This is a genomic window from Ramlibacter sp., from assembly GCF_028291745.1.
Lineage (GTDB): Bacteria > Pseudomonadota > Gammaproteobacteria > Burkholderiales > Burkholderiaceae_C > Ramlibacter.
Map to the genome: position 1 here is coordinate 1 of NZ_JAQGNQ010000034.1, position 47,920 is coordinate 47,920.

Consider the following 47,920-nt stretch of genomic DNA (forward strand, 5'->3'; position numbering starts at 1 on the left):
ATCATCATCACCGCCTGGCTCAGCGGGTAACCAGCCATGGTGAGCAGTTCGAGGCAGTTGTCGAATGTTGCGGTATCGGACTGACCCGGGAAACTGATGGGATACAGCTTCTGCAGGTCGGCGCCCAGCACCGGCGAGGACATGACACCTTCGCGTGCCCGCATCCAGTTGTAGTTGCCCTTGACCGTGTTGATTTCGCCGTTGTGGGCGACGTAGCGGTACGGGTGGGCCAGCGGCCACTCCGGGAACGTATTGGTGGAGAAGCGCTGGTGCACCAGGCCCAGGGCGGAGACGCAGCGCGGGTCCTGCAGGTCCTTGTAGTACACGCCGACCTGGTCGGCCAGCAGCAGGCCCTTGTAGACCACCGTGCGGCTGGACACGGAGGGGACGTAGTACTCCTTGCTGTGCTTGAGGTTCAGCTTCTGGACGGCGGCGCTGGCCGTCTTGCGGATCACGTAGAGCTTGCGCTCGAGCGCGTCCTGCACGATCACGTCGGAGCCGCGGCCGATGAAGACCTGCTTGATGATCGGCTCTTTCTTGCGGACCGCGGGCGACATCGGCATCTCGGTGTCGACGGGCACGTCGCGCCAGCCCAGCAGCACCTGGCCTTCGGCGCGGATGGCGCGCTCGAATTCCTGCTCGCAGGCGAGACGCGAAGCGTGCTCCTTGGGCAGGAAGATCATGCCGACGCCGTATTCGCCGGGCGGGGGCAATTCGACGCCCTGCTTGGCCATCTCTTCGCGGTAGAGCGCGTCGGGCATCTGCAGCAGGATGCCGGCGCCGTCACCCATCAGCTTGTCCGCACCGACCGCGCCCCGATGGTCGAGGTTTTCGAGGATCTTGAGCGCCTGGCGAACGATGTTGTGGCTCTTCTCGCCCTTGATATGGGCCACGAAGCCGACGCCGCAGGCGTCGTGCTCATTGGCACCGGAATACAGGCCTTTTTCTTGCAGGTAAGCGATTTCGGCAGCCGACGTCATGGCGCACACCTCGAATTTCGGGGGAAAACCCGAGGATAGTGCAGCGATGCCCCCCTGCCAAGCAGAATAATTGGGGTCAGATTCGAATTAAGAAGCCTGAATTGACGGGTTCGGTCTAATCGGGGACAGGTTCAATGCCCCTGCGCGGCCGGCCCGCCTGAGCGCGTGTGACACGTCGCTCGGTGCGCCGCTGCAGGTCAGCCACGTAGTCGGCATCCCCTAGAGCCCAGCCGCGAAAGGCGGAGTCGGTCAGGGCCTTTCTCTGGCCCTCGCTGATGCCCAGGCGCACCAGCGACGCATATGCCGCATCGCGAGCGAACGGCGTGTTGCCCAGTTCCCAATACAACGGATGCGGCGTGATCAGCTTGTCGGGCTGGCCGCCCAGGTAGTGCTGGTAGCTCGACCATGAGTAATCCGCAGGGTCGTGCACCATTCCAGCCCGCACCGGATTCAGGTCCTGGTAGACCATGCAGGCCAGCAGGTAGCGCTCCGCCTGAATCAAGGTCGACTTGTAGCGGCCCTCCCACAGCGTGCCGGTACGCCCATGCCGCAGGTTGTAGGTACGTACATAGCGACGGCCGACGGCCTGCATCATCTGCGGGATGCCCTCGTCCGTCTCCGGCGTTGCCAGCAGGTGGAAGTGATTGCTCATCAGCACATAAGCGTGGATCGCCACGTGCTGTTTGCGTGCGTGCTCGTCGATCAACGACAGCAGCAGTTCATAGTCGGCGCGATCGCTGAAGACCGCCTGTCGATTGTTGCCGCGCTGGATCAGGTGATGGGGGTAGCCGGGGACCGTGAGACGGGGAAGGCGCGCCATGCGCCATCTTAATTGGAATCTGACCCCAATATTGGAGGATAACGAGCCGCGCGGCGCTCGCTGCGCGTAGCGCCGGCAGGCTCGGACTCAGGTCTGAAGTTGGGGGAACCGGGTCTGCTCCAGTGCTGCGATGCCGAACTCGGCGAGGATGGCGCGCAGGCGGTCGGCGGCGGCGCGTTTGCACTGGCCGGTGCGGCGGGCCAGGATCAGCTCGTTCTTCATCGAGTGTTCCCAGCCGACCAGCTCGGTCACGGTGACCTGGTAACCCATGGCCTCGAGGTAGAGACAGCGCAGCACGTTGGTGACCTGGCTGCCGATCTCGCGGGTGTGCAGGGGATGGCGCCAGAGCTCGGACAAGGGCGTGCGCGAGAGCGACAGCGCCTTGCCTTCGCGCAGCACGCCGGCCACCTCGGCCTGGCAACAGGGCACCAGCACCATGAAGCGCGCCTGCTTGCGCAGCCCGAAGGCGATCGCGTCGTCGGTGGCCGTGTCGCAGGCGTGCAGGGCCGTCACCACGTCGATGTGCTCGGGCAGCTGCGCCGCGTCGGCAGCCTCGGCGGCGCTGAGATGCAGGAAGGACATGCGCGCGAAGCTCAGGCGCTGGGCCAGCTCGCGCGACTTCTCCACCAGATCGGCCCGGGTCTCGATGCCGTAGATGTGCCCCAGCCCACGCGGCTGGAAGAACAGGTCGTACAGGATGAAGCCCAGGTACGACTTGCCTGCGCCATGGTCGGCCAGCGTCGGATGGCCGCCCTCGGCCGGGATCTCCAGCAGCAGCTTCTCGATGAACTGCACCAGGTGGTGCACCTGCTTGAGCTTGCGGCGCGAGTCCTGGTTGATGCGCCCTTCGCGCGTGAGGATGTGCAGCTCCTGCAGCAACTCGAGCGATTGCCCGGGCTCCAGCCCGAGCTCGTCGCGGATGTCCTTCTTCATGACGTCGCTCCGACGTCCAGCGCGTCCCAGCCCTCGGGCCCGAGCTCGCGCAGCGTCTGCATGTTCGTTTCGTAGATCGCCGCCGCATCCGGGAAGGCCGCGACGGCGCGGTCCATGCTCTGCTCGCGCAGCAGGTGCAGCGTGGGATAAGGCGCGCGATTCGTGCAGTTGGTGATGTCGTCTTCCTCGGTCCCGGCAAACACGAAGCGCGGATGGAAGTGCGCCACCTGAACCACGCCTTCGAGGCCGCGCTTGCGCACCATGCGCTCGGCTCGCGCAGCCAGCTCATTGAAGCTGTAGAAGTCCGCCATGCCTTGCGGCACCACCAGCAGGGTCGTGTCGCGCACGCGGGCCTCCAAGGCAAGCAGTGCGTCGAGCTCGCGCGCGAACCCGGCGAGGATGCCCTGCGCATCATCCGCCTCACTGACCGCGATGTGCACCTGCTGCTTCGCCAGCACCGCCTTGGCGAAAGGACACAGGTTCAGCCCCACCACCGCGCGCTCCAGCCAGCGCCGCGTATCGGCCACGGCCGTTTCGGAATGGACCATTTGCGTCAGAGGAACAGGTTGGGCTCCAGCACGCGTTTGGCGAGTTCGTCGAGCAGGTCGTGGCCGATGCGCTCGACCGGGATGGTGACCTGCGCGACCTCGAGCGCCTCGGTGTTCAGCAGGCGGAAGTGGATCTGCCCCTGGTCGTGATGCGGCGTGGCCGTCACCGAACCGCGGGTGTCGGTGAAGTACTCGTAGCGCACCTCCTGCAGCACGTTGTTGCGCGCCGCGTCGCGCACCTCTTGCCGCTCGTGCCGCACCATGCCCAGCGCGAGGCGGTCTTCCACCTTGCGCATGTCGGTGGGGAAGTTCACGCTCACCGCGCCGGTGACGGCTTCGCCCACCTGCGGGACGATGCGCCAGCCCATCGCGATGTAGTCGACCACCTCGCGGTCGCGCAGCATCTTGCGCCTGGCATCGACGCGAAAGTCCGCCAGCTTCATCGCCGGCCACGGCGTCTTGCCGTCGACCGTGAGCGCCGGCCCGGGCGGCTGGATCACCGAGAGGCTGCGCGCCAGATCCTGCAGGTAGTGCAGCAGCAGCCCGCAGGCTTCCTCGGTCTGGGCAGTGACTGCTCCCAGGTGCTGGTCCCGGGCGCTCTGCTGCTGCTCCAGCGCCTTGGCCTGGGACTTCAGCTGGTTGAGAAAACTCATGGTGCGGGCTGGATTTTACGGGCTGCCCCGGGCCGCCGCGGGAGCGCGCCGACCCGGCCCGGCCAGGAAGCGGGCCATTGCCGTGGCGACGCCCATGCCCGCAAGCGCGAACGCGCCCGTGACCCAGCAGGTGGCCTGCCAGCCCCCCGCGCGTGCTGCCACCCAGCCGGCCAGCGGCGGCCCGGCGAACTGGCCGAGCGCGGAGCACTGCTGCATCCAGCCGACCGTGGTCGACACGGTGCTTTCATCCGGCGCCACCCGCACGGCCAGCGAAAAGAGCGTGCCCGGCACCAGCCCGCCGACCGCCGAGAACAGCAGCACGCCCGCGTAGCGGGTGATGGCCACTGCCGCACCGCCATCACCCCAGCCGGCAAACGCGACGATCGCGCCCACGATCATGGCCGCATAGCCGCACTGCAGCAGCGCGGTCGGGCGCCAGCCGCGCTGCAACAGCCGGCCGGAGGCGATGTTGCCGACCAGGTTGATCGCCGCAGCCAAGGCCGTGGCGAACGCGGCGGAAGCCAACGGGAAGCCGGCTTGCGCATAGATGGTGGGCAGGAAACCGATCACCGCCAGCCACTGCGCCGAATACACCGCAAAGGCCAGCGAGGCCAGCCAGGGACCGCGCGAGCGCAGGGTCCGCACGATGCGGCTGCGAACGCCGGGGCCGCCCCTGGCAACGCTGTTGCGACGATCCCCTTGCGCGGGCACCGAGAGCCACAGCACGACCGCCATAGCAAGCGACAGCAAGCCCAGCAGCCACCACCAGCCTGGCCAGCCGATCCAGGCGATGAACGCCGGACCGAACAGCAGCGCCGCCCCGGTGCCCAAGGGCATGTACGCGCCCCACAGCCCCAGGGTGCGGCTGAGCCTTTCGGGAGCGACCAGGCGGCGGATCAATCCCGGCCCGGGCAGCGTCGTCAGCAGGAAGCCCATGCCTTCGGCAGCGCGCAATGCCAGCAGGCCGCCCGGCGTGCTGGCGAAGCCTCCGAGCAGGCTGGCCACGCACAGGATCGCCAGCCCCATGACCATCGTGCGCCGCGGCCCGATCGAATCGGCGGCCGCCCCGATCGCCACACCCAGCAGCATGCCGGCCACTTGCACGGCCGACAGCAGGAAGCCGGCCTGCACCAGGCTCACGTGCAGCGTCTCGCGCAGCACCGGCAGAGCCGGCGGCAGCTTGCCCACGTGCAGGGCGGCGCTGATGCCGGCCAGCAGCACCACCAGCGCGGGGTCGGGTCTCCTCACGGGATCGTGGCCGTCAGCAGCCGCCGCCCGGTCAGGCGCTCGTGCTCGCGCAAGGCGTAGCGGTCGGTCATGCCGGCGATGTAGTCGGCGACGGCGCGTGCCGTATCCGCACGCGCGGCAAATCCGGCCTGCATCTCGGCTGGCCGCGCCAGGTAGGCGGCAAACAGCTCGCGCACCACCTCCTGCGCCTGTCCCGTGGTTTCCATCACGCGCGAATGGCGATAGAGGTTGGCAAACAGGAAGCGCTTGAGCGCGGCCGAGTCGGCGCGTGCGGCCTCGGTGAAAGCCACCAGCGGCGGCAGCGCCCGGGCGCCATCGGCGTCGGCCGGCCGAAGTTCGTCCAGCCGTTCGCGCGTGGCCGCGATCACGTCGTAGACCAGCGCGCTCAGCATGCGGCGGATCGCTTCATAGAGCAGCCGGCGCCCCTGCAGGTGCGGATGCTCGCTGCGCGCCTCGCTGCAGTAGCGCCCGAACAGCGGCACCTGCGCCACCTGCTCCAGCGTGATGAGCCCCGAGCGCACGCCGTCGTCGATGTCGTGCGCGTTGTAGGCGATCTCGTCGGCCAGGTTGCAAAGCTGCGCCTCCAGAGAGGGTTGCGTGCGCTCGAGAAAACGGCGCCCTACCCCGCCCGGGTCCTGCGCCTCGAGCTTCAGTGCATTCGCCTGCGAACAGTGCTTGAGGATGCCCTCGCGCGTCTCGAAGCACAGGTTCAGGCCATCGAAGACGGGATAGCGCTCTTCCAGCTTGTCGACCACGCGCAGGCTTTGCAGGTTGTGCTCGAAGCCGCCGTGCTCGCGCATGCATTCGTTCAGCGCGTCCTGCCCCGCATGGCCGAAGGGGGTGTGACCCAGGTCATGGGCCAGCGCGATCGCCTCGACCAGGTCTTCGTTCAATTGCAGCGGGCGCGCGATGGAACGCGCGAGCTGCGCCACCTCGATCGAATGCGTCAGGCGCGTGCGGAACAGGTCGCCCTCGTGATTGAGGAAGACCTGCGTCTTGTAGACCAGCCGGCGAAACGCGGTGGAGTGCACGATCCGGTCGCGATCGCGCTGGAACTCGGTGCGCGTGGGCGCCGGCGTCTCTGGGTGCTGCCGTCCGTGGGTGCGCGCAGCATCGCAGGCAAAGACAGCGAGCGTCATCGGCCGCGGCGCTCAGCGCGTGCAGTCGGCCAGCACCTGCCGCACGATCTCGTCGCTCGCGCCGCGCACCGCAGCCTGGCCCGGTCGCTCGATCACGACGAAGCGGATCTGCCCGGCCTCCGCCTTCTTGTCGACGCGCATCAGTTCGAGATAGCGATCGGCGCCGAGGTCGGGCCCCACGATCGGCAGCCCGGCGCGTGCGATCAGCGTGGTGACTCGCTGCACGAACGCTTCGTCGACCAGCCCCAGCCGGCGTGACAACTGCAGGCCCATCACCATGCCGCAGCCCACCGCTTCGCCGTGCAGCCATTCGCCATAACCCAGGCCGGCCTCGATCGCATGCCCGAAGGTGTGGCCGAAGTTCAGGATCGCGCGCAGGCCAGCCTCGCGCTCGTCCTGCCCCACCACTTCGGCCTTGATCTCGCAACTGCGGCGCACCGCATGGGCCAGCGCCTGCGGGTTGCGCTGCAGCAGCGGCGCGATGTTGGCCTCGATCCACTCGAAGAAGGCCAAGTCGAAGATCGGCCCGTACTTGATCACTTCGGCCAGGCCCGCGCTCAACTCGCGGGCCGGCAAGGTGGCCAGCGTCTCGAGGTCGCAGACCACGCGCTCGGGCTGGTAGAACGCGCCGATCATGTTCTTGCCCAGGGGATGGTTGATCGCCGTCTTGCCACCCACCGAGGAGTCCACTTGCGCCAGCAGCGTGGTGGGCACCTGCACGAAGGGCACGCCGCGCATGTAGCTCGCGGCCGCGAAGCCGGTCATGTCGCCGACCACGCCGCCGCCGAGCGCAAAGAGCACGGTCTTGCGGTCGCAGCCGTGGGACAGCAGCGCGTCGAAGATCAGGTTGAGCGTGCTCCAGTCCTTGTGCACCTCGCCATCGGGCAGCACGACCTCGAACACGGAGCGATAGTGCCCGGCCAGCGCGGCACGCAGCCGCTGCGCATACAGCGGCGCGACCGTGGTGTTGGAGACGATGAGGGCGGCTGCCGCGGGCGGCAGGCCGGCCCACGAGGCAGGGTCGGCGAGCACGCCGGCACCGATGCGAATGTCGTAGCTGCGCTCGCCCAGTGCGATGCGCACCTGCTGCGGAGCCGGGGAAGTCGGGGCTGCCATGCCCCGAGTTTAAGCGGCGGGGGGCAGCACTCCGGCGAGCTCCAGTTGCATCACGATCATGTTGACCAGCGTCGCCACCGACGGCCGGCCGGTCTCGATCGCGAAGTGCGCCGTCTCGCGGTACAGGGGATCGCGCTCTGCGAACAGGGCACGCAGCTTGGCGAGCGGATCGGCGACCTGCAACAGCGGTCGCTGGGTGTCGTGCCGCAGGCGCCGGAACAGATCCTCCGGCGTGGAGCGCAGGTAGACCACCTTGCCGCCCTCGCGCAGGCAGGTGCGGTTGGCCTCACGCAGCACCGCGCCGCCGCCGGTGGCGATCACGGCGTCCCTGCCCTGGGCCAGATCCGACAACACCTGCTGCTCGCGGTCGCGGAAAGCCTCTTCCCCGGCCTGCGCGAAGTACTCGCGGATGCTGCAGCCCAGCCGCTCCTCGATCACGTGGTCGGAATCAAAAAAAGGCAGCCGAAGCCGCCTTGCGAGTTGCCGCCCGACAGTGGATTTACCACTGCCGGGCATGCCGACCAGAGAGAGGATCACCTCGTCAGATCGGATACTGGATGACCAGCGGCACGGTGCTGGAGATCCCGCCGGGCGAGGTGAACTTCAGCTCGAACGAGGTGGTCGCCTGACCGGTACCGGCGGCGTTGCACAGGGGCGCCGAGTTGGTCGCATCGAGGGTCACGCGGAAGGAGGTCGGCGTGAAGTTGGGATCGAGCACGTCCTGCACAGGCGTACCGCCGTCGACGCTGGCAGTGACCCCTTTGCCCGGCGCCTGGGCAGCGATGGTGGATCCGGCTGCCAGCGCACGGTTGTTGGCGTCGGCCGCAAACAGCGTGAACGTGTCCTTGCAGGTGCCGCTCAGCGTGAGCGTCGTCGCGACGAAGCCCTGCGCGGACAAGGCGCGCGCGCCGGCGGATGCACTCATGTTGATCCGGACGCTGGCGGCCAGCGGCGTGCTTTGCCCCGGCAGTTGCACGGTGCCGGTGACAGTCGCGACTCCGTTGCCGCGCGGATTCTGCACGCGGAAGTCCACCGAGCAGGTTCCGTTCACGGACGCGCAGGCGCCTTGGCTCGACGAGCCCACCGCGCCGAAGTCTGTGGTGAAACTGGCGGTGGTTCCGTCCGGGACCAGGTTGCCGTTCGCGTCGCGCATGAACGCCGACACCTTGGTGGTCGTTCCAGTGACGCCGCCGTCGATGTTGTGCTTTTCTGCAACGACTTCCAAGCCACCCGCCACCGTCAGACCGTTGCTGACCGACAAGGTGCTGGAAGGTACCGTGGCGCTACCGTTGGCGGCAGCGGTCGCCGTCACCACCACCGATGTGGGCGTGGTTCCGGACGTGACGGTGGTTACCACCACGCCTTCCGCATCGCTGGTGGATTGCGGAATGTTCAACGTCACATTGCCGTTGCTGACGCTGAAGTTGACGATCGCGCCCTGGACGGGCGAGTTGTTGGGGTCAGTCACCTTGAAGCGCAGGGTCGAGGTCTCGGAGCGACCGCTGCCACCCGCGCCCTTGATGACGATGGACGTCGGACTTGCGTCCAGGAACAGCATGGACGCCGGCACGGCCACTGCCGTGGCAGAACCGGACAGCTGGACGCCCTTCTTGGCGGTCACCGTCGTGGTGCCTACGAGTACCTGCGCAACGATGCTCTCGGCACCCGCCTTGGTCGCGTCGCTGGCCTTGAAATCGATCCTGGCCTGGCCGTTGGCGTCCGTCAGCGCAGTGCCGGAGGCAGGCGCCAGCGTAAGCAGGCTGGCGTCAGCCTGAGAGAAAACGACAACGACGCCGCTCACCGGAGCGCCGGTCGGCCCCGTCACGGTAGCGACCGCGTGTCCCTGCTCGGTAGCCCCGAACTGTGCGGTGGCGACGTTGCCTGAATTCAGGAGAGACAGCGAGATCTGCCCGTCTGTGGACGCTTGAGTGCCGCCGGCGGTCGACGTGCTCACGCCGGTGGCCGAGCTGCTGCCGGTGCCGGTGGAGGTCGTCGTGGTGGTGCCTCCGGCCGTGGTGGAGCTGCCCGTCGTCCCGGCGCTGCCGCCGCCGCCGCCGCATGCCGCCAGTGCGGCGCTCAGGATGAGGGCAGTCAGGCCCGTCACACATCGGTTCATTCGAAACTTCCTTCTTGGGTACTGCTAATGACTTTAACGGCCGGAAGAAGGCTGGCGGTCCGCCACCATCTTCGGCGTGATGAACACCAGCATTTCCTGCTTGCTGGCATTGCGCTGTTTGTTCTTGAACAGGTTGCCGGCCACCGGGATGTCGCCCAGCAGCGGCACCTTGGTGATGGTTTCCTGGTCGCTCAATTCGAAGATGCCGCCGATCACGACGGTGCCGCCGTTCTCGACCAGCACCTGGGTCTTGATGTGCTTGGTGTCGATCGCGATACCCGCTGCCGTGGTCTCGCCGCGGCTGTCCTTGTTGATGTCCAGATCAAGGATGATGTTGCCCTCGGGGGTGATCTGCGGCGTCACTTCCAGCTTCAGCGTCGCGCGGCGGAAGGCCACCGAGGTGGCCCCCGAGGACGTCGCCTGCTGGTACGGGAACTCCGTACCCTGCTCGATCAGCGCCTTGGTCTTGTCGGCCGTCACGATGCGCGGGCTGGAGACCAGCTTGCCCTTGCCGTCGGCTTCGAGCGCGGACAGTTCGAGGTTCAGGAAGCGGTTCGCCGCGGAGCTGAAGATCGAGAGCGCGAAGGTCGACGGGTTGAAGCCGCCCACGCCCACCGCCGGCAGGTTCACGAAGTTGGTATTGACGGTGTTGAGCGCGCTGGTGCTGGTTTCGCCGGTGGTGCTCGACACCGCGTCGTAGCTGCCGCCGAAGGCGACGCGGTTGCCGCCGCCCACCGAGTAGCCGGCGTCGCCACCCTTGATGCCTCGCAAGTCGCTGCCGCCCAGGCGCACGCCCAGCGACTTGCCGAAGGTGTCCGAGGCTTCGACGATGCGCGCCTCGATCAGCACCTGGCGCACCGCGATGTCGACGCGCGAGATGAGGGCCTGCACCTGCTCCAGCCTGGACGGCACGTCGGTGACGAACATCTGGTTGGTGCGCGGTTCGGCGATCGCGCTGCCGCGGGCGCTGAGGATGCGCGAGGAGCCGGTGCCGGTCAGTTGCACGGCGACGTCGGCCGCGCGGGTGTAATTGAGCTGGAAGGCCTGCGTGCGCAGCGGCTCCAGGCTCTGGAGCGCGGCGTTGGACTCGAGCTCCAGCTTCTCCTTGGCCGCGATTTCATCCTTCGGCGCGATCCACAGCACGTTGCCGCTTCGGCGCATGCCCAGGCCCTTGGCCTGCAGGATGATGTCCAGGGCCTGGTCCCACGGCACGTCTTTCAGGCGCAGGGTCACGGCACCGGTCACGGAGTCGGAGGTCACGATGTTGAAGTTGGTGAAGTCGGCGATCACCTGCAACAGGGAGCGCACTTCGATGTTCTGGAAGTTCAGCGACAGCTTCTCGCCACTGTAGCCCGGACCCTGGGTCAGCTTGGTCGGGTCCTGCTTCTGCTGGCGGACTTCCACCACGAACTGGTTGTCGGATTGATACGCGCTGTGCTCCCACACCCCACGCGGCTCGATGACCATCCGCACGCGGTCGCCCTGCTGGAAGGTGGTGACGGTCTGGATCGGGGTGCCGAAGTCGGTCACGTCCATCTTGCGGCGCAGGCCTTCGGGCAGCGTCGACTTGAGGAATTCGACCACCAGGGTCTGCCCTTGCTGGCGGATGTCCACGCCGACCTGGTTGCTCGCCAGGTCCACCACCACGCGACCGGAGCCGTCGGGCCCGCGGCGGAAGTCCAGGTCCTTCAGGGGCTGGGTGTCGCGGTTGCGGCTCTCGGCGAACGCCGCCGCGCCCGGCGCCGGTGCGGCCTGGGCCACGCCGTCGAGGATCACGAACAGGCTCTTGCCATCGATCTGCGTGCGATAGTTGGTCGGCACCTTCAGGTTCAGCACCAGGCGCGCGCGGTCGGCGGCCTGCACCACGTTGACCGAGCGGACGTTGCCCATGTTCACGTCGACGGCGCTGCGGCCCATCGCGTTGCTCCCGCCCGGCACGTCCAGCGCTATGCGCGCCGGGGACTGGATCGTGAAGCCGGTCGGCACCGACGTCAGCGGCTCGCTGAAATCGATGCGCACGACTTCCGTGCCGCCCTGGACCGAGCCGGTCACGTTCTCGACCGCCGGGGCAGCCTGCACCGCGGTCGACCACAGGCCCACCCCCACCGCTGCCGCGGTGACCAGTGCTCGCCAACTCCACTTGCTCGTTTTCATCATTTGGACTTCTCCTGCAGTTGCAGCGTCGCGACTCTCTCAACCCACTCGCCCGCGGCGTCCTGGACGAGCTCGCGCAGCACCACTTCGTTTTCCCCGACCTTGGTGATCCGGCCGTAGTTCTGGCCCAGGTAGTTCCCCGGCCGCGCCTGGTAGATCAGGTTGTCGACCTTGATCAGCGCCACCGGCTGGCCTTGCTTGTTCAGGCTGCCCACCATCGCCATCGCATCGAGCGGATAGGACTCCAGCGGCTCCTTGCGCCGATTCAGCTCGGGTGCCAGCAGCGCGGCGCTCGCGGTGCCCGCCTGTTGCGAGTCCTTCTTGAGTGCAAGCGTCAGCTTCTGGCTGCTGAAGGGTTCGACCGAGGCTTCCTGGCTATAGGACTCGGGCGTGAATTTCTTCGGCTCCGGAATCGGTGTTACGTGCGGCTTGGTGGCGGCACCCTGTTCGGCCATCCACTTCGTGATTTCCTCGTTGTCCGACGAACCGCAGGCGGCGAGCGCCGCGGTGGTCATCAGGGCGAGCAGCAATCGATGCTTCATTTCTTGGGCCCACCCTTGGTGGCCTTGCGCTGTGCGTCCACTTCGTCGCGGTCGAGGTAGCGGAAGGTCTTGGCCGTGGCGTCCATACTCAGATTGCCGTCCCTCGCCTGGTTGATCTCGAGGTTGTTGAGCGTCACGATGCGCGACAGGTGCGCGATGTCGGCCGCGAAGGCGCCGATGTCGTGGTACCGCCCGGCGACCTTCAGCGAGATCGGCAACTCGGCGTAGTACTCCTTGACGCTCACCTGGCCCGGGCGGAACAGGTCGAAGGTCAGGCTGCGGCCGAGGCCGGCCTGGTTGATGTCGGACAGCAGGGCGTCCATTTCCGCCTTGCTCGGAAGCTGCTTCTCGAGCTGGGTCACGTACTCCTTGACCTGTTCGCGCTGCTTGAGCAAGGCGTCGAGGTTGACCGCCTGGGTCAGCTTCTTCGAGTAGTCGACGCGCAGGGTTTCCTCTTCGTGCTGCCTGGCTGCGAGTTCATCGGCCGAATTCGTGAGCCACACGAACCACAGGGCGGCGACGATGGCGGCGGTGACCGCCGCGCACAGCGCCAACTTGGGAACGAGGGGCCAGGAGGCCGGGTCGTTGGGATTGAGGCCGCGGAACTGCGCTGCGATCTGTTCCTTCAGATCGCCAAGGTCCAGCCTGGATGCGGAGGTCGCCATATTTCAATCCGTGGTTGCGGGATGCTGGGAAGAGCGCGGCATCACTTGGTGGCCGAAGCAGCGCCCATGGCGGCGATGGCGGAGCCCACCGGGGCGGGGCCGACTGCGACCGTGGACGTCAGGGGCGGCTTGCTGCCCGAGGTGGGCGCAGCCGATGCAGCCGAAGCCGCGGAGGCGGCCTTTTGCGCCTCGCTGGCACGCACCAGCTTCACGTTCATGCGGAAGTTGGCGACCCGGCGCTGGTCCTTCGGGGTGAGCGCCACGTTGCCGGCGACGATCTCCACCAGTTCCGGACGCGACAGCCACTGGCTGCTGCCGCCCAGGTTGCGCAGCAGTTCGGAGACGCGCTCGTTCGACTGCGCGACACCGTTGATGGCGACGGTGTCGTTCGTCTGCTTCATGCTGGTGACGTACACGCCATCCGGCAGCAGCCGCGACAGTTCGTTGAGCAGGTGCACCGGCATGTTGCGATCGGCCTGCAGGTCTTCCACCGCCTGCTGGCGTGCGCGCAGCGCGGCGATCTCCTCCTGCAGGGACGCGATGTCCTTGATCTTCGAGTCGAGCTTCTTGATCTCGGAAGTCAGCATCCGGTTGCGGTCTTCCTGGTTGCTGATGCGGGCCCCGTACCAGAGCCAGATGCCGCCAGCGATCACGGCACCCGTCACGGCGGCGGCGCCCAGCCCCGCATAGAACATTTCGCGCCGCAGCTTGCGGGCCGCTTCCCGGTGCGGCAGCAGGTTGATCAGGATCACTGCAGGAATCTCCGCATGGCCAGTCCGCAGGACGTGAGGTACGAGGGCGCTTCGCGCCGCACCTTCTTCTCGCGGATGTTGTCGCCGAACTGCATGCCGGCAAAGGGATCGGCCAGCTCGCAGGGAAAGGATGTCTGGGCGGTGATCGCCTCGCCCAGCCCGGGCAGCGCCGCGGAACCACCGGCCACCATGATGTGGTCGACGCGGTTGTGCGGCGTGCTGGTGAAGAAGAACTGCAGCGCGCGCGCGACTTCCTGCGCCATGCTGTCGACGAAAGGCCGCAGCACGCCGCCCTCGTAGTCCTCCGGCAGTTCGCCGCTGCGCTTCTTGCTCTCGGCCTCTTCCGGCGAGAAGCCGTACTGGCGCACGATCAGCTGCGTGAGCTGGGCGCCGCCGAAGGCCTGGTCGCGGTCGTAGAGGACCTCGTCGTTGCGGATCACCTGCATGCTGGTGGTGGAGGCGCCCACTTCGAACAGCGCCACCATCTGGTCCTTGCCGTCGCGCGGCAGGTTGCCGATCAAGCGGCCGGCAGCCAGGCGCGAGGCATACGACTCGACGTCGATGATCACCGGCCGGAGGCCGGCGGCTTCGGCCAGGCCCTGGCGGTCCTGCACCTTTTCCTTGCGCGAGGCGGCGATCAGCACCTCGACGTCGCCGGCCGAGGTGGTGCTCGGGCCGACCACGCAGAAGTCCAGGCTCACCTCGTCCAGCGAGAAGGGGATGTACTGGTTGGCCTCGGTCTCCACCTGGATCTCCAGTTCCTGGTCGGACATGCCGCCCGGCAGGATGATCTTCTTGGTAATGACCGCGGACGCCGGCAGCGCCATGGCGACGTTGCGCGTGCGGGTGCCGCTCTTCTTGACCACGCGGCGCATGGCCTCGGCCACTTCGTCGAACTTCTCGACGTTGCCGTCGTTGATCCAGCCGCGCTCGAGGGGCTCGATGGCGCACCGCTCGAGCACGAAGCTGCCATCCTTGCCGCGGCCCAATTCCACCAACTTGACGCTCGAAGAGCTGATATCCAGGCCCAGCAGAGGTGCTGCCTGGCGGCCAAACAATGAGCCGAATGCGATCAAACCCGTCTCCTGAGACGCCTCGTTTCAAGGCGTAACGAACTTAAGATTCCACTTCAATGCTAGCAGTAACATCCTTGTCGGACAAAGGAAAATCCGGATTCGGGGTACCTGGTCCGTTGTCAAAAGCCGACGGGTATAACTGCCATACTGCTGTGGCTTGAGGCTCGCGTCCAATACGGACCGATACCCGGTGTGGAACCGGCGCCCGACGGGCCGGCTCAGACACAGGCATTTGTTCAATGGGCGCCCCGTGGGGCCCCGATGGAGTTCTATGGCTTCCGATTCTTCTTCCGACGACGCCGCGGGCGAGGCCCCGGGCCGTCCGCGTCCTGCCTGGCAACGCTTCATCCTCAAGTTCTTCGGCTGGGTCTTCGGCCTCGCGTTTGCCGGCCTCTTCGCGGTGCTCACGATCGCCGGCGTGGCGCTGGCCGTCGCTTATCCCAACCTGCCGGACATCAGCGACCTGTCCGATTACCGGCCCAAGCTGCCGATGCGCATCTTCACTGCCGATGGCGTCCTGATGGGCGAATTCGGGGAAGAGCGGCGCAACCTCACGCCGATCAACGAGATCCCCGCGGTCATGAAGAACGCGGTGCTGGCGATCGAGGACGCGCGCTTCTATTCGCACAGCGGTGTCGACTACAAGGGCATGATGCGCGCCGGCATCGCCAACCTGGGCCGCGCCAAGAGCCAGGGCGCCTCCACCATCACCATGCAGGTGGCGCGCAACGTCTATCTCTCCACCGAGAAGACCTTCACCCGCAAGCTCTATGAGGTGCTGCTCACCTTCAAGCTGGAACACCAGCTGGCCAAGGACCAGATCCTCGAGATCTACATGAACCAGATCTTCCTGGGCAACCGCGCCTATGGCTTCGCGGCCGCCTGCGAGACCTATTTCGGCAAGCCCCTGAAGGACATCACGATCGCCGAGGCCGCGATGCTGGCCGGCCTGCCGAAGGCGCCTTCGGCCTTCAACCCGGTGACCAATCCCTCGCGTGCCCGTGCCCGGCAGCTGTACATCATCGAACGGATGGAGGAGAACGGCTTCATCACGGCAGCGCAGGCCGAGGAAGCCAAGAAGCAGGAACTGCACGTTCGCACCGGCGCGCAGACCACCGCGATCCGCGCCGAATACATCGCCGAGACCGTGCGCCAGCTGGTGTTCGCGCAATACGGCGACGCCGCCTACACGCGCGGCCTGAACGTCTACACCACCATCAAGGCCGACCAGCAGGAGGCCGCGTACCGCGCCCTGCGCAAGGGCATCATGGATTACGAGAAGCGCCAGATCTACCGCGGTCCCGAGCGCTTCGTCGACCTGCCGAACGACCCGAAGGAACTCGATGATGCGGTCGACGACGCGCTGGCCGAGCACCCCGACAACGGCGACGTGATGGCCGCCGTGGTGCTGGAGGTGGGGCCCAAGAAGATTGTGGCCGTGCGCGGCACCGGCGAGCGCTTCGACATCGTCGGCGACGGCCTCAACGCGGCGCGCTCGGGCCTGTCCGACAAGGCCACGCCGAAGATCAAGATCCGCCGCGGCGCGGTCATCCGGGTGATGAAGACGCCCAAGGACACCTGGGAGATCACGCAGCTGCCCGAGGTGGAAGGCGCCTTCGTCGGGGTCGATCCGCGCGACGGTTCGGTGCACGCCATGGTCGGCGGCTTCGACTTCAACAAGAACAAGTTCAACCACGTGACGCAGGCCTGGCGCCAGCCTGGCTCCGGCTTCAAGCCCTTCATCTATTCCGCGGCGCTGGAGAAGGGCTTCTCGCCCAGCACGATCATCAATGACGGGCCCCTGTTCTTCGGCGGCGACGTCACCGGCGGCCCGCCCTGGGAGCCGAAGAACTACGACGGCAAGTTCGAAGGGCCGATGCCGCTGCATACCGCACTGGCAAAGTCCAAGAACATGGTGTCGATCCGCATCCTGCAGGCCGTGGGCACGCAGAACGCGCAGGACTGGATTTCCCGCTTCGGCTTCGACCCGGAAAAGCATCCGCCCTACCTCACCATGGCGCTGGGCGCCGGCTCGGTCACGCCGATGCAGATGGCGCTGGGTTATTCGGTGTTCGCCAATGGCGGCTACCGCATCAACCCGTGGCTGATCACCCGGATCACCGACCAGAAGGGCAAGGCCCTGGTGGAAAGCCAGCCGCCGCTGCTGAACGAATCCATGCGCGCGATCGACGCCCGCAACGCTTTCGTGATGAACCGCCTGCTGCAGGAAGTCGCCCGCGTCGGCACGGCCGCGCGCGCCCAGCGCGAGCTGAAGCGCCCGGATCTCTACGGCAAGACCGGCACCACCAACGACTCCATCGACACCTGGATGAACGGCTTCCAGCCGACGCTGGTGGCGATCGTCTGGATGGGCTACGACACGCCGCGCTCGCTGGGCGACCGCGAGACCGGTGGCGGCCTGTCGCTGCCGGTGTGGGTCGACTTCATGCAGACGGCGCTCAAGGGCGTACCGATCATGGAGCCGGCCGCGCCGGAAGGCCTGGTGAACGTCAACGGCGAGTGGTACTACGAGGAGTACGCGCGCGGCAACGGCGTCGCCAGCCTCGGCCTGTCGGGGGATACGGGCAGCAGCGATGCGCCCCGCTCGCCGCCGCCGCGGATCTCCGGCTCCTCGGGCGAGCAGGCACCGGGCAATCCGAACGACCGCAGCATGCTCAACGCCAACGGCATGCCGCCGCCGGTCCCGGCAGCACCCACCGACGAGCGCCGCAGCATCCTCGACCTGTTCAGGAACTGAACTTCACCGGCCGGCCGGCTTGCTCGCTCGCGTAGCGGTCCAGGTCGGCGAAGAACTCGCTGGCGCTCCTGCTGTCGCGCCAGCCTGCACCGTCCCACTTGTAGTGGAAGCCGCCCGCCCGGGCGGCCAGCCACACTTCGTGCAGGGGCTTCTGCAGGTTGACGATGATCTGGCTGCGATCTTCGAAGGTCAGGGTCACCATGCCGCCGACCCGCTGGTTGTCGATATCGGCATCGCTGCTTTCGTTGATGCGGTCGCAACTTGCCTCGACACTTGCCAGCAGGGCTTCGGCGCGATCGAGGTACTCGAGATCGGTCATTACAATTTCCAGATGTTCGGTGTTCTTCAAATTCTAGTCAGCACCCCGGCCCGCCGCTGGTTGCTCGCCGTGGCCGCGTCGGCCGTGCTGCTTTGCGCCTGCGCGCAGAAGGGCCCGCTGTTCCTGCCAAGCGGGGCGGCCGCACAGGGACGCGCCACGTTGCCGGACACGCTCTCGCCGTCGACCGCGGTCGTCCCGGCAACGAGCGCGTCGGCGGTCCCGCCCACGGGCACAGCCTCGCCGGTGCGCGATTGATGAGCGCGCAACTACCGGGCGCGCCGCACGTCCAGTATCGCAGCGAGGAACTGTTCGTCGAGGAAGTGCGCCTCGCCGACCTGGCGCGCGAGCACGGCACGCCGCTGTTCGTCTATTCGCGCGCGGCCATGCTGTCGGCGCTGGCCGCGTACCAGCGCGGCTTCGCCGGTCGCAAGGCGAAGATCTGCTATGCGATGAAGGCGAACTCCTCGCTGGCCGTGCTGCAGGTGTTCGCGCGGGCCGGTTGCGGCTTCGACGTCGTGTCCGGCGGCGAACTCGAACGCGTGCTGGCCGCGGGCGCCAGGGCCGGCGACATCATCTTCTCCGGCGTGGGCAAGACCCGGCGCGAGATGCGCTGGGCGCTCAAGGCCGGCATCCACTGCTTCAACGTGGAGAGCGAGCAGGAGCTCGAGGTGCTGAGCGAAGTGGCCACCGAAACCGGCATCGAGGCGCCGGTGAGCCTGCGGGTCAATCCCGACGTGAATCCGCTCACGCACCCCTACATCTCCACTGGCCTGAAGGGCAGCAAGTTCGGCATCGCCCACAAGGAGGCGCTGCGCGTGTACCGGCGGGCGGCCTCGCTGCCGGGCCTGCGCGTGCTGGGCATCGACTGCCACATCGGCTCACAGATCACGCAGGTCTCGCCCTACCTCGACGCGATGGACCGCGTGCTGGATCTCGTGACGGCCATCGAGGCCGCCGGCATCCCCATCGCGCACATCGACTTCGGCGGCGGCCTGGGCATCGTCTATCACGTGGAACAGCCGCCGCCGGCCGATGTACTGTGGCAGCGCCTGCTGGCCCGGCTCGACGCGCGTGGCTTCGGCGATCGGCAGTTGCTGATCGAGCCGGGCCGCTCGCTGGTGGGCAACGCCGGCGTCTGCGTGACGGAGATCCTGTACCTGAAGCCGGGCGAGGGAAAGAACTTCTGCATCGTCGATGCGGCGATGAACGACCTGCCCCGGCCCGCGATGTACGAGGCCTTCCACCAGATCGTTCCGCTGCAGCCGCGCGGCGGCAAGCCGGCCAGCTACGACGTCGTGGGGCCGGTGTGCGAGAGCGGGGACTGGCTGGGGCGGGACCGCAAGTTGACGGCGCAACGTGGCGACCTGCTCGCGGTGCTGTCGGCCGGTGCGTATTGCATGAGCATGGCCAGCAACTACAACACCAGGGGTCGGCCGACCGAGGTGCTGGTGGACGGATCGACCGCGCATGTCATTCGCGAGCGCGAGGACATCGCGGACCAGATGCGCAAGGAGAAGTTGTTGCCGTGAGCCGGCGCACGGTGGGGTGCCTGCGGCATCCCACCCTACCGGGTTACGGCCGGGCGATGTTGGTAGGGTGGGATCGCGCAGCGACCCCACCACCGCGGCGCTTGCGCACCGCCTCCTTCACCCTCCACCCAAGCAGCACGGCAAGGATCGCGGCGTACACGGAGACCTCCGCGAAGTTGTGCTTGCCCGCGCGCATCCAGAAGAAATGCAGGATGCCCAGCCCCGCGATCAGGTACACCAGCCGGTGCAGTGCCTGCCAGCGCTTCACGCCCATGGCCTTCACCGCGCGATTGAACGAGGTGGCCGCCAGCGGCGTGAGCAGCACGAAGGCCGCGAAGCCCACCAGGATGAACGGCCGCTTGGCGATGTCCTTGGCGATGGCCGCGAAATCGAAGCCCTCGTCGAACCAGCTGTACGCCAGCAGGTGCAGCACCACGTAGAAGTAGGTGAAGAGACCCAGCATGCGGCGAAAGCGCAGCAAGGCCGGCAGCCCGAAGATCACGCGCACGGGCGTCACGGCGAGCGTGAGGCACAGGAAGCGCAGCGTCCAGTCGCCCAGCGAGCGCTCCAGGTATTCGGCGGGATTGGCACCCAGCTTGTTGGCCACCGCGCCGTAGAACAGCCAGGCCAGCGGCAGCAGCGAAACCGCAAACAACAGCGGCTTGGCGGCCGGATGCAGCAGCGCGCGTGTGAGCCTCGCCTTGCCGCCCGCGCGGGGCGGGGCGGGAAGCGGCCGGGTCATCTTGTCGCTGGCTTCTCCCACGCCGAGCGCCTCAGAAGTTCTTCTTCAGGTCCATGCCCGCATAAAGCTGGCCGACCTGCGGCTCGTAGCCGTTGAACATCAGCGTCTTGCGCTTCTTGGCGAACAGGCCGTCCTCGCCGATGCGGCGCTCGGTAGCTTGCGACCACCGCGGGTGATCGACGTTCGGGTTCACGTTGGAGTAGAAGCCGTATTCATTCGCGGCCGCCTTGTTCCAGGCGGTGTGCGGCATCTGCTCCACGAAGCGGATCTTGACGATGCTCTTGGCGCTCTTGTAGCCGTACTTCCAGGGCACGACCACGCGCACCGGCGCGCCGTTCTGGTTGGGGAGCACCTCGCCATACATGCCGAAACCCAGCAGCGTCAGCGGATGCATGGCCTCGTCGATGCGCAGCCCCTCGGTGTACGGCCAGTCGAGCACGCGCGAGTTCACCCCGGGCATGGTCTTGGGATCGGCCAGCGTCACGAACTCGACGAATTTGGCATTGCCCTGCGGCTCCACCTTCTCGATCAGTTTCGACAGCGAGTAGCCAACCCAGGGAACCACCATGGACCAGCCCTCGACGCAGCGCAGGCGATAGATGCGCTCTTCCTGTGGCGCGAGCTTCTGCAGGTCGTCGATGGCGTACTTGCCCGGCTTCTTCACCAGGCCTTCGACCTCTACCGTCCACGGGCGGGTCTTGAGCGTGTGCGCGCTCTCGGCCGGGTCGGCCTTGTCGGTGCCGAACTCGTAGTAGTTGTTGTAGGTCGAGGCGTCCTTGTACTCGGTGACCTTCTCCATGGTCACCGCACCCGGTACCGCGGAGCGCACGCTGCTGATCGGCGTGAGCTTGCCGGGACGCTGGACCTGCTGCGCGAAGGCCTCACGCTGCGCCCACGTGGCGAGCGCCGCACCGGCAGCGCCGGTGGCCATCCACTTGAGCAGCTGACGCCTGTCCTCGTGGACGGCCCGCGGCGTGATCTCGCTGGCGAGCGGCTGCTCGAATCCGTGGCGGCCGGTCCTGATCAACATTTGGTCTCCTTCGATGTCCCCATCGCCGGCCGATTCTGACCCGGATCGAGAAAACCCGCTCAGAGCTCCCCGTAGCTATGCAGACCCGACAGGAACATGTTGACCCCGAGGAAGGCAAAGGTGGTCACGGCCAGGCCGACCAGCGCCCACCAGGCCGAGACGGATCCGCGCAGGCCCTTCATCAGGCGCATGTGCAGCCAGGCCGCGTAGTTCAACCACACGATCAGGGCCCAGGTCTCCTTGGGGTCCCAGCTCCAGTAGCCGCCCCACGCCTCGGCCGCCCAGAGCGCGCCCAGCACGGTGGCGATGGTGAAGAAGGCAAAGCCGACGGTGATCGACTTGTACATCACGTCGTCCAGCACCTCCAGCGCCGGCAGCCGCTCGGCGATGCGCTTGCGGCCCACCAGGATGCCGCCGACGATCAGGGCCGAGACGCAGAAGTACCCCAGCCAATAGCTGCTGCTGCTTTCGACCGAGCGGCGGAAGGCCATCGGAATGACGGTGAGGAACACGCCCAGCACCCACAGCGGCGTGAGCCGGTACCAGCGCGTCTCGGTCGCCTGCTGCTTGACCAGGTACGCAAAGGCCACCATCGCCGACAGCGAGAAGGTGCCGTAGCCGATGAAGTTGGCGGGCACGTGCAGCTTCATCCACCAGCTCTTGAGGGCCGGCACCAGCGGCTGGATCTCGTGCGCCTCGCGCGCAAAGGAGTACCACATGAGAAAGCCCACCGCCGCGCTCACCACCAGCATGACGAAGGCGCCCATGGCGCGGGTGCCGTACTGCTGCTCGAAGTACAGGTAGAAGGCGGTCGTCATCCAGCAGAACAGGACGAACACTTCGTAGAGGTTGCTGACCGGGATGTGGCCGACGTCGGCGCCGATCAGGTAGCTCTCGTACCAGCGCACCATCATGCCGATCAGCGCCATGCCAACCGCGGCCCAGGCCAGCTTGGAGCCGATGCCGGACATCGCGTCGAACTGCGTGCGCGAGAACATCCCGATCCAGTAGAAGACGGTGCTCATCACGAACAGCACGCTCATCCAGAGGATGGCCGACTGGCTGGAGAGGAAGTACTTCAGCCAGAAGACGCTGTCGCCACGCGCGAGCTGCCCCTGGTAGGAAGCGATGCCGAGCAGCGAGAAGGCGGCGACCGCCAGCATCAGCACGCGCACGGGTCCCCAGAACCAGCCGAGCCAGATCGCACCCGGCACCGCTGCGACCAGGATGCCTTTCTCGTAGACGTCCATGTACTGCGCGTACTGGCTGAAGGCATAGAGCCCCCCGCCGGCGACGATCAGGGCGAACACCCAGTCGAACGGTGTGCGCCTGGAGAAGAAGCCCTCGTCGAGCGTGATCGAGTGGGTCGTGGTGGCGGTATTCATTGCTTGTCTCCCAGCAGCCGCAGCGAAAGTCTCTTGAATTCCCGGTCCACGTCCAGCTGCTTGCGATTGCTGGAAAGGGCCATGCGCGCCTGTGTCCCCGCGGCGCCCGGAGCGAGCCAGATCCACAGACGCCGTTCGCGAACATAGAGCATCGCGAAAACTCCCAGGATCAGCAAGGCGCAGCCGAGATAGACCACGTAATGACCGGGGGAGCGCGTCACCTGGAACACGCTGGCCTGCACCTGCTTGAAGTCCTTCAGCTCGAAGGCCATGGGCGCGGGGTAGGCAAATGCATCGCTGAGCGCCAGCACCGCCTGGCTCATGAAGGCCTGCGTGCGGTCGTCGCGCGCCAGCGGCTGCAGGCCGGAATGCTCGCGGCTCACCTGCAGCAGCTCGAACAGCGAGCCGTTGAGGATCCGCACCAGCACCTCGCCGGCGCGGGTGCGCTCGGCGGCCGGCACGTTGCCATCGATGAAGTCCGAGACGGCCTGCAGGCCGCCGGTGGCAGTGCCCTTGCCGCGCTCGACCCCGGCAAACAGCGCCAGCGCACGGGCGGCCGACGCGGACAGCTGCTGCGTCAGGGCGGGCTTGGTCGGATCGGTCGCGAGCTGCGCGTACTGGCGCACGGCGGCGTCGCGCAGCGCCGGATCGGCCAGCGCGGCGCGCATGCGCAGGAAGCCATCGAGCGAGCCGTTCTCGTCGGCCGGCAGGCGCAGGTAATGGAAGCCGTCGGCCGTGTCCTCGCGCACCCCCAGCAGGAACACCGGCACGCCCTCGCCCAGGTCCACGGGCAGCATGTAGTTGTGGAATTCGCGCGCCTGGCCCGCCGCATCGCGCAGCTTGTACGTCACGCTCGGGCCGACGTTGCGCAGCAGCTTCTTGGCATTGGCCTTGTTGGCCGAGCCCAGCACCGCATCCAGCGAATCGCGCAGGTTCACCTTGCGCACGTCGGTGGCGCTGCCGGAGGCCGCCGCCAGGTTCTCGACGTTCATGACGCGCAGGCCGGTGTACTCCAGCGTCATCTTGTCCTGGTCGCCGCGCGTGAGCTGGGTCGATGCGCCGATCTGGCCTTCGACGTCGAAGCCGTGGCCGGTGCCGTTCAAGGGCACGGCATTCAACTTCACGGTGGAGCCGCCATCGTCGAAGCTCGATTGGTAGATCTCGACGCCGCGATAGGCGACGGGGTGGTTCACCTCCACCCGCGCTGTCTTGGTCTGCCCCGTCTCGCGGTCGTGGATCACGATGTCGCTGGCGAACAGCTTGGGCATGCCGGTGGAATAGTGTTCCACCACGAACTTCTTCAACTCGATGGAGAAGGGCAGCTCCTGCAGCACGATGCCGTCCGACTGGTTCAACACCGCCGTGGACGACTGGCTGCCCTCGGCCACCATCAGGTTGCCGCGGAACACCGGATTGCCGGCTCCCAGGCGGTACTGCGCCGGCACGTCGGCGAGCATGCCGCCGCCGTTATACGGCTGCTTGCCCCCGAGCCACATCTGCGCGCGCACGATCAGGTCGCCATCGAGCAGGCCGCCCAGGCACACCAGCACGATCGCGCTGTGCGCGCACAGATAGCCGATCTTGTTGGCGCCGCCGGTCTTGGCTGCCACCATCCAGCCGTTGCCGCGCTCTTGCAGGCGCACTTTCCAGCCGCTCTTGGCCAGGTACTGGCCGAGCCGCTGCGCCGCCGCCTGCGGCGCGTCGGGCAACACGCCCTCGGCGCGGTGATGGAAAGCGAGCAGCGCGTTTTCCCGGATGTTTTCCTTGTACGTCTTGAGCTCGCCGACGATCTTGGGCGCGTTGCGGGCGATGCACAGCGAGGTGCTGGTCACCAGGAAGGCCAGGATCAGCAGGAACCACCAGGCGCTGTAGACGCTGTTGAGCTTGATCGCCATGAACAGCTCGGCCCAGAAGGGCCCGAACTGGTTGATGTAGTTGCCCAGGGGCTCGTGCTGCTTGAGCACCGTGCCGATCACCGAGGCGATGCAGATGACGGTCAGCAGCGAGATCGCGAACCGCATCGAGGAGAACAATTCCACCAGTTCGCGCAGCTTCTGCGTTTCGCGCACGGGAGGAACGTCGGCGGCGGTCGTGGTACTCATCGGACTCCGGATGAAAAAAAAGCGGGCCCTCCACAGAGGTGCCCGCCAGTTGGTTACGCCTTGCGACGTTTAGTTCACCACTGCAGCGCTGCTAGCGCAAGCCCGCAATGTAATCCGACACGGCGCGGATCTCGTGATCGTTCAACTTGGCGGCGATCTGCGCCATTTGCGGGCTGTTCTTGCGGATGCCGTCGCGGAAGGCGACCAGCTGGCTGGCGGTGTAGTCGGCGCTCTGTCCCGACAGACGGGGGTACTGCGCCGGGATGCCAGCGCCGTTGGGGCTGTGGCAACCGGCGCAGGCCGGCAGCGCGCGCTGCTGGTTACCGCCGCGGTACAGCTTCTCGCCGATCGTCACCAGCTCCTTGTCCTTGGCGAAGCCCGGCTTCGCCTGCTGCGCCCCCAGGTAGGCGGCGACGTTCTTCATGTCCTGCTCGCTCAGCTGGGAGGCGAAGCCCTGCATGATCGGGTTGGGCCGCTTGCCGCTCTTGAATTCCTGCAGCTGCTTGATGATGTAGTCGGGATGCTGCTGCGCCAGCTTGGGATTGGCTGGCGTGCCGGAGTTCCCGCCGGCGCCATGGCAGGCCGCGCACACCGAACCGAAACGCTGCTCGCCCATAGCCGGATCCGGCTTGCCGGTGGCCGCGGCCACTGCGGCCGGTGCCGAGGGTGCCGGCGTAGCCGCGGCGGGACCGGGCGCGGCCTCGGCGCTGGACGCCTGCGGCGGTGCAGCCGTGAGGCCGGAGGCACCCGCGGCCGGCGCGCTGGCCGCGGGGACAGCGGGCGCGCTCGCGGTGGCGGCCGGGGCGGCCTGCGCGGCGGGTTGCTGGGCCCACATGGGAAGCGCGGTCGCAGCGAGCACGGTGGCCAGCAGCAGGAAAGCAGGCGTCTTGGTCACGTTTCTTGGATTTGATTGGCGCAAAACCCCGGGATTCTACAATGCTGCACTGTCCGCTCTTCCGTTGCCCATGACCTCCCCCCCGGGGCCCCGCGCCCCCGACTCGCCCACCGCCCCGGCGGCCCTCCCGAACAACGCGACACCCGGCGCAGCAACCACCGCCGCGCAAGCCGTCGGCTGGCTGCACACCGCGCGCTTCCTTACCACCGCCCCGCGCCTGGAGCACCTGCCGGAACTGGGAGTGCCGGAGATCGCCTTCGTCGGCCGCTCCAACGCGGGCAAGTCGACCTGCATCAACACGCTCACCCAGCAAAAGCGCCTGGCCTTCGCCTCGAAGACGCCGGGACGCACGCAGGCGATCAACCTGTTTGCACTGGGCCGGCAGGGGACGACCGACGCCGTCCTGGCCGACTTGCCCGGCTACGGCTATGCGGCCGTGCCGCGCGCCGACAAGATCCGCTGGCAACAGGTGATGGCCAGCTACCTCGTCACGCGCGACACCCTGACGGGGGTGGTGATGCTGGTCGACCCGCGCCACGGCCTGACCGAGCTGGACGAGGTCCTGCTCGAGGTGATCCGCCCGCGCGTCGAAGCCGGCCTGAAGTTCCTGGTGCTGCTCACCAAGGCCGACAAGCTCAATCGCTCCGAACAGAACAAGGCGCTGTCCATTGCCCGCCTGCAGACCGGGGGCGGCGAGACGCGCCTGTTCTCCGCCCTGAAGAAGCAGGGCGTGGAAGAGGCCTCGCTGCTCCTGTGGCAGTGGGCGCACCCGGAACCACCGCCGACCTGACAGGGCTCGTCACGAGGGAGGTCTCATGCGCATCCAGACCTGGCAGCAGCCGCTGCCCCATGGCATCACCCTCAGTTGCCGGGCGGCCGGCGAGCGCGGACGGCCGGTGCTGATGTTCCTGCACGGTTTTCCTGAAGCCGCCTTCGTGTGGGACGAACTGCTCGCGCACTTCGCCCGCCCCGAACACGGCGGCTTCCGCTGCATCGCGCCCAACCTGCGCGGCTATGAGCAGTCCTCGCAGCCCGCCGACGTGGCGGCCTACCGCCCCAAGCACCTGGTGCAGGACATCGCCGCCCTCGTGCAGATCGAGGGCGCACCGCTGGCCTGCCTGGTGGCGCACGACTGGGGCGGCGCGGTGGCGTGGAACTTCGCCAACCAGTTGCCGCAACTCACGCAGCGGCTGGCCATCATCAACTCGCCGCATCCGGGCACCTTCCTGCGCGCCCTGCAGACCAGCGCCGCGCAGCAGGAAGCCAGCGCGTACATGAACTTCCTGGTGCGGCCCGACGCCGAGGAACTGCTGCGGGCCGACGGCTACCGGCGCCTGCTGGACTTCTTCACGCATTGGGGCGCCGCGTCCTGGCTCACCGACGAGGTCAAGGCGAAGTACCGCGCGGTGTGGGACGCCAGCCTCACCGGCGGCCTGAACTACTACCGCGCCTCGCCGCTGCGCCCGGCGCGCGAGGGCGATGCGGCGCTGTCGCAGGTCACCCTGCCCCGCGAGATGTTGACGGTGGACATTCCCACGCTCGTGCTCTGGGGCATGCAGGACCCCGCCCTGCTGCCGGAACTGGTGGAGGGCCTCGAGGACTATGTGCCGCATCTGACGCTGCACAAGGTGGCCGACGCGTCCCACTGGATCGTTCACGAACAGCCGCAGCTGGTCGCACAACGCCTCGCCGACTTTCTCGCTCAGTAGACGCCCGGCTCGCCCGGCGGGCGCGACTTGAAGCGCTTGTGCACCCAGTAGTACTGCGAGGGGATCTCGTCGATGTACTCCTGCAGCCGGCGGTTCATGAGGGCCGTGTCCGCTGCCAGGTCGCCCGAGGGAAAGCCCGCCCAGGGCTCGTGCACCTGCAGTTCGTACCCCGCGGGCGTCAGCTTGACGACCACCGGCACGACCTTGGCCCGGCCCAGCCGCGCGAAGCGCGAGAGCGAGGGCACGGTGGCCGCCGGCACGCCGTAGAAGGGCACGAAGATCGATTCCTCGGCGCCGAAGTTCATGTCCGGCAGCAGGTACATCACGTCGCCGGCACGCACCGCCGCAATGAGCTCGCGCACGCCCTCGGAGCGGTTCATGGGGCGCGGATTGATGCCGAAGCGGTGCCGCCCCTTCAGCACCCAGGCATCGATCACCGGATTGCTCTGCGGCGTATAGATGCCGATGAAGCGCCGCGGCACCTGCTGCGACAGGCCGGTCGCGCCCGCGTCCATGCCGACGAAGTGCGGCGCGAACACGATGGTCGGCGTGTCGCCGGCCAGCTCGCGGACAGCGCCGGTCAGCACCAGCCGGCGACGCACGACCTCCGGGTCGGCATGCCATAGCCACGCGCGATCGAGGAAGGACTGCGCCACGTGCACGAAGGTCTCGCGCGCCACCCGCCGCCGCTGGCGCTCGCTCCAGTGCGGAAAGCACAGGCGCAGGTTGACGTTCACCACCTGGCGTCGCGGCCACACCAGCAGGTACAGCAGCAAGCCCAACACGGACCCGAGGGCACGAATCCAGGACAGCGGCAGCGGCGCCAGCCAGCGCAGCAGGCGAACCCCCAGCCGGCTCATCACGAGGTGACCTCCGCGCGCGGCTGCTTGTAGCGGGCATAGCCCCACAGGTACTGCGTCGGGCCGGCACGGACCATGCGCTCCATCTCCTGGTTGATTTGCGTGGCGGCGGTGCGCGGGTCGCGTGCCAGTTCGCCCTCGAAGCGGTGCACGTGCACGTGATAGCCGCGGCCCTGGGGCAGGCGCTCGCCCCACACCAGCAACAGCACGGCCCCGGTCTGCTGCACCAGCCGCGCCGGCAGGGTCATGGTGTAGGCCTCGCGGCCGAAGAACGGCGCCCACACACCCAGCCCCTGTGGCGGCACCTGGTCGGGCAAGAGGCCGACCGCTTCGCCGGTTTTCAATGCCCGCAACATTTGGCGCACGCCGGCCAGCGTGGTGGGCACGGCGGTCATGTTCTCGCGGCTGCGCGAGGTGGCCACCAGCTCGCGCAGCCAGGGCTTGCGAGCGGGCCGGTACAGCACCGTGACCGGGCCGAAGCGCTCGGCGTACGAGCGCGCGGTCACTTCGAAGCACCCGAGGTGTGGCGTGAGGAACACGACGCCCCGCCTCGCGGCCCGCAGCTCCTGGATCATTTCGGCCTGGTCCCAATGGACCGCCGGCATCGGGCCGAACCACAGCCGCGGCGTCTCGGCGACCAGCTTGCCGGCCTGGGCGATGCCCTTGCGCACCTGCGCCGGGGCAAAGCCGGCCTGCCGCGCGTTCTGCGCGAAGCGGCGGCGGTAGGTGGGGGAAAGGAGCCAGGTCAGCCAGCCGATGCCGGTGCCGAAGAAGTGCAGCAGGCCCAAGGGCCACCCCGAAAGGAACTGGAAGAGGGATTTCACGCCGGTTAGAATTTGCGCGTCGCCGAGTTACGGAACTACTTGCAGGGCGACGTTAAAGAACATCTGCTAAAGCGTTCGCCCAAGCTCCGGCAGAAGGCAACGCGCCTTCTCAATGCAACAGCGGAGTGTATTCAAATGGCGAACGACTTTCTCTTCACGTCCGAGTCCGTCTCGGAAGGCCACCCGGACAAGGTGGCCGACCAGGTCTCCGACGCGATCCTCGATGCGATCTTCACGCAGGACCCGCGCAGCCGCGTCGCGGCCGAAACGCTGACCAACACCGGCCTCGTGGTGCTGGCCGGCGAGATCACCACCAACGCGCACGTCGACTACATCCAGGTCGCGCGCGACACCATCAAGCGCATCGGCTACGACAACACCGACTACGGCATCGACTACAAGGGCTGCGCGGTGCTGGTCGCCTACGACAAGCAGTCCAACGACATCGCGCAAGGCGTGGACCACGCCTCCGACGACCACCTGAACACCGGGGCCGGCGACCAGGGCCTGATGTTCGGCTACGCCTGCGACGAGACGCCGGTGCTGATGCCCGCGCCGATCTACTACGCGCACCGGCTGGTGGAGCGCCAGGCGCAGCTGCGCAAGGACGGGCGCCTGCCCTTCCTGCGTCCCGACGCCAAGTCGCAAGTGACCATGCGCTATGTCGACGGCAAGCCGCACAGCATAGCCACGGTGGTGCTCTCGAGCCAGCACGCGCCCGAGATGAGCGACGGTCACAAGATGAAGCCGGCCTTCATCGAGGCGGTGATCGAGGAGATCATCAAGCCGGTGCTGCCGGCGGAGTGGCTGAAGGAAACGAACTACCTGATCAACCCGACCGGCCGCTTCGTCATCGGCGGTCCGCAGGGCGACTGCGGCCTCACGGGCCGAAAGATCATCGTCGACACCTACGGTGGCGCCTGCCCGCACGGCGGCGGCGCGTTCTCGGGCAAGGACCCGTCGAAGGTGGACCGTTCGGCCGCCTATGCCGCACGTTATGTGGCGAAGAACATCGTCGCTGCAGGCATTGCGCGCCAGTGCCAGATCCAGGTGGCGTACGCGATCGGCGTGGCGCGGCCGATGAACGTGACGGTCTACACCGAAGGCACCGGCGTGATCCCCGACCACAAGATCGCGCAACTCGTGAGCGAGCACTTCGACCTGCGGCCGAAGGGGATCATCCAGATGCTGGACCTGTTGCGCCCGATCTACCAGAAGACCGCCGCCTACGGCCACTTCGGCCGCGAAGAGCCGGAGTTCACCTGGGAGCGGACGGACAAGGCGCAGGCGTTGCGGGCGGCGGCGGGCCTCAAGTAAGGCGTTCGAGGTTCAGCCCGCATTTCATTGCGGGCTTGACAACAGGCCGCATGGATCCCGGGTGAAGCCCGGGAGACATCCTTGCAGCTCACGCCCCCTTGATTACTGCGACGACGCGGTCTGCGGCCGCTCGTATTCCGCCCGCTTCATCTGCACGTACGTGTCGCGGTCCATCTCATGCAGCTGCCTGGGATAGCGCTCCGTGGCGGAGAACCAGTTCTCGATGCGGCGCTCCACGCGCTGTGCCGGCGGGGCGTCCATCGTGTTCAGGTAAGAATCGATCGCCAGGTAATAGCGCATCGCGTTGCGCTCCACCGCGCCGCGCACGCCATCCGTGGTGAAGCCCACCTTGCTTGCGCCCGCGGTGGCCAGGTAGGCCTGCATGGCGAAGCGGCCGGCGCCGCCGAAGCCGTACGCGTAACTCATGTGCATGAAGGTGCGGCCGCCGTCGAGGGGAATCGCCTCCACGTCGATGTGATAGTCGCGCGTGCCGAAGGGGCCCTGGCCTGCGTTCAGCCGCGTTTCCAGGAAGTCGGCGCCGGAGCTCACGTTGTTGAAGCTGAAGTCGATGGGATACGCATCGGCCACCGGCTGGTTGTACTTGCGGCCGATGCGCACCGAGAGGCGATTGCCGCTCGCGCGGCAGGCCTTGGTGTTGAAGGGCAAGAGCATGATGTCGCACCATGCGTTCGGGTCCGTCATGGCCTGCTTCACCTGGTCGTACGGGTGATCCAGCACGGCGTAGATGTCGCCTTGCAGCGAGTTGCTGGTCTGGCTGGAGTCGATGTGCATCTGGCGCCCATAGGAGTTGCTGCGCAACTCTTCCCGGAGGTCGTTGTACTTGCCATGGAGGCTGCCGGCGTCCGCGTGCGCGGCGACGGCGCCCAGCGACAGCAGGCAGGCGGCGCCGGCCCCAGCGAGCCAGCGGGCAAGGTTGGTGGAGCGGGTCATGCGTTCTTCCTGTAGGGGTCGGCCTCGGCCTCGCCCATGGGCGTGGTCTCGGCCTCGGAATTGGGTGCCACTGTGATTTCGGACTCTTCTTCCAGGAAGGCCTGGACGTCGAGCTGGATGCCGCCCATGAACAGCGAGTGCGGCGACACGTCGAACACGTAGCGGCCGCGCGGATTGAGCACCAGCCGCATGCGCAGCTTGGGGTTCTCTATGCCCTCCCAGGCCCGGATCAGCCGCGTGCGAACCAGGTTGTCGGGGCACTGCAGCGACTTGAGCTTGTGGTGGTTGGCAGCCAGGTCGATCGCATCCAGGTACCAGGGCGACTGCTTGTTGCGCGCCAGCAGGTTGGCCGAGAGGTCGACCTCCAGCGTGAGCTGGTTGCCCTCCACTTCGAGCACCAGGTTGCGTCCGAGCAAGCCCCCGTTGGCCTCGCCGTACTTGTACGTGAGGTGCAGATGGGACGGCGTTTTTCTCAATGAATATTTCATGGGCATCACCCTTCAGGACAGAGTGCTGCAGCCGCGCCTGCGGGCTTGTAGGACGGCACAGTGATTGCCTGTGCGCGCGCTCAGCCAGCAGCGGGCGCGCACGGCCCGCCCGACGTTTCCTACATTCGATGTGGGCATTTGGACCTCGTGGCCGCTGGGTCACCGTCCCAAGATCAAGGCAGACCTTTCCATGAACCTACAAGGAGCACGCAACATGGCTGCTGAAGAACGCGAAGAACAGGACAACCTCAACCGGGACCCGATCACCGACGAACCCGGCGCGCACCCGATCGGCACCGGAGTCGGCGCGACCGGCGGTGCTGTTGCCGGTGCGGCTGCCGGCTCGATCGCAGGCCCCGTCGGCGCAGCGGTCGGCGGCGTCGTGGGCGCGGTGGTCGGCGGCCTGGCCGGCAAGGCCGCCGGCGAAGCCGTCAACCCCACCGCCGAAGAAGCCTTCTGGCGGGAGAACTACAACAAGGAGCCTTATTACGAGCAGGGCCGCAGCTTCGACGACTACGGGCCGGCGTATCGCCTGGGCCTGTCGGGCCGCGAGCGCTCCCCGGACCCGTGGGACAACGTGGAGCCGCGCCTCGCCTCCGAGTGGCAGGGCAACCGCAGCAGCTCCAGCCTCGACTGGCAGCGCGCCAGCCCAGCGTCGCAAGCGGCCTGGCGCCGTGCCGACGAGCAATACCGCAACTACAGCCCCTCGAGCACCAACATGGCCGCCACCGGTGGCGCCAATGGCATGGCGGCGGCCACGGGTGTGGCGGGCGCAGTGGGCGCGATGCAGACGGCTGGCAACAACGATGGGGATCGCGGCGACGTGGTCGACGTGCTGAAGGACCTGGTCGAATGCTGCAAGGACGGCGAGTACGGCTTCCGCGAGTGCGCCGAGCAGGCCACGCGCCCCGACCTGAAGTCGAAGTTCATGCAGCGTGCCGAAGACTGCCGCCGTGGCGCGCAGGAACTGAACGAGTGCATCAGCCAGTACGGCGGCACGGTCGAAGATGGCGGCAGCGCGATGGGCGCCATGCACCGCGGCTGGGTGTCGATCAAGTCCAAGATGACCACCTATGACGACAAGGCGGTGCTGGAGGAGTGCGAGCGCGGCGAAGACAACGCCAAGGCCCGCTACACCAAGGCGCTGCAGAAGAACCTGCCCTCGGATGTGCGCCAGGTGGTGGAGCGCCAGATGCAGGGCGTGCAGCGCAACCACGACGAGATCAAGATGCTGCGCGACCAGGCCCGGGTATAACGCACCAGACGAGGGGGTCTGCGCCCCCTCGTCCTCGCTGCATGACCGACAAGAGCGCACTTCAGAAATACCGCGACAAACGCAACTTCGACGCCACGCCGGAGCCGGCGGAAGGCGGCGAGGCGAACGAGGGCGACCGCAGCTTCGTGATCCAGAAGCACTGGGCCACGCGGCTGCACTACGACTTCCGGCTGGAGCTGGAAGGCACGATGAAAAGCTGGGCCGTGCCCAAGGGCCCCAGCTACGACCCCAACGACAAGCGCATGGCGATGCCCACCGAGGACCATCCCATCGCGTACAACCGGTTCGAAGGCACCATCCCCGCCGGCAACTACGGTGCGGGCAAGGTGATCATCTGGGACAAGGGCACGTGGATTCCGCTGGAAGACCCGCACAAGGGCTTCCGCGATGGCAAGCTCAAATTCGAATTGCGCGGGCACAAGCTGCATGGCCACTGGGCGCTGGTGCGCATGAAGGGCCGCGGCAACGGCCGCGAGGATCCCTGGCTCCTGATCAAGGAGCGTGACGCGTTCGCGCGCCCTGCCAGCGAATACAGCCTGGTCGACGAGATGCCCGATTCGGTGCAGGCGCTGCAGGATCGTCCTGCGGCGGCCGCACCGGCCCAGGCACAGGCGATCGTTGCGGCTGCAACGACTCCCGCCGTCGGCCCGCCCGCCGGTGCGCGCCGCGCCGCCCTGCCCGCCACCCTGCAGCCCGAGCTTGCCGTGCTGGTCGACGAGGCCCCGGGCGACCCGCAGGACTGGATCTTCGAGATCAAGTTCGACGGCTACCGCATGCTGGCGCGCGTCGAGGGCGGCGCGATCCAGCTGCTCACGCGCAACGGCAACGACTGGACGAGCCGCCTCCCCGGCTTGCTGAAAGCACTGCGCAGCATGGACCTGCCCGACGGCTGGTATGACGGCGAGATCATCATGCCGGGCGTCGACGTGCCGGCGGATTTCCAGGCGCTGCAGGGCGCCTTCGACAGCCAGCGCACCGAGCAGATCGTCTACTACCTGTTCGACCTGCCCTATTGCGCCGGCCAGGACCTGCGCGACGTGCCGCTGGTGGAGCGGCGCGCCGTGCTGCAGCGCATCGTCGAACGGCAGCCGCATGCCAATGTGCGCTTCAGCGCGGTGTTCGACGTCGCGCCGCAGGCGATGCTGGAATCGGCCTGCCGTCTCGGCCTCGAAGGCGTGATCGCCAAGCGGCGCGACTCGGCCTATGTATGCCGCCGTTCCAGCGACTGGATCAAGCTCAAATGCAAGCTGCGCCAGGAATTCGTGATCGGCGGCTGGACCGACCCGAAAGGCTCGCGCACCGGCATCGGCTCGTTGCTGCTGGGCGTGCACGAGGGCGACGGCACGCTGCGCTATGCCGGCAACGTCGGCACCGGCTTCAACGAGCAGGCGCTGCGCGAGTTGCGGCGGCAGCTCGATGCGCTGCCGGCGAGCAAGAAGCCCTTTGCGACCGGCACCGGCATTCCGCGCGACGCGCACTGGGTGCAGCCGCAACTGGTGTGCGAGGTCTCGTTCGGCGAATGGACGCGCGACGGCAAGGTCCGCCACTCGGTGTTCCACGGGCTGCGCAGCGACAAGCCGGCCGATGCGGTGGGCCAGGAGCCGGTGCTGCATGAAGCACCGCCCGACCGCCCTGCCAGGGCCAAGCCGCGCAAGGCCGCGCCGCCGGCCGCCGCTCCGGTCGCACCTGCACCCCGGGCGGCCAGCACGCTGCCGCCCACGCTGCGCATCAGCAATCCCGAGCGCGTGATCGACCCGCAGAGCGGTATCAGCAAGATCGAGCTGGTGCGCTACTACGCACTGGTCGCGCCCGCGATGATGGTCCACCTCGAGGACCGGCCCATCGCGATGGTGCGGGCGCCCGACGGCGTCGAGGGCCAGTTATTCTTCCAGAAGCACCTGGACCGCTACAAGATGACCGGCGTGGTGCCCCTGGATCCCGCGATCTTTCCGGGGCATCCGCCCATGGTGAAGATGGAAAGCGCCGACGGCCTGCTGTCGGCCGCGCAGATGAACGTGGTGGAGATTCACACCTGGAACGGGGTGGTCCGCACGATTGATCGTCCCGACCGCATGACCTTCGACATCGACCCGGGCGAGGGAGTCACCTGGCCGCATATCCAGGAGGCCGCCACCCTGGTGCGCGCGCTGCTCGAGGAATTGCAGTTGCCGGTGTTCCTCAAGACCAGCGGCGGCAAGGGCCTGCACCTGGTGGTGCCGCTGAAGCCGGCGCTGGACTGGGACACGGTGAAGTCCTTCTCCCAGGCCGTGGTGCAGCACCTGTCGCGCATGCTGCCGGATCGCTTCGTCGCCAAGAGCGGCGGGAGCAATCGGGTCGGCCGCATCTTCATCGACTACCTGCGCAACGGCTACGGCGCGACGACCGCCTGCGCCTGGTCGGCGCGCGCGCGGCCTGGCCTGGGCATCTCGGTGCCGGTGCGCTGGGACGAACTGCCCGCGCTCAAGAGCGGCGCCCACTGGACGGTCGCCACGGTCCACAGCCGCCTCGACCAGGGCAATGCGCCGTGGGACGACTACGAGGCCAGTCGGGCGACGCTCGATGAGGCAATGAAGAAGCTGGGCTTCGAACCGCGCTGACGTTCAGGCCGCGGGCGGGCACCAGGGAAAGCGCAGGTGCACCGCCTGCCCCTCGCGGGAGATGCCCGCGCCCTCGCTGGCGGCAATCGCTTGCAGGTCGGCCCATTCGATCTTGCGGTAATTGGCTTCCGCGGTGAAGCCCTTGTCCGCATGCGTCGGCCGCAGCGTGATGGTGATCGAGACCCCGTCGTCCTGCGCCTGCGCGGTGAGGACCAGGTCCGCCGGCCCGGGCCAGTGATCGGTGCAATGCACCAGCGCACCGGTCAGCAGGTTGCGCATCGCGCTGCGGCGCACCAGTCCTGCCAACGGCGTGGTCTCGTTGCGCAGCGCGTAGCCGCGAAAGCTCAGGCTGGTCGCCAGCAGCAGCGTGCATTCGCGCAGCGCCTCGGGCACCGGCGTGGTCGCCGCGTCGTCCTGCGCCAGCCAACCGACCACGTCGATGCACGACTGCAGCGCCGCCTTGGCGAAGCCGTTGATCTTGCCGGCGCTGTCCTGCACGTTCGCCAGATCCGGCGTGGCCGCGCGCAGCCGGCGCTCCATCACCTCGTAGATCATCCCGATCGGCTGCAGGTTGACCACCAGGTGATGGCGCATCGACGGCGCCAGCCGCCGCAGCAGCGCATAGCGTGCCGCCTCCGCGGCGGCCGAGGGAAAGGAGCCGCTGGCGACGGGAGAATTCGGTGCCGGCATCGGCCCAGCGTATTTCACCGCCGCCGGGCTGTCAAACGCGGGCGTAGGGCCGGTTCAGGCCCTAATGGGCGGTGATGCGCGCGCGCTCCGCGGCCTCGCGGCGTACCTGCTCCTGCGACTTCAGGAAGTCCTGGTAGTCGTCCTGCTGCAGGCGCCCGTCGGCACCGAAGCGGCAGCGGGCGTAGTAGGTGCTGGTAAGCAGGTAGGCCGTGAAGCGCACCTCGGTCACGTAATAAGCGTCCAGCCCCTCGCCGTACCTGTTGGTGTGCACGCGCGCCAGCCCGGTCTGCGGGTTCAGGCGCAGCGGCTTCACCCGCTCGTAGCAGGCGGTGGCCATCTCGGCTTCGGTCAGCGCGAAGGCCGGCAAGCTGCAAGCGAGCAATGCAGCCAGGCCCCATCGCATTCCATTCTTCTTCCGCACGAAGTGCCCTTCTTGCATTGCCCTGGACGGAACCGGCCCGTGGACCGGCTGCGCAGGAGTGGCAAAGTACATCAGCCGGTCCCCGCCGGGTGTCCGCACAAACACGATTGCCCTCGCGGCGGCGAACACGTAGGTGCTAAAGCAGAAATTCTGCGCGAAGATGCGCGATCGGCAGCCGCAGACGGCTTCGTCTACGGGGTTTCCCTTGGATCGTGGCCATCCGGGCCCTGCGCGTCCCCGGCGCGACTGACGCTGCCTGCGCGCCTGCCTACATTCGATGGCTTTGCCTGGTGCCGCCCAACCCCGCTTCATGGAACTCTTCCTTCAGCAAGTGCTCAACGGGCTGACGCTCGGCGGGATCTACAGCCTGGTCGCGCTCGGGCTCACGCTGGTCTACGGCATCCTGCAGGTGCCGAACTTCGCGCATGGTGCCTTTTACATGGCGGGCGCCTTCGTGTCTTTCCACCTGATGGCGGAGTGGGGCCTCAACTACTGGCTGGCGATGCTGGGCTCGGCGGCGTGCGTGGCCGCCCTCGCCACGCTGGCGGAGCGGCTGGTGTTCCATCCCTTGCGCCACAGCAGCGGCCTGCATCCCATGATCGCGGCGATCGGCCTGCTGCTGTTCCTGGAAGCGAGCGCGCAGGCGATCTGGGGCGCCGACTTCCAGCGCATGACGACGCCCTACACCGGCATCCTCGAGTTCGGTGGCGTGACGGCGCCGGTGCAGCGCCTGCTGATCGTGGGCGCCGCGTTCGGACTGATGGTGGTGCTGCACCTGTTCCTCACGCGCACCGTGACGGGCTCGACCATCATCGCGATGGCGCAGAACCGCGAGGGCGCTTCGCTGGTGGGCATCGATGCCAACAAGGTGTCGATGCTCACGTTCGCCATCTCGGGCGTGCTGGCCGCGGTGGCCGCCACGCTCTATGCGCCGATCAACCTGGTGTATCCCGCCATGGGCGACCTGGTGATCACCAAGGCTTTCGTGATCATCATCCTGGGCGGGATGGGCAGCGTGCCGGGCGCCATCGTCGGCGGCCTGATCATCGGCTTTGCCGAGAGCTTCGGCGCCTTCTATCTTTCGACCGACTACAAGGACATCATCGCCTTCGCGCTGCTGGTGGGCATCCTGTCGCTGCGGCCGCAGGGGCTGTTCAAGGGGGCGCACTGATGCGGTATCTCACCGGCAAGCCGGGCTGGCTGCTGCTGTTCGTGCTCGGCCTCGCCTTTCCCTTCCTGGCGAAGAACGACTATCACCTGACGGTGATGTCCACCGCCTACATCTTCGCGCTGGCCACGATCGGGCTGAACCTGATCACCGGCTACACGGGCCAGTTCAACCTGGCGCACAGCGGCTTCATGGCGGTGGGTGCGTACACGGTGGGCATCCTCACGGTGGACCATCACGTGCCCTTCTGGATCGCCTTCGCGCTTTCGGGCGTGGTGGCGACGGCCCTTGGCTTCTTCGTCGGGCTGGTGTCGCTGCGCCTGAAGGGCCACTACTTCTCGATCTTCACGCTGTGCGTGGGCTACATCATGTACCTGGTGATCGAGAAGTGGGAAAGCCTCACGCACGGCACCGTCGGCATCATCGGCATCCCCGCGCCGGCAGCGATCGGCCCGCTCTCCTTCGACTCGCCGCGCGCCCTGTATTACCTGGTGTTCTTCTTTCTCGCGCTCGGAATGTTCGTGATGCACCGCATCGTCAACTCGCTGCTGGGACGCACCTTCGTCGCGATCCGCAACGGCGAGGCGCTGGCCGAGGCCCTGGGCATCCCGCTGATGCGCAACAAGCTGCTGGCCTTCATGCTCTCGGTGTTCTACGCCGGGCTGGCGGGCGGCCTCTATGCCGGCTTCGTGCGCTTCCTCGGCCCGGGGCTGGCCAGCGTGGACCACAGCTTCGACATGACCATGTACATGCTGGTGGGCGGACTGGGCACGCTGCTCGGGCCGCTGCTCGGCGCCGTCGCCGTGCCCTGGCTCACGCAGTACCTGCAGTTCCTGCAGGAGTACCGCTTCATCGTCTTCGGGCCGATCCTGATCGCGCTCGTGATCTTCGTGCCGCACGGCATCGTCGGCAGCTGGCTGGGGTGGCGCGCACGCCGTCATGCCGCCGCGCCGCCCGCGCAGCCCACGCCGGAGCCCGCGGGCGCTGCGGCACCGGGAGCCAGCCGTGCTTGAGATCCGCGACGTCAGCAAACGCTTTGGCGGCCTGGCCGCCGTCAACGCGGTCACCACCACCATAGAGCGGGGCAAGGTCAACGCCATCATCGGCCCCAACGGCGCCGGAAAAACCACCTTCTTCAACCTGGTGGGCGGCACGATCGCGCCGAGCTCGGGCCAGATCGTCTACGACGGCCGGGAGATCACCGGCTTGCGAGCCGACCAGGTCGCGGCCCTGGGCATCTCGCGCACCTTCCAGGCGACCACCCTGTTCGACATGGCGACGGTGCTGGACAACCTGATCGTGGGCCACCGGCTGCGCACGCGCTCGGGCCTGGTGGACGTGTTGTTCAACTCCAGTCGCCTGCGCGCAGAGGAACGCACCTGCCGCGAGAAGGCCCGCGAAGCGCTGGACTTCGTCGGCCTCTCGCCGGTGGCGCATCGGCTGGCCGGCGACATCTCGCAGGAGGAGCGCAAGCGCGTCGCCTTGGCGCTGGCGCTGGCGACCGACCCGAAGCTGGTGCTGCTCGACGAACCCGCGGGCGGCGTCAATCCGGAAGAGACCGTGGGCCTGGCCGACCTCATTCGCAAGTTCGTGCGCCACGGCATCACGGTGTGCCTGATCGAGCACAAGATGAACATGATCATGAGCCTGGCCGACAAGATCATGGTGCTCAATTACGGCGAGAAGATCGCCGAGGGCACGCCGGCGGAAATCCGCCGCGACCCGGCGGTGATCGACGCCTATCTTGGGAGCGAGCATGCTGACGTTTGAGAACGTCTCGCAGCACTACGGCAGCTTTCGCGCCCTGGACGGCATCAGCCTGCAGGCCAGGGAGGGCGAACTGGTCGTGCTGCTCGGGGCCAACGGCGCGGGCAAGAGCACGATCTTTCTCACCGCCAGCGGACTGCGCAAGGCCACCGGCGGCTCCATTCGCTTTCGCAACCAGGAGCTGGTGGGCATGAAGCCCTCGGACGTGGTGCAGCGCGGGGTCGTGCTGTGCCCCGAAGGGCGCAAGCTCTTTGCGCAGATGACGGTGCTCAAGAACCTGATGCTCGGCGCCTACGTGCATCGCCGCGATCGCGCGGGCAACCAGAAGAAGCTGCAGGAAGTCTTCGAACTGTTCCCCATCCTGCACGAGCGGCGCGAGCAGACCGCCGGCGCGCTCTCGGGCGGACAGCAGCAGATGGTGGCCATCGGCCGCGCGCTCATGGGACGGCCGCAGGCGCTGTTGCTCGACGAGCCCTCGCTGGGCCTGGCGCCCCTGGTGGTCAAGCAGATGTTCGACGTCATCCAGCGCATCAACAAGAGCGGCACCACGGTGCTGCTGGCCGAACAGAACGCCTATGCCGCCCTGAAGATCGCCGGCCGCGCCTACGTCATCGAGGGCGGTCGCATCGTGCTGGAAGGCGACCGCGACAGCCTTCTGGGCAACGAGAAGGTCCGCAAGGCCTACATCGGTGCCTGAGCTTTTTTACCAGCAGTCCAAGGAGACAACCATGGCTTTCCCCTCGCAACTCAAACGCATCGCCGGCGCGGCCGCACTGGCATTCGCCGCGAGCGCACCCGCGTTCGCCCAGGAAGTGGTGAAGATCGGCTACTCGGGCCCGCTTTCGGGCGGCGCCGCCCTGTACGGCAAGAACGTGCTCGATGGCATGCAGATGGCCGTCAACGAGATCAACGCCGAAGGGCTTGAGGTCGCGGGCAAGAAGGTCAAGCTGGAGATCGTCGCCCTCGACGACAAGTACAACCCGAGCGAGACGGCGATCAACGCGCAGCGCCTGGTGCAGGAGTACAAGACGCCGGCGATCCTGGTGCCGCATTCGGGCGGCAGCTTCGCCCTGCAGACCAACAACGAGGCGCAGAAATACCTGCTGCTGTCGTACACCAGCGTGCCGCAGGTGACCGCGCGCGGCAACAAGCTGACGCTGCGCATCCCGCCGGAGTTCACGGCCTACGTGCAGCCCTTCATCAAGTACTCGATGGGCAAGTTCGGCAAGAACCTGGCCATCGCCAACGGCGACCACGACTATGCAAAGGCATGGACGGCGATCTTCAAGCCGGCCTGGGAAGCGGCGGGGGGCAAGGTCGTCGCCGAGAACCCGATGTCCTATAACAAGTCCGCCGACTTCTACAGCGGCGTGAGCAAGGTGCTGGCCGCCAAGCCCGACGTGCTGTTCATCGGCGGCGCGTCCGAGCCGACCGGTCTGGTTGCCAAGCAGGCGCGCGAACTGGGCTTCAAGGGCGGCTTCGTGATCCTCGACCAGGCCAAGATGGACGAGATGGCCAAAGTGGTGGGCGGCTATGCGCCGCTGGAAGGCTCGATCGGCGTGCTGCCGCTGATGGACGATCCCGCGCCGGATTCCAAGGCCTTCGTGCAGCGCTTCCAGAAGATCTACCCGGGCCGCATTCCCAGCTCGGAAGTCTCGCTGAACTACACGGCGATCCACGCCACGGCCCTGGCGATGAAGCTGGCCGGCAGCGTGACCGATGCGGCCGCCATCCGCGTCAACCTCGACAAGGCGATGAAGCAGCTGCCCCCGGCTCACAACCCGAACGGCATGAACGGCGTGGACGCGCGCGGCGGCTCGCTGGCGGACACGCAGGTCGGCGTGGTGGAGGGGGGCAAGGTGAAGGAGCGGGCGCTGAAAGACTTCAGGTAATCCCGATATGGATGTCATCCCGGGCTTGACCCGGGATCCACGCAGCGCCTGTGCACGCCGTCGTGGGTTGCGGGGTCAAGCCCGCAATGACACCCAGTTCCATGCCCGGCCGGAGCTCCCGCGGCAGCTGGACCGAGTGCAGATTTGCTTACCTCCGGTTGCACTGCCGCCCGACGGCGCCTTTGCAGGCTAAGCTCCTGCGCCTCGACAAGACGAACCGAGGAGCCCCCCTTTGGCCATCTCTTCCAGGCCGCGTAGACGAGGCCTGCGTTCCACGCTGGCCGTGCTGCTGGTGCTGGCCCTCGCTGCCTTCGCATTCGCCTGGCGGGCGCCGATCGCGCGCGTCGCCACGCCCGCCACCGCCTCTTTTGACGCGGCAACGGTGCACCGCGGCGCGCGGCTGGCAGCCATGGGCAACTGCGTGAGCTGCCATACGACCGGCGACGGCGCCGCCTTTGCCGGCGGCCGCGGCCTGCCCACGCCCTTCGGCACCGTGTTCGCCACCAACATCACGCCTGATGGCGAGACCGGCATCGGCGGCTGGAGCGAGGCGGCCTTCATGCGCGCGCTGCGCGAAGGCGTATCGCGCGACGGCCACCTGCTCTACCCGGCGTTCCCCTACGACCACTTCACGCGGCTGGCCGACGGCGACATCCACGCGCTCTATGCCTATCTCATGACGCGCACGCCGGTGCACGCGGTCGCGCCCGCCAACCGGCTGACGTTTCCGCTGCAGTTCCGTCCGTTGCTGGCGGGATGGAACCTGCTTTTCCTGCAGCAAGGACCGCGCACGCAGACCGCTTCCGGCGAGGCCGGCCGAGGCGCCTACCTGGTCGAGGCGCTGGCGCATTGTTCCGCCTGCCACTCGCCGCGTAACCGCCTGGGCGCCGAGCAGCACGATCGCTTCCTGGCCGGCGGCGAGGCCGAGGGCTGGCATGCGTCCGCCCTGAACGGGCAGTCCGAATCGCCGCTGCCGTGGAGCACCGAAGCGCTCGCGGCTTACCTGCGCACCGGCCTGGTCCCCGGCCATGCGATGACGGCCGGTCCGATGCAGGACGTGGTGCGCAGCCAGTCCGAGGTCGATCCGGCCGACGTGCACGCGATCGCCACGTACATCACCGGTGCCATGGGCCCGCCCTCGCCCGAGCGGCAGACGCGCGAGGCGGCGGCGCGCCAGCGGGCGCAAGGACCGCTGCACCAGGACGGCTCCCCCGGCGCGCGGCTCTATGCCGACAACTGCGCGGCCTGCCACGACGCGGGCCGCGGGCTCTCCTCCAACAGTGCGTTGCGGCTGCCGCTGGCGGTGGCACTCTACATGCCGGATCCGCGCAACCTGCTGCACATCGTGCGCCAGGGCATCCAGCCGGTGGCCGGCCGCCCCGGCCGCTGGATGCCGCCGTTCGAAGGCACGCTGAACGAGGAGCAACTCGCCACCCTGGCCGACTGGCTGCGCCGCGAGGCGACCGGGGAGCCGCCCTGGACCGATCTCGCGCGCGCCCTGCAGGACACCCGTCCGCCCACACCATGAGCACCAACCTCCAAGTGAACGGCCACACGCAGGCCGTCGACGCCGACCCGGCAACACCGCTGCTGTACGTGCTGCGCGACGACCTGCAAATGAACGGCGCCAAGTTCGGCTGCGGCCTGGGCCAGTGCGGCGCCTGCACGGTGATGGTGGGCGGCGCCGCGGTGCTGTCCTGCCTCACGCCGCTGTCGGCCGTGGGCAACCGGCCGGTGAAGACCATCGAAGGGCTGGGCACGGTCGACAAGCCCGGCGTTTTGCAGCGCGCCTTCATGGACGAACAGGCGGCGCAGTGCGGCTATTGCATCGCCGGGATGGTCATGCGAGCGCAGGCGCTGCTGGAGCGCAATTCCTCGCCCAGCGATGCCGAGATCCGCGAGCACATGGCGATCAACCTGTGCCGCTGCGGCACCCACATGCGCATCCTGCGGGCGGTGCACAGGGCGGCCAAGGGCTGGCAGTCGGCTGCAGCGGGCACCACGGGGCACGCGACATGAGCGCCCTCCTCACCCGGCGTTCCGTGCTGGCCGGCGGTGGCGCGCTGGTGGTCGCCTTCGGCCTGCGACCCAGCGGTTGGGCCGCCCCCGCCGCACCGGCCGCGGGCGCGGGCGACGGCGCGCCCGCGCTGCCCGGCAGTCTCTCCAAGCTGCCCTTCCTCGACGGCTGGATCCAGGTCGGCGCCGATGGCCGGGTCACCGTCTTCACCGGCAAGGCCGAACTGGGCCAAGGCATCAAGACGGCCCTGGTGCAGGTCGCCGCCGAGGAACTGGTGGTCGACCCGGCGCGGCTGACGATCGTCACCGCGGACACTTCGCGCACCGCCGACGAGGGCTACACCGCCGGCAGCCACTCCATGCAGGACAGCGGCACTGCCATCCGCAATGCCGCGGCCCAGGTGCGAGTGATCCTCGCGGGCTTGGCCGCACAGCGCCTGGGCGTCGCCCCCGAGCAGCTGCAGGTGCGCGACGGCACCCTCAAGACGGCGGACGGCCGCAGCGTCGGCTATGGCGAACTGGTCGCCGGCAACGTGCTGCACGTGCAGGCACAGCCGCAAAGCGTGCTGCGCCCGACAGCGCAGTTCACCGTCATGGGCCGCAACCTGCCGCGGCTGGACATCCCGGCCAAGGTCACCGGGGGCGTCGCGTTTGTGCAGGACCTGCGCCTGCCAGGGATGGCGCATGCCCGCGTGCTGCGGCCGCCCAGCCCAGGCGCGCAGCTGCGCAACCTGGACACCGCCGCCATCGAGAAGCTTCCGGGCGTGCTGAAGGTGGTGCGCGACGGCCGCTTCGTGGCCGTGATCGCGCAACGCGAATGGCAGGCCGTCACGGCGTGCGCGCCCTGGCCGCGGCTGCCCAATGGGACGAACGGCCCACCCTGCCGCAGCAGAACCGGCTCTATCTCGAGGTGCTGTCCTGGCCGCGGCAAGACGTCGTCGTCACCGAGCAGGGCAACGGCATCGCTGCCGGCGTCAAGAACGTCTCGGCCGGCTACGTGCGGCCTTACCAGTTGCACGGATCCATCGGTCCCTCCTGCGCCGTCGCGCAAGTGCAGGACGGCACGACCACGGTCTGGACCCACAGCCAGGGCGTCTTCCCGCTGCGCAAGGCGCTGGCGGAGCTGCTGGGCCAGGGCGACGACAAGGTGCGCTGCATCCACGTCGAGGGCTCCGGCTGCTACGGCCACAACGCGGCCGACGACGTCGCGGGGGATGCCGCGCTGCTGGCGCAGGCGCTGCCCGGCCGGCCGGTGCGCGTGCAGTGGATGCGCGAGGACGAGCACATGTGGGAGCCCTACGGCCCGCCCATGGTCACCGGCCTGCAGGCGGCGCTGGATGCTTCCGGCACCATCACCTCCTGGCGCTTCGAGGTCTGGAGCAACACGCACAACCAGCGCCCGGGCAAGGCCGGCGACCTGCTCGCCGGCCAGCACGTGGCCCGGGCCTTCCCGCCTTCGCCGCCGAAACCCGGGCAACAGCCCGAAGGCGCGGGCGACCGCAATTCGATTCCGCTGTACGCGATTCCCAACCTGCAGGTGCTGCATCACTTCATCCCGGGCATGCCGCTGCGGGTGTCGGCGCTGCGCTCGCTGGGCGCTTACATGAATGTGTTCTCCATCGAGAGCTTCATGGACGAGGTGGCGCGCGCCGCGGCAGCGGACCCGGTCGCTTTCCGCCTGAAGCACCTGCAGGATGCCCGGGCACAGGAAGTGATCCGCGTCGCGGCGGCCAGGTTCGGCTGGGACGGCTGGCACCGGCAGCCGGGTCGCGGCCGCGGCTTCGCCTTTGCACGCTACAAGAACCTGGCCGCCTATTGCGCGATCGCCTGTGAAGTGGAGGTGCGGCGCGACACCGGCGAACTCTCCGTGCTGCGCGTGGTGGCGGCCGTGGACAGCGGCGAGGTCGCCAGCCCCGACGGCGTGCGCAACCAGATGGAGGGCGGCATCGTGCAGTCGACCAGCTGGACGCTCTCCGAGGAAGTGCGCTTCGACACCACACGGGTGCTGTCACGCGACTGGGCGGGCTATCCGATCCTGCGCTTTCCGCGCGTGCCGCAAAGCGTCGAAGTGCACATCGTGCCACGGCCCGGCCAGCCCTTCCTGGGGACGGGCGAGGCGGCCCAGGGACCGATGTCGGCGGCGCTGGCGAATGCGGTGGCGGACGCGACCGGGGTGCGCGTGCGGCAGTTGCCGCTGACGCGCGACCGCCTGCGCCAGGCGCTGGCGGCGTGAAGGCGACACCGCCTTCGTGGAGGGCGTGCAGCAATCGGCGCCGCCGGCCCCCTTCCTAGACGTGTTCCAGGTAGGTCAGGATCAACGCGGCCGTCAGCGAGGTGAGGCACAGCACGCCGACGGCGACGGCGCCCCACTTGCATAGCTCGGCCCAACGATCCTCGTGCTCGGCCCGCTGCGCCAGTTCCTCGGCCAGGTCGAAGTCGCTCAGGAGCTCCCACCGTTTTGCCGAAGCCGAGACTTTCCGCGCGAGCACTTCCATGCCGGTACACCTTGACGGGTTACTACGTGGGAGAGCCTATCACAAGGCCCCAGCAGGCCTTTAGGTGAGTTCCGCACAGCTTTTTCGCGGCACCACGGTGCCGAACTGCAGGCGCGATCGTGCCAACTTGCGACGAAGGTGTGCACGCCGCAGGGCACCATCCGCAGAATGACGGCACAGCGCCGTCAACGAGCGCGGAGGAGACTGCCATGAATCCATCCCGGTTGCCCTGTGGTCCGGACGAGTACGACTTCGAGCCTGCCGGACCCGGCATGCTGGCCAGCCGCAGCTTCTGGGTCGGTGGTGCGGTATCCGCCGGGATCTGGACGCTGTTGTTGCTCGCCGTCGTGCCAGCCTGACTTGAGCCTGAACGCAAAGGCTTTCGCAGTCGCGCGTGGGCGGCTGCCCACGCGATGGGTTTGTACAAACCCATCGCGACGGACACCCCTCCTTACAGATTCAGCACCTTGGTGCCGCCACCGCGAGCACCTTCGCACCTGCGGGTGCAGCCGCCCGCTGACCTAACCTGCAGTGGCCTCGCAGATCCTGCGAGCGCACCCCCGGCGCCCGCCGCCCGGGCGGCCTCTTCCCTCGCAGCGCGCCGCTACGGCAGCGCGCAAATTGGGGGACTCCAGTCCAACTTTTGCTGCTTCCTTAAGTCGCCGTTGCCCGGAACGCCGTGGGTTCCGACAAGCGGCCCGCACAAGCATGGATGGCAAGTAGCTGCGCATCAGCCTCCCGTCAGGCGGGGCAAGGCCCCCTCCACCGTCCCCCACGCGGGGGGGATTTTCCCCCGGATCCGGTGGGTGCCTGCGCCCTAGGCCGCGCAACTCCGCGTTAGAACCAAAGGTAACTTAAGCCGCGGAACGGAAATCCTCGTTTCCATGCGCTGGCACGCTTGATGCGTTTTTGCCTGTGCAGGGGCAGTCCAGATCGTTGCTCGCAACGAAATATTCCAACTGAGGAGCTTTCATGAAGCCATTCACCGGCAAGAGCGGAGGCGGGGTTCGACCCGTCACCAGATTTGTTCTGACGGCGGTCTGCGTAGCCGCCATGGGTTCGGTCACGTTCACCGCGCAAGCGGCGCTCGACCCCTTCGGCCCACCTGCGGCCACTGACCCGTCTGCCGAGACGGACCAGCCGGCGGATCCCAGGCCGGCGCTGCTGAATCTGCTGACGCTGCCCGAGGCCAACGAGGGAGCCCTGGAACTGCCGGGCGGCGTCTTTGCCGCGAAGAAGGACGTGGGCACCGCGAACGTGATCCAGCGCGACGCGCTGTTCCCGTTCAACTATCCCACGAACGGGCTGCCCAGCCCCATGTTCGGCGCGCAGCCCTTCACCCAGAAGCTGCTGATGTTCGAAGAATTCGGTCCCGAGAAGCTGGATCCCAGCGTGCAGGCCGGAACTTCGCCTTTCCCGCGTCCGAGCCTGGGTGCCAACCCGGAGCAGGACCCCACCAGCGTCTCGGCGAGCGGCCCCGCCAGCCTGGCCCTCGACTCTTTCCTGGCTCAGAGCGGCATTTCGCCCTTCCCGACGCGCGAGTCCAACACGCTCCTGAGCAACCCGTGGCAATCGGACGTGGAACTGTTCCTCGGCCGCTTCCTGAGCAGCCCGCCGGCCGAAGGCCGTCCCCCGGGAGAAGGCTGGGCCCACCAGCGCTGGAACGAGTTCTTCCCGCAGTCTTTCTACAAGACCGCGCAGGCGGGCGCTCGCAGCAACGGCGGCCTGCGTGACAACAAGCAACTGCACCACTACAGCGTCGGCGAGTTCGGCCCTGGCGGCCTGTACTTCAACACCACGGGTCTCCCCGGCTTCGACGGTACGACCAAGGGCATCCTGCCCCGCATCCACCCGAACATGCCGGTGCAGAACCACCAGTCGCTGTGGACCTTCGACGGCACCTTCCCGCCGAAGCTGCTGATGGCGCGCTATGGCCAGCCGATCATG

The 47,920-nt window shown here is 67.7% G+C and carries 44 protein-coding genes and 3 pseudogenes; 19 read left to right on the forward strand and 28 right to left on the reverse strand.

What is annotated here, in order from left to right:
• The 15 genes and pseudogenes from JWP60_RS05440 to JWP60_RS05510 all read right to left on the reverse strand — a co-directional run.
• A pseudogene (locus JWP60_RS05440) lies at window positions 1-980 on the reverse strand (glutamate synthase subunit alpha); the annotation flags it as partial.
• Window positions 981-1,095: 115 nt separating this feature from the next.
• On the reverse strand, window positions 1,096-1,800 hold the full coding sequence (locus tag JWP60_RS05445) for a transposase (RefSeq protein ID WP_299787442.1): 705 nt from the start codon (window positions 1,798-1,800) through the stop codon (window positions 1,096-1,098).
• Window positions 1,801-1,887: 87 nt separating this feature from the next.
• A complete protein-coding gene (locus tag JWP60_RS05450) occupies window positions 1,888-2,733 on the reverse strand; it encodes an SAM-dependent methyltransferase (protein WP_299787445.1) in 846 nt (281 codons plus the stop codon).
• A complete protein-coding gene (locus JWP60_RS05455; RefSeq protein WP_299787448.1) occupies window positions 2,730-3,281 on the reverse strand; it encodes a DUF1415 domain-containing protein in 552 nt (183 codons plus the stop codon). The genes JWP60_RS05450 and JWP60_RS05455 overlap by 4 nt, the downstream gene beginning before the upstream one ends.
• A 5-nt stretch (window positions 3,282-3,286) precedes the next feature.
• On the reverse strand, window positions 3,287-3,934 hold the full coding sequence (locus JWP60_RS05460) for a hypothetical protein (RefSeq protein WP_299787451.1): 648 nt from the start codon (window positions 3,932-3,934) through the stop codon (window positions 3,287-3,289).
• A gap of 15 nt (window positions 3,935-3,949) precedes the next feature.
• Window positions 3,950-5,182: an MFS transporter gene (locus JWP60_RS05465; protein ID WP_299787454.1), complete on the reverse strand. Its 1,233-nt coding sequence runs from the start codon at window positions 5,180-5,182 to the stop codon at window positions 3,950-3,952.
• A complete protein-coding gene (locus JWP60_RS05470) occupies window positions 5,179-6,321 on the reverse strand; it encodes a deoxyguanosinetriphosphate triphosphohydrolase (protein WP_299787457.1) in 1,143 nt (380 codons plus the stop codon). Before JWP60_RS05470 ends, JWP60_RS05465 begins: the two co-directional genes overlap by 4 nt.
• Window positions 6,322-6,333: 12 nt before the next feature.
• On the reverse strand, window positions 6,334-7,437 hold the full coding sequence (gene aroB, locus JWP60_RS05475) for a 3-dehydroquinate synthase (RefSeq protein WP_299787460.1): 1,104 nt from the start codon (window positions 7,435-7,437) through the stop codon (window positions 6,334-6,336).
• A gap of 9 nt (window positions 7,438-7,446) precedes the next feature.
• Entirely contained in the window at window positions 7,447-7,974 is a 528-nt protein-coding gene (locus JWP60_RS05480; RefSeq protein WP_299787463.1) for a shikimate kinase, read from the reverse strand.
• Window positions 7,975-7,978: 4 nt separating this feature from the next.
• Window positions 7,979-9,553 carry an Ig-like domain-containing protein gene (locus JWP60_RS05485; protein WP_299787466.1) on the reverse strand — a complete coding sequence of 525 codons (1,575 nt, stop codon included), beginning with the start codon at window positions 9,551-9,553 and terminating at the stop codon, window positions 7,979-7,981.
• A 33-nt stretch (window positions 9,554-9,586) separates the two neighbouring features.
• On the reverse strand, window positions 9,587-11,710 hold the full coding sequence (locus tag JWP60_RS05490) for a type IV pilus secretin PilQ (RefSeq protein ID WP_299787469.1): 2,124 nt from the start codon (window positions 11,708-11,710) through the stop codon (window positions 9,587-9,589).
• Window positions 11,707-12,249 (reverse strand): pilus assembly protein PilP, encoded by a 543-nt coding sequence (locus tag JWP60_RS05495; RefSeq protein WP_299787472.1) that lies wholly within the window; start codon window positions 12,247-12,249, stop codon window positions 11,707-11,709. Before JWP60_RS05495 ends, JWP60_RS05490 begins: the two co-directional genes overlap by 4 nt.
• A complete protein-coding gene (locus JWP60_RS05500; RefSeq protein ID WP_299787475.1) occupies window positions 12,246-12,914 on the reverse strand; it encodes a type 4a pilus biogenesis protein PilO in 669 nt (222 codons plus the stop codon). Before JWP60_RS05500 ends, JWP60_RS05495 begins: the two co-directional genes overlap by 4 nt.
• A gap of 41 nt (window positions 12,915-12,955) precedes the next feature.
• Window positions 12,956-13,666: a PilN domain-containing protein gene (locus JWP60_RS05505; protein WP_299787478.1), complete on the reverse strand. Its 711-nt coding sequence runs from the start codon at window positions 13,664-13,666 to the stop codon at window positions 12,956-12,958.
• Complete coding sequence (locus JWP60_RS05510) at window positions 13,663-14,742, reverse strand: pilus assembly protein PilM (RefSeq protein WP_299787481.1); 1,080 nt, start codon at window positions 14,740-14,742, stop codon at window positions 13,663-13,665. The genes JWP60_RS05505 and JWP60_RS05510 overlap by 4 nt, the downstream gene beginning before the upstream one ends.
• Window positions 14,743-15,013: 271 nt before the next feature.
• Between JWP60_RS05510 and JWP60_RS05515 the strand changes: the two genes are divergently transcribed.
• Window positions 15,014-17,500, forward strand: a complete 2,487-nt coding sequence (locus JWP60_RS05515) for a penicillin-binding protein 1A (RefSeq protein ID WP_299787483.1) — start codon at window positions 15,014-15,016, stop codon at window positions 17,498-17,500.
• Here the strand turns inward: JWP60_RS05515 and cyaY are convergent.
• The gene (gene cyaY / locus JWP60_RS05520; protein WP_299787487.1) at window positions 17,490-17,819 is read right to left on the reverse strand and encodes an iron donor protein CyaY; all 330 of its coding nucleotides are present in this window, start codon (window positions 17,817-17,819) and stop codon (window positions 17,490-17,492) included. The genes JWP60_RS05515 and cyaY overlap by 11 nt on opposite strands.
• 12 nt (window positions 17,820-17,831) lie before the next feature.
• On the opposite strand from cyaY, the gene JWP60_RS05525 reads away from it, so the two are divergent.
• Complete coding sequence (locus JWP60_RS05525; protein ID WP_299787490.1) at window positions 17,832-18,074, forward strand: hypothetical protein; 243 nt, start codon at window positions 17,832-17,834, stop codon at window positions 18,072-18,074.
• On the forward strand, window positions 18,074-19,348 hold the full coding sequence (lysA, locus tag JWP60_RS05530) for a diaminopimelate decarboxylase (RefSeq protein WP_299787493.1): 1,275 nt from the start codon (window positions 18,074-18,076) through the stop codon (window positions 19,346-19,348). Before JWP60_RS05525 ends, lysA begins: the two co-directional genes overlap by 1 nt.
• Window positions 19,349-19,391: 43 nt before the next feature.
• Here lysA and JWP60_RS05535 read toward each other — a convergent pair whose 3' ends face one another.
• The 5 genes from JWP60_RS05535 to JWP60_RS05555 all read right to left on the reverse strand — a co-directional run bounded on the left by JWP60_RS05535 (window position 19,392) and on the right by JWP60_RS05555 (window position 25,442).
• Window positions 19,392-20,090 carry a protein-methionine-sulfoxide reductase heme-binding subunit MsrQ gene (locus tag JWP60_RS05535; RefSeq protein WP_299787558.1) on the reverse strand — a complete coding sequence of 233 codons (699 nt, stop codon included), beginning with the start codon at window positions 20,088-20,090 and terminating at the stop codon, window positions 19,392-19,394.
• Window positions 20,091-20,121: 31 nt separating this feature from the next.
• Window positions 20,122-21,120, reverse strand: coding sequence for a protein-methionine-sulfoxide reductase catalytic subunit MsrP (gene msrP, locus JWP60_RS05540; protein WP_299787496.1), 999 nt, complete (start codon window positions 21,118-21,120; stop codon window positions 20,122-20,124).
• Window positions 21,121-21,179: 59 nt separating this feature from the next.
• A complete protein-coding gene (gene ccsB, locus JWP60_RS05545; RefSeq protein ID WP_299787499.1) occupies window positions 21,180-22,505 on the reverse strand; it encodes a c-type cytochrome biogenesis protein CcsB in 1,326 nt (441 codons plus the stop codon).
• Window positions 22,502-24,607, reverse strand: coding sequence for a cytochrome c biogenesis protein ResB (locus JWP60_RS05550; protein WP_299787502.1), 2,106 nt, complete (start codon window positions 24,605-24,607; stop codon window positions 22,502-22,504). The genes ccsB and JWP60_RS05550 overlap by 4 nt, the downstream gene beginning before the upstream one ends.
• Window positions 24,608-24,698: 91 nt before the next feature.
• Window positions 24,699-25,442, reverse strand: a complete 744-nt coding sequence (locus JWP60_RS05555) for a c-type cytochrome (protein ID WP_299787561.1) — start codon at window positions 25,440-25,442, stop codon at window positions 24,699-24,701.
• A 130-nt stretch (window positions 25,443-25,572) separates the two neighbouring features.
• On the opposite strand from JWP60_RS05555, the gene yihA reads away from it, so the two are divergent.
• Together yihA and JWP60_RS05565 are read left to right on the forward strand one after the other, a co-directional pair.
• Window positions 25,573-26,292, forward strand: a complete 720-nt coding sequence (gene yihA / locus JWP60_RS05560; RefSeq protein ID WP_299787505.1) for a ribosome biogenesis GTP-binding protein YihA/YsxC — start codon at window positions 25,573-25,575, stop codon at window positions 26,290-26,292.
• A gap of 25 nt (window positions 26,293-26,317) precedes the next feature.
• Window positions 26,318-27,211, forward strand: coding sequence for an alpha/beta hydrolase (locus JWP60_RS05565; protein ID WP_299787508.1), 894 nt, complete (start codon window positions 26,318-26,320; stop codon window positions 27,209-27,211).
• Here the strand turns inward: JWP60_RS05565 and JWP60_RS05570 are convergent.
• Window positions 27,205-28,071 carry a lipid A biosynthesis acyltransferase gene (locus JWP60_RS05570; RefSeq protein WP_299787564.1) on the reverse strand — a complete coding sequence of 289 codons (867 nt, stop codon included), beginning with the start codon at window positions 28,069-28,071 and terminating at the stop codon, window positions 27,205-27,207. The genes JWP60_RS05565 and JWP60_RS05570 overlap by 7 nt on opposite strands.
• Window positions 28,071-28,895: a lysophospholipid acyltransferase family protein gene (locus JWP60_RS05575; protein ID WP_299787510.1), complete on the reverse strand. Its 825-nt coding sequence runs from the start codon at window positions 28,893-28,895 to the stop codon at window positions 28,071-28,073. Before JWP60_RS05575 ends, JWP60_RS05570 begins: the two co-directional genes overlap by 1 nt.
• Window positions 28,896-29,030: 135 nt before the next feature.
• Here JWP60_RS05575 and metK point away from each other — a divergent pair, with 135 nt between their 5' ends.
• Entirely contained in the window at window positions 29,031-30,212 is a 1,182-nt protein-coding gene (gene metK / locus JWP60_RS05580) for a methionine adenosyltransferase (protein WP_299787513.1), read from the forward strand.
• Between the two features lie 102 nt (window positions 30,213-30,314).
• Here the strand turns inward: metK and JWP60_RS05585 are convergent, their stop codons facing one another.
• Together JWP60_RS05585 and JWP60_RS05590 are read right to left on the reverse strand one after the other, a co-directional pair.
• The gene (locus tag JWP60_RS05585; RefSeq protein WP_299787516.1) at window positions 30,315-31,163 is read right to left on the reverse strand and encodes a hypothetical protein; all 849 of its coding nucleotides are present in this window, start codon (window positions 31,161-31,163) and stop codon (window positions 30,315-30,317) included.
• On the reverse strand, window positions 31,160-31,651 hold the full coding sequence (locus JWP60_RS05590; protein WP_299787518.1) for a hypothetical protein: 492 nt from the start codon (window positions 31,649-31,651) through the stop codon (window positions 31,160-31,162). Before JWP60_RS05590 ends, JWP60_RS05585 begins: the two co-directional genes overlap by 4 nt.
• Before the next feature lie 214 nt (window positions 31,652-31,865).
• On the opposite strand from JWP60_RS05590, the gene JWP60_RS05595 reads away from it, so the two are divergent.
• Together JWP60_RS05595 and ligD are read left to right on the forward strand one after the other, a co-directional pair.
• Window positions 31,866-32,906, forward strand: coding sequence for a PA2169 family four-helix-bundle protein (locus tag JWP60_RS05595; protein WP_299787521.1), 1,041 nt, complete (start codon window positions 31,866-31,868; stop codon window positions 32,904-32,906).
• 41 nt (window positions 32,907-32,947) lie between these two features.
• On the forward strand, window positions 32,948-35,524 hold the full coding sequence (gene ligD, locus JWP60_RS05600; protein ID WP_299787524.1) for a DNA ligase D: 2,577 nt from the start codon (window positions 32,948-32,950) through the stop codon (window positions 35,522-35,524).
• Between the two features lie 3 nt (window positions 35,525-35,527).
• On the opposite strand, the gene JWP60_RS05605 is transcribed toward ligD, so the two are convergent.
• Together JWP60_RS05605 and JWP60_RS05610 are read right to left on the reverse strand one after the other, a co-directional pair.
• On the reverse strand, window positions 35,528-36,214 hold the full coding sequence (locus JWP60_RS05605; protein ID WP_299787527.1) for a hypothetical protein: 687 nt from the start codon (window positions 36,212-36,214) through the stop codon (window positions 35,528-35,530).
• Between the two features lie 61 nt (window positions 36,215-36,275).
• Window positions 36,276-36,617, reverse strand: a complete 342-nt coding sequence (locus JWP60_RS05610; protein WP_299787530.1) for a hypothetical protein — start codon at window positions 36,615-36,617, stop codon at window positions 36,276-36,278.
• Between the two features lie 328 nt (window positions 36,618-36,945).
• Between JWP60_RS05610 and JWP60_RS05615 the strand changes: the two genes are divergently transcribed.
• From JWP60_RS05615 to JWP60_RS26745, 9 genes and pseudogenes are all read left to right on the forward strand, one after another.
• Complete coding sequence (locus JWP60_RS05615) at window positions 36,946-37,806, forward strand: branched-chain amino acid ABC transporter permease (protein WP_299787533.1); 861 nt, start codon at window positions 36,946-36,948, stop codon at window positions 37,804-37,806.
• A complete protein-coding gene (locus JWP60_RS05620; RefSeq protein WP_299787535.1) occupies window positions 37,806-38,816 on the forward strand; it encodes a branched-chain amino acid ABC transporter permease in 1,011 nt (336 codons plus the stop codon). The genes JWP60_RS05615 and JWP60_RS05620 overlap by 1 nt, the downstream gene beginning before the upstream one ends.
• Entirely contained in the window at window positions 38,809-39,573 is a 765-nt protein-coding gene (locus tag JWP60_RS05625; RefSeq protein ID WP_299787538.1) for an ABC transporter ATP-binding protein, read from the forward strand. Before JWP60_RS05620 ends, JWP60_RS05625 begins: the two co-directional genes overlap by 8 nt.
• Window positions 39,560-40,267, forward strand: a complete 708-nt coding sequence (locus tag JWP60_RS05630) for an ABC transporter ATP-binding protein (protein WP_299787541.1) — start codon at window positions 39,560-39,562, stop codon at window positions 40,265-40,267. The genes JWP60_RS05625 and JWP60_RS05630 overlap by 14 nt, the downstream gene beginning before the upstream one ends.
• Before the next feature lie 31 nt (window positions 40,268-40,298).
• Window positions 40,299-41,462 (forward strand): ABC transporter substrate-binding protein, encoded by a 1,164-nt coding sequence (locus tag JWP60_RS05635; RefSeq protein WP_299787544.1) that lies wholly within the window; start codon window positions 40,299-40,301, stop codon window positions 41,460-41,462.
• Between the two features lie 232 nt (window positions 41,463-41,694).
• On the forward strand, window positions 41,695-42,990 hold the full coding sequence (locus JWP60_RS05640) for a c-type cytochrome (RefSeq protein ID WP_299787547.1): 1,296 nt from the start codon (window positions 41,695-41,697) through the stop codon (window positions 42,988-42,990).
• Complete coding sequence (locus JWP60_RS05645) at window positions 42,987-43,481, forward strand: (2Fe-2S)-binding protein (protein WP_299787550.1); 495 nt, start codon at window positions 42,987-42,989, stop codon at window positions 43,479-43,481. The genes JWP60_RS05640 and JWP60_RS05645 overlap by 4 nt, the downstream gene beginning before the upstream one ends.
• Window positions 43,478-43,951: pseudogene (locus tag JWP60_RS26740) on the forward strand (molybdopterin cofactor-binding domain-containing protein); the annotation flags it as partial. The gene JWP60_RS05645 and the pseudogene JWP60_RS26740, both read left to right, overlap by 4 nt.
• 344 nt (window positions 43,952-44,295) lie before the next feature.
• A complete protein-coding gene (locus JWP60_RS26745) occupies window positions 44,296-45,711 on the forward strand; it encodes a molybdopterin cofactor-binding domain-containing protein (protein WP_363320828.1) in 1,416 nt (471 codons plus the stop codon).
• Window positions 45,712-45,766: 55 nt separating this feature from the next.
• Here the strand turns inward: JWP60_RS26745 and JWP60_RS05655 are convergent, their stop codons facing one another.
• Window positions 45,767-45,973 carry a hypothetical protein gene (locus JWP60_RS05655; RefSeq protein ID WP_299787552.1) on the reverse strand — a complete coding sequence of 69 codons (207 nt, stop codon included), beginning with the start codon at window positions 45,971-45,973 and terminating at the stop codon, window positions 45,767-45,769.
• A 209-nt stretch (window positions 45,974-46,182) separates the two neighbouring features.
• On the opposite strand from JWP60_RS05655, the gene JWP60_RS05660 reads away from it, so the two are divergent.
• Complete coding sequence (locus tag JWP60_RS05660; protein ID WP_299787555.1) at window positions 46,183-46,332, forward strand: hypothetical protein; 150 nt, start codon at window positions 46,183-46,185, stop codon at window positions 46,330-46,332.
• 613 nt (window positions 46,333-46,945) lie between these two features.
• A pseudogene (locus tag JWP60_RS05665) lies at window positions 46,946-47,920 on the forward strand (copper oxidase); the annotation flags it as partial.

Excerpts from the sequence above, each read along its gene's own strand:
- JWP60_RS05550 (WP_299787502.1), bottom strand. The coding sequence starts at position 24,607 with ATGAGTACCACGACCGCCGCCGACGTTCCTCCCGTGCGCGAAACGCAG.
- ccsB (WP_299787499.1), bottom strand. The coding sequence starts at position 22,505 with ATGAATACCGCCACCACGACCCACTCGATCACGCTCGACGAGGGCTTC.
- JWP60_RS26745 (WP_363320828.1), top strand. The coding sequence starts at position 44,296 with ATGGCAGGCCGTCACGGCGTGCGCGCCCTGGCCGCGGCTGCCCAATGG.
- JWP60_RS05590 (WP_299787518.1), bottom strand. The coding sequence starts at position 31,651 with ATGAAATATTCATTGAGAAAAACGCCGTCCCATCTGCACCTCACGTAC.
- JWP60_RS05525 (WP_299787490.1), top strand. The coding sequence starts at position 17,832 with ATGTTCGGTGTTCTTCAAATTCTAGTCAGCACCCCGGCCCGCCGCTGG.
- JWP60_RS05605 (WP_299787527.1), bottom strand. The coding sequence starts at position 36,214 with ATGCCGGCACCGAATTCTCCCGTCGCCAGCGGCTCCTTTCCCTCGGCC.
- JWP60_RS05565 (WP_299787508.1), top strand. The coding sequence starts at position 26,318 with ATGCGCATCCAGACCTGGCAGCAGCCGCTGCCCCATGGCATCACCCTC.
- JWP60_RS05455 (WP_299787448.1), bottom strand. The coding sequence starts at position 3,281 with ATGGTCCATTCCGAAACGGCCGTGGCCGATACGCGGCGCTGGCTGGAG.
- JWP60_RS05595 (WP_299787521.1), top strand. The coding sequence starts at position 31,866 with ATGGCTGCTGAAGAACGCGAAGAACAGGACAACCTCAACCGGGACCCG.
- JWP60_RS05610 (WP_299787530.1), bottom strand. The coding sequence starts at position 36,617 with ATGCGATGGGGCCTGGCTGCATTGCTCGCTTGCAGCTTGCCGGCCTTC.
- JWP60_RS05460 (WP_299787451.1), bottom strand. The coding sequence starts at position 3,934 with ATGAGTTTTCTCAACCAGCTGAAGTCCCAGGCCAAGGCGCTGGAGCAG.
- metK (WP_299787513.1), top strand. The coding sequence starts at position 29,031 with ATGGCGAACGACTTTCTCTTCACGTCCGAGTCCGTCTCGGAAGGCCAC.
- JWP60_RS05450 (WP_299787445.1), bottom strand. The coding sequence starts at position 2,733 with ATGAAGAAGGACATCCGCGACGAGCTCGGGCTGGAGCCCGGGCAATCG.
- JWP60_RS05645 (WP_299787550.1), top strand. The coding sequence starts at position 42,987 with ATGAGCACCAACCTCCAAGTGAACGGCCACACGCAGGCCGTCGACGCC.
- JWP60_RS05470 (WP_299787457.1), bottom strand. The coding sequence starts at position 6,321 with ATGACGCTCGCTGTCTTTGCCTGCGATGCTGCGCGCACCCACGGACGG.
- JWP60_RS05490 (WP_299787469.1), bottom strand. The coding sequence starts at position 11,710 with ATGATGAAAACGAGCAAGTGGAGTTGGCGAGCACTGGTCACCGCGGCA.
- JWP60_RS05660 (WP_299787555.1), top strand. The coding sequence starts at position 46,183 with ATGAATCCATCCCGGTTGCCCTGTGGTCCGGACGAGTACGACTTCGAG.
- aroB (WP_299787460.1), bottom strand. The coding sequence starts at position 7,437 with ATGGCAGCCCCGACTTCCCCGGCTCCGCAGCAGGTGCGCATCGCACTG.
- JWP60_RS05495 (WP_299787472.1), bottom strand. The coding sequence starts at position 12,249 with ATGAAGCATCGATTGCTGCTCGCCCTGATGACCACCGCGGCGCTCGCC.
- JWP60_RS05655 (WP_299787552.1), bottom strand. The coding sequence starts at position 45,973 with ATGGAAGTGCTCGCGCGGAAAGTCTCGGCTTCGGCAAAACGGTGGGAG.
- JWP60_RS05515 (WP_299787483.1), top strand. The coding sequence starts at position 15,014 with ATGGCTTCCGATTCTTCTTCCGACGACGCCGCGGGCGAGGCCCCGGGC.
- JWP60_RS05445 (WP_299787442.1), bottom strand. The coding sequence starts at position 1,800 with ATGGCGCGCCTTCCCCGTCTCACGGTCCCCGGCTACCCCCATCACCTG.
- ligD (WP_299787524.1), top strand. The coding sequence starts at position 32,948 with ATGACCGACAAGAGCGCACTTCAGAAATACCGCGACAAACGCAACTTC.
- JWP60_RS05615 (WP_299787533.1), top strand. The coding sequence starts at position 36,946 with ATGGAACTCTTCCTTCAGCAAGTGCTCAACGGGCTGACGCTCGGCGGG.
- JWP60_RS05635 (WP_299787544.1), top strand. The coding sequence starts at position 40,299 with ATGGCTTTCCCCTCGCAACTCAAACGCATCGCCGGCGCGGCCGCACTG.
- msrP (WP_299787496.1), bottom strand. The coding sequence starts at position 21,120 with ATGTTGATCAGGACCGGCCGCCACGGATTCGAGCAGCCGCTCGCCAGC.
- JWP60_RS05630 (WP_299787541.1), top strand. The coding sequence starts at position 39,560 with ATGCTGACGTTTGAGAACGTCTCGCAGCACTACGGCAGCTTTCGCGCC.
- JWP60_RS05500 (WP_299787475.1), bottom strand. The coding sequence starts at position 12,914 with ATGGCGACCTCCGCATCCAGGCTGGACCTTGGCGATCTGAAGGAACAG.
- JWP60_RS05585 (WP_299787516.1), bottom strand. The coding sequence starts at position 31,163 with ATGACCCGCTCCACCAACCTTGCCCGCTGGCTCGCTGGGGCCGGCGCC.
- JWP60_RS05555 (WP_299787561.1), bottom strand. The coding sequence starts at position 25,442 with ATGTGGGCCCAGCAACCCGCCGCGCAGGCCGCCCCGGCCGCCACCGCG.
- cyaY (WP_299787487.1), bottom strand. The coding sequence starts at position 17,819 with ATGACCGATCTCGAGTACCTCGATCGCGCCGAAGCCCTGCTGGCAAGT.
- JWP60_RS05570 (WP_299787564.1), bottom strand. The coding sequence starts at position 28,071 with ATGAGCCGGCTGGGGGTTCGCCTGCTGCGCTGGCTGGCGCCGCTGCCG.
- lysA (WP_299787493.1), top strand. The coding sequence starts at position 18,074 with ATGAGCGCGCAACTACCGGGCGCGCCGCACGTCCAGTATCGCAGCGAG.
- JWP60_RS05620 (WP_299787535.1), top strand. The coding sequence starts at position 37,806 with ATGCGGTATCTCACCGGCAAGCCGGGCTGGCTGCTGCTGTTCGTGCTC.
- JWP60_RS05535 (WP_299787558.1), bottom strand. The coding sequence starts at position 20,090 with ATGACCCGGCCGCTTCCCGCCCCGCCCCGCGCGGGCGGCAAGGCGAGG.
- yihA (WP_299787505.1), top strand. The coding sequence starts at position 25,573 with ATGACCTCCCCCCCGGGGCCCCGCGCCCCCGACTCGCCCACCGCCCCG.
- JWP60_RS05485 (WP_299787466.1), bottom strand. The coding sequence starts at position 9,553 with ATGAACCGATGTGTGACGGGCCTGACTGCCCTCATCCTGAGCGCCGCA.